This window comes from Paenibacillus nuruki (assembly GCF_001721045.1).
In the GTDB taxonomy this organism is placed as follows: domain Bacteria; phylum Bacillota; class Bacilli; order Paenibacillales; family Paenibacillaceae; genus Saccharibacillus; species Saccharibacillus nuruki.
The window spans coordinates 57,672-115,342 of the sequence record NZ_MDER01000025.1 but is presented as its reverse complement, the minus strand read 5'-3'; the positions used below and the strand labels follow the sequence as shown (position 1 = coordinate 115,342).

General features: G+C 39.1%; 51 protein-coding genes (2 of these 51 cut by a window edge). 43 read left to right on the top strand and 8 right to left on the bottom strand.

Going from position 1 to position 57,671, the window contains the following annotated elements:
• The 9 genes from blsG to PTI45_RS02850 form a co-directional block, all read left to right on the top strand.
• Positions 1-240 carry the 3' end of an arginine 2,3-aminomutase gene (gene blsG, locus PTI45_RS02890; RefSeq protein WP_069326030.1) on the top strand. The gene continues 873 nt to the left of window position 1, outside the view, so the window shows 240 of its 1,113 coding nt (coding positions 874-1,113); its start codon lies beyond the left edge, outside the window; it ends in the stop codon at positions 238-240.
• Positions 241-389: 149 nt separating this feature from the next.
• Positions 390-2,495, top strand: coding sequence for a thioredoxin domain-containing protein (locus tag PTI45_RS02885; RefSeq protein ID WP_069326029.1), 2,106 nt, complete (start codon positions 390-392; stop codon positions 2,493-2,495).
• A 176-nt stretch (positions 2,496-2,671) separates the two neighbouring features.
• Entirely contained in the window at positions 2,672-3,256 is a 585-nt protein-coding gene (locus PTI45_RS02880; protein ID WP_069326028.1) for an RDD family protein, read from the top strand.
• Between the two features lie 31 nt (positions 3,257-3,287).
• Complete coding sequence (locus tag PTI45_RS02875; protein WP_175425108.1) at positions 3,288-3,815, top strand: RDD family protein; 528 nt, start codon at positions 3,288-3,290, stop codon at positions 3,813-3,815.
• A 195-nt stretch (positions 3,816-4,010) separates the two neighbouring features.
• Positions 4,011-5,141, top strand: coding sequence for a PP2C family protein-serine/threonine phosphatase (locus tag PTI45_RS02870; protein WP_069326026.1), 1,131 nt, complete (start codon positions 4,011-4,013; stop codon positions 5,139-5,141).
• 25 nt (positions 5,142-5,166) lie between these two features.
• Positions 5,167-7,221: a FapA family protein gene (locus PTI45_RS02865; RefSeq protein WP_069326025.1), complete on the top strand. Its 2,055-nt coding sequence runs from the start codon at positions 5,167-5,169 to the stop codon at positions 7,219-7,221.
• 14 nt (positions 7,222-7,235) lie between these two features.
• Positions 7,236-7,547, top strand: a complete 312-nt coding sequence (locus tag PTI45_RS02860) for an STAS domain-containing protein (protein ID WP_069326024.1) — start codon at positions 7,236-7,238, stop codon at positions 7,545-7,547.
• On the top strand, positions 7,547-9,604 hold the full coding sequence (locus PTI45_RS02855) for an HD domain-containing phosphohydrolase (RefSeq protein WP_069326023.1): 2,058 nt from the start codon (positions 7,547-7,549) through the stop codon (positions 9,602-9,604). Before PTI45_RS02860 ends, PTI45_RS02855 begins: the two co-directional genes overlap by 1 nt.
• A gap of 132 nt (positions 9,605-9,736) precedes the next feature.
• The gene (locus PTI45_RS02850) at positions 9,737-10,765 is read left to right on the top strand and encodes a dienelactone hydrolase family protein (protein WP_069326022.1); all 1,029 of its coding nucleotides are present in this window, start codon (positions 9,737-9,739) and stop codon (positions 10,763-10,765) included.
• A gap of 60 nt (positions 10,766-10,825) precedes the next feature.
• Here the strand turns inward: PTI45_RS02850 and PTI45_RS02845 are convergent, their stop codons facing one another.
• From PTI45_RS02845 to PTI45_RS02825, 5 genes are all read right to left on the bottom strand, one after another.
• Positions 10,826-11,116, bottom strand: a complete 291-nt coding sequence (locus PTI45_RS02845; protein ID WP_069326047.1) for a YxcD family protein — start codon at positions 11,114-11,116, stop codon at positions 10,826-10,828.
• 5 nt (positions 11,117-11,121) lie between these two features.
• Complete coding sequence (locus PTI45_RS02840; protein WP_069326021.1) at positions 11,122-11,556, bottom strand: hypothetical protein; 435 nt, start codon at positions 11,554-11,556, stop codon at positions 11,122-11,124.
• Positions 11,557-11,687: 131 nt separating this feature from the next.
• Positions 11,688-12,251 carry a PadR family transcriptional regulator gene (locus PTI45_RS02835; RefSeq protein ID WP_069326020.1) on the bottom strand — a complete coding sequence of 188 codons (564 nt, stop codon included), beginning with the start codon at positions 12,249-12,251 and terminating at the stop codon, positions 11,688-11,690.
• A 278-nt stretch (positions 12,252-12,529) separates the two neighbouring features.
• Positions 12,530-13,114: a beta-class carbonic anhydrase gene (locus PTI45_RS02830; RefSeq protein WP_069326019.1), complete on the bottom strand. Its 585-nt coding sequence runs from the start codon at positions 13,112-13,114 to the stop codon at positions 12,530-12,532.
• A 41-nt stretch (positions 13,115-13,155) separates the two neighbouring features.
• Positions 13,156-13,491, bottom strand: coding sequence for an iron-sulfur cluster biosynthesis family protein (locus tag PTI45_RS02825; RefSeq protein WP_069326018.1), 336 nt, complete (start codon positions 13,489-13,491; stop codon positions 13,156-13,158).
• Between the two features lie 246 nt (positions 13,492-13,737).
• On the opposite strand from PTI45_RS02825, the gene PTI45_RS02820 reads away from it, so the two are divergent.
• The 19 genes from PTI45_RS02820 (at position 13,738) to PTI45_RS02730 (ending at position 40,558) form a co-directional block, all read left to right on the top strand.
• The gene (locus PTI45_RS02820; RefSeq protein ID WP_069326017.1) at positions 13,738-15,267 is read left to right on the top strand and encodes a carboxypeptidase M32; all 1,530 of its coding nucleotides are present in this window, start codon (positions 13,738-13,740) and stop codon (positions 15,265-15,267) included.
• A gap of 199 nt (positions 15,268-15,466) precedes the next feature.
• Positions 15,467-16,441: an aromatic acid exporter family protein gene (locus PTI45_RS02815; protein WP_069326016.1), complete on the top strand. Its 975-nt coding sequence runs from the start codon at positions 15,467-15,469 to the stop codon at positions 16,439-16,441.
• A gap of 192 nt (positions 16,442-16,633) precedes the next feature.
• On the top strand, positions 16,634-17,674 hold the full coding sequence (locus tag PTI45_RS02810) for an ABC transporter ATP-binding protein (RefSeq protein ID WP_069326015.1): 1,041 nt from the start codon (positions 16,634-16,636) through the stop codon (positions 17,672-17,674).
• On the top strand, positions 17,652-18,578 hold the full coding sequence (locus PTI45_RS02805) for an ABC transporter ATP-binding protein (protein WP_069326014.1): 927 nt from the start codon (positions 17,652-17,654) through the stop codon (positions 18,576-18,578). The genes PTI45_RS02810 and PTI45_RS02805 overlap by 23 nt, the downstream gene beginning before the upstream one ends.
• A 15-nt stretch (positions 18,579-18,593) precedes the next feature.
• Positions 18,594-19,562, top strand: coding sequence for an oligopeptide ABC transporter permease (gene opp4B, locus PTI45_RS02800; protein WP_069326013.1), 969 nt, complete (start codon positions 18,594-18,596; stop codon positions 19,560-19,562).
• A 61-nt stretch (positions 19,563-19,623) separates the two neighbouring features.
• On the top strand, positions 19,624-20,529 hold the full coding sequence (locus PTI45_RS02795; RefSeq protein ID WP_137221511.1) for an ABC transporter permease: 906 nt from the start codon (positions 19,624-19,626) through the stop codon (positions 20,527-20,529).
• 37 nt (positions 20,530-20,566) lie between these two features.
• Entirely contained in the window at positions 20,567-22,363 is a 1,797-nt protein-coding gene (gene opp4A / locus PTI45_RS02790) for an oligopeptide ABC transporter substrate-binding protein (protein WP_069326012.1), read from the top strand.
• Between the two features lie 239 nt (positions 22,364-22,602).
• Positions 22,603-25,392 (top strand): DNA mismatch repair protein MutS, encoded by a 2,790-nt coding sequence (gene mutS / locus PTI45_RS02785; protein ID WP_069326011.1) that lies wholly within the window; start codon positions 22,603-22,605, stop codon positions 25,390-25,392.
• Positions 25,393-25,447: 55 nt separating this feature from the next.
• Complete coding sequence (gene mutL, locus PTI45_RS02780; protein WP_069326010.1) at positions 25,448-27,601, top strand: DNA mismatch repair endonuclease MutL; 2,154 nt, start codon at positions 25,448-25,450, stop codon at positions 27,599-27,601.
• 167 nt (positions 27,602-27,768) lie between these two features.
• A complete protein-coding gene (locus tag PTI45_RS02775; protein WP_069326009.1) occupies positions 27,769-28,542 on the top strand; it encodes a class I SAM-dependent methyltransferase in 774 nt (257 codons plus the stop codon).
• Entirely contained in the window at positions 28,539-29,516 is a 978-nt protein-coding gene (gene miaA, locus PTI45_RS02770; RefSeq protein ID WP_069326008.1) for a tRNA (adenosine(37)-N6)-dimethylallyltransferase MiaA, read from the top strand. The genes PTI45_RS02775 and miaA overlap by 4 nt, the downstream gene beginning before the upstream one ends.
• Before the next feature lie 85 nt (positions 29,517-29,601).
• Positions 29,602-29,841 (top strand): RNA chaperone Hfq, encoded by a 240-nt coding sequence (hfq, locus tag PTI45_RS02765; protein WP_069326007.1) that lies wholly within the window; start codon positions 29,602-29,604, stop codon positions 29,839-29,841.
• Positions 29,842-30,024: 183 nt separating this feature from the next.
• Positions 30,025-32,652 carry a PBP1A family penicillin-binding protein gene (locus PTI45_RS02760; RefSeq protein WP_069326006.1) on the top strand — a complete coding sequence of 876 codons (2,628 nt, stop codon included), beginning with the start codon at positions 30,025-30,027 and terminating at the stop codon, positions 32,650-32,652.
• Positions 32,653-32,757: 105 nt separating this feature from the next.
• Positions 32,758-33,306: a ribonuclease FAU-1 family protein gene (locus PTI45_RS02755; protein WP_069326045.1), complete on the top strand. Its 549-nt coding sequence runs from the start codon at positions 32,758-32,760 to the stop codon at positions 33,304-33,306.
• A 100-nt stretch (positions 33,307-33,406) separates the two neighbouring features.
• Positions 33,407-34,693 (top strand): GTPase HflX, encoded by a 1,287-nt coding sequence (hflX, locus tag PTI45_RS02750; RefSeq protein WP_069326005.1) that lies wholly within the window; start codon positions 33,407-33,409, stop codon positions 34,691-34,693.
• 208 nt (positions 34,694-34,901) lie between these two features.
• Positions 34,902-36,155 carry a methionine gamma-lyase family protein gene (locus PTI45_RS02745; protein ID WP_069326004.1) on the top strand — a complete coding sequence of 418 codons (1,254 nt, stop codon included), beginning with the start codon at positions 34,902-34,904 and terminating at the stop codon, positions 36,153-36,155.
• Positions 36,156-36,363: 208 nt separating this feature from the next.
• Positions 36,364-36,777, top strand: coding sequence for a MerR family transcriptional regulator (locus tag PTI45_RS02740; protein ID WP_017812459.1), 414 nt, complete (start codon positions 36,364-36,366; stop codon positions 36,775-36,777).
• 24 nt (positions 36,778-36,801) lie between these two features.
• Positions 36,802-38,139, top strand: a complete 1,338-nt coding sequence (glnA, locus tag PTI45_RS02735; protein WP_069326003.1) for a type I glutamate--ammonia ligase — start codon at positions 36,802-36,804, stop codon at positions 38,137-38,139.
• A 307-nt stretch (positions 38,140-38,446) separates the two neighbouring features.
• Entirely contained in the window at positions 38,447-40,558 is a 2,112-nt protein-coding gene (locus PTI45_RS02730) for a CBM35 domain-containing protein (protein WP_083243307.1), read from the top strand.
• A 113-nt stretch (positions 40,559-40,671) separates the two neighbouring features.
• Here the strand turns inward: PTI45_RS02730 and PTI45_RS02725 are convergent, their stop codons facing one another.
• A complete protein-coding gene (locus tag PTI45_RS02725) occupies positions 40,672-41,625 on the bottom strand; it encodes an AraC family transcriptional regulator (protein WP_069326002.1) in 954 nt (317 codons plus the stop codon).
• Between the two features lie 261 nt (positions 41,626-41,886).
• Between PTI45_RS02725 and PTI45_RS02720 the strand changes: the two genes are divergently transcribed.
• The 4 genes from PTI45_RS02720 to PTI45_RS02705 all read left to right on the top strand — a co-directional run bounded on the left by PTI45_RS02720 (position 41,887) and on the right by PTI45_RS02705 (position 46,165).
• Entirely contained in the window at positions 41,887-43,275 is a 1,389-nt protein-coding gene (locus tag PTI45_RS02720) for a glycoside-pentoside-hexuronide (GPH):cation symporter (protein WP_069326001.1), read from the top strand.
• A 61-nt stretch (positions 43,276-43,336) separates the two neighbouring features.
• The gene (locus tag PTI45_RS02715; RefSeq protein ID WP_069326000.1) at positions 43,337-45,313 is read left to right on the top strand and encodes a glycoside hydrolase family 127 protein; all 1,977 of its coding nucleotides are present in this window, start codon (positions 43,337-43,339) and stop codon (positions 45,311-45,313) included.
• Positions 45,314-45,339: 26 nt separating this feature from the next.
• Entirely contained in the window at positions 45,340-45,576 is a 237-nt protein-coding gene (locus PTI45_RS02710) for a hypothetical protein (protein WP_069325999.1), read from the top strand.
• Positions 45,577-45,691: 115 nt separating this feature from the next.
• Complete coding sequence (locus PTI45_RS02705; protein ID WP_069325998.1) at positions 45,692-46,165, top strand: hypothetical protein; 474 nt, start codon at positions 45,692-45,694, stop codon at positions 46,163-46,165.
• A gap of 75 nt (positions 46,166-46,240) precedes the next feature.
• On the opposite strand, the gene lexA is transcribed toward PTI45_RS02705, so the two are convergent.
• A complete protein-coding gene (gene lexA, locus PTI45_RS02700; RefSeq protein ID WP_069325997.1) occupies positions 46,241-46,867 on the bottom strand; it encodes a transcriptional repressor LexA in 627 nt (208 codons plus the stop codon).
• A gap of 266 nt (positions 46,868-47,133) precedes the next feature.
• On the opposite strand from lexA, the gene yneA reads away from it, so the two are divergent.
• From yneA to PTI45_RS02680, 4 genes are all read left to right on the top strand, one after another.
• Positions 47,134-47,694 carry a cell division suppressor protein YneA gene (gene yneA, locus PTI45_RS02695; protein ID WP_069325996.1) on the top strand — a complete coding sequence of 187 codons (561 nt, stop codon included), beginning with the start codon at positions 47,134-47,136 and terminating at the stop codon, positions 47,692-47,694.
• Positions 47,695-47,904: 210 nt separating this feature from the next.
• Entirely contained in the window at positions 47,905-48,114 is a 210-nt protein-coding gene (locus tag PTI45_RS02690; RefSeq protein ID WP_069325995.1) for a DUF896 domain-containing protein, read from the top strand.
• A 183-nt stretch (positions 48,115-48,297) separates the two neighbouring features.
• Complete coding sequence (locus tag PTI45_RS02685) at positions 48,298-48,819, top strand: hypothetical protein (protein ID WP_069325994.1); 522 nt, start codon at positions 48,298-48,300, stop codon at positions 48,817-48,819.
• Between the two features lie 99 nt (positions 48,820-48,918).
• Positions 48,919-49,713, top strand: coding sequence for an HAD family hydrolase (locus PTI45_RS02680; RefSeq protein ID WP_069325993.1), 795 nt, complete (start codon positions 48,919-48,921; stop codon positions 49,711-49,713).
• A 91-nt stretch (positions 49,714-49,804) separates the two neighbouring features.
• Here PTI45_RS02680 and PTI45_RS02675 read toward each other — a convergent pair whose 3' ends face one another.
• Positions 49,805-50,344, bottom strand: coding sequence for a cupin domain-containing protein (locus PTI45_RS02675; protein WP_069325992.1), 540 nt, complete (start codon positions 50,342-50,344; stop codon positions 49,805-49,807).
• Between the two features lie 213 nt (positions 50,345-50,557).
• Between PTI45_RS02675 and metH the strand changes: the two genes are divergently transcribed.
• The 7 genes from metH to PTI45_RS02640 all read left to right on the top strand — a co-directional run.
• Positions 50,558-53,998: a methionine synthase gene (gene metH / locus PTI45_RS02670; RefSeq protein WP_069325991.1), complete on the top strand. Its 3,441-nt coding sequence runs from the start codon at positions 50,558-50,560 to the stop codon at positions 53,996-53,998.
• Positions 53,999-54,101: 103 nt separating this feature from the next.
• Positions 54,102-55,034, top strand: coding sequence for a ribonuclease Z (gene rnz / locus PTI45_RS02665; protein WP_069325990.1), 933 nt, complete (start codon positions 54,102-54,104; stop codon positions 55,032-55,034).
• 93 nt (positions 55,035-55,127) lie between these two features.
• Positions 55,128-55,934, top strand: coding sequence for a TIGR01457 family HAD-type hydrolase (locus tag PTI45_RS02660; RefSeq protein ID WP_069325989.1), 807 nt, complete (start codon positions 55,128-55,130; stop codon positions 55,932-55,934).
• A 26-nt stretch (positions 55,935-55,960) separates the two neighbouring features.
• A complete protein-coding gene (locus tag PTI45_RS02655) occupies positions 55,961-56,785 on the top strand; it encodes an Fpg/Nei family DNA glycosylase (RefSeq protein WP_069325988.1) in 825 nt (274 codons plus the stop codon).
• A 33-nt stretch (positions 56,786-56,818) separates the two neighbouring features.
• Positions 56,819-57,169, top strand: a complete 351-nt coding sequence (locus tag PTI45_RS02650) for a cyclic-phosphate processing receiver domain-containing protein (protein ID WP_069325987.1) — start codon at positions 56,819-56,821, stop codon at positions 57,167-57,169.
• Positions 57,169-57,498 (top strand): thioredoxin family protein, encoded by a 330-nt coding sequence (locus PTI45_RS02645; RefSeq protein ID WP_083243305.1) that lies wholly within the window; start codon positions 57,169-57,171, stop codon positions 57,496-57,498. Before PTI45_RS02650 ends, PTI45_RS02645 begins: the two co-directional genes overlap by 1 nt.
• Positions 57,499-57,523: 25 nt before the next feature.
• Positions 57,524-57,671: the 5' portion of an SAM-dependent methyltransferase gene (locus PTI45_RS02640; protein ID WP_069325986.1), read on the top strand. It continues 923 nt past the right edge of the window; 148 of the gene's 1,071 nt are visible here — the first part of the coding sequence; its start codon is at positions 57,524-57,526; its stop codon lies off the right edge, out of view.

Below are 57,671 nucleotides of genomic sequence, written 5' to 3'. Positions count from 1 at the left end.
GTATCTCACTTTATGACAACACTCGAAAAAGGAATAGAAATTTTACGTGGTCTTGTAGGACATACAACTGGATTTGCAATTCCTACCTATGTTATCACAACAATTAATGGTAAAATTCCAATTTCAATTGACAATATTATCGATTATTCTGAAAAAGGATTAACATTACAAAGTTATCAAGGAAAAAAAACGTATATTCCATACCTCAAACCGGAAGAAGTTCTAGGGTCTCAATTATAAATTATTTTATTATCCGTCCAAATTATATATTTGGACGGATTTATATATATCTGGGTGAAGTTATATAACATAATGACATAAATAATTTCTTTTTCTTTTCTTCCACATTTGGTTATATTATCAATAACAATCTGAAGGAGGAATTATATATGCACGAATCTATCGAAGAAATTCCTAAACACACTAACAATCTAATAAAGGAAAAATCTCCTTACTTGCTTCAACATGCTCATAACCCTGTGAATTGGTTTCCTTGGGGAGAAGAAGCTTTTACCAGAGCTAAATCGGAAAACAAACCCATTTTTCTCAGTGTAGGCTATTCTACCTGCCATTGGTGTCATGTGATGGAAAAAGAATCTTTTGAAAACGAAGTAGTGGCTCAGTTACTTAACGAATCTTATATTTCGATCAAAGTCGATCGTGAAGAACGGCCGGATATTGATAATTTATATATGGCGTATTGCCAAGCATTAACCGGGCAAGGTGGATGGCCTTTAACGGTATTACTAACCCCGGATCAGAAGCCATTTTATGCGGGTACGTATTTTCCGAAAGAGACCAAATATGGTCGAATCGGTATGATGGATATGCTGTCTCAGATTCGTGATAAATGGACAGAAGACCGTGAAAATATTGTTCGATCGGGTGATGATATTGTAGAACGTATGAATCGCCAGCAGACGAAGATTACGAAGTCTGGGCAGTTTGGTGAAGAACTTGTACATCGTGGATACAAAACATTTCAGAGTTCATTTGATGAAGTGTATGGTGGATTTGGAGGAGCGCCTAAGTTCCCGACTCCACATCATTTGATGTTTCTCAGTGCCTATTCTCATGTGTATCAAGAACCAGAAGCGTTACATATGGTGCACAAAACATTAGATCATATGTATAGTGGCGGAATCTATGATCATATCGGATTTGGCTTTTCTCGTTATTCGACCGATGAGAAGTGGTTAGTTCCTCATTTTGAAAAAATGTTGTACGATAATTCATTATTAGCTATTGCTTATCTGGACGGATATCGTCTGACCAGTGAAACCAAATATGCACATATCGCAGAATCTATTTTTACTTATGTATTGCGGGATATGACTTCACCTGAAGGAGCTTTTTATAGTGCTGAAGATGCGGACTCCGAAGGGGTCGAAGGGAAGTTCTATGTATTTACTCGCGATGAGATCGAAGAAGTATTAGGTCTGGAAGAGATGCATAAATATTGTAACGTGTATGATATAACGCCTGAAGGTAATTTTGAAGGTAAAAATATTCCAAACTTGATTCCTTTCTCTACCTCAGAAATTGCAGAGCAACGTGATCTCAATGAACTGGCATTACGCACCGATCTGGAAGAAGCCCGTCAGAAATTATTTGATTATCGTGAGCAACGCGTGCATCCTTCCAAAGATGATAAAGTGTTAACCGCATGGAACGGCATGATGATTGCGGCTCTCGCTAGAGCAAGTCAAACTTTACAAAAACCTGAATATGCACAAGCAGCAGTCAAAGCAGCTGATTTTATTTGGGAACATATGCGTCGTGAAGATGGTCGTCTGCTTGCTCGCTACCGTGATGGGGAAGCCGCTTATAGTGCTTATGTCGATGATTATGCTTATTTGATCTGGGGCTTACAAGAATTGTATGAAGCGACTGGATTAGCAAAGTATCTACAACAAGCGATAACACTCAAAGAACAATTGATTGCTCTATTTTGGGATGAAGAGCAGGGTGGATTTTATTTCACAGGTCAAGATGGAGAAGCATTAATTACTCGTACAAAAGAAATTTATGATGGAGCGATGCCATCGGGCAATTCTGTTGCGGCATGGACATTAGCCAAATTAGCTGCGGTGACGCAAGATATAGAACTGCGTCAATATGCCGAACAAATTGTGACTACATTTACAGGCACGGCTGAGCAATATCCAGCAGGGTATTCGATGTTACTACTTGCGGGATTGCAATTGTTGCAAGGGAATCAAGAAATTGTACTCGCAGGGAAAGTAGAAGATATCCATTTTCAAGAAATGATCGCTGAAGTGCAAAAAGCTTATTTACCATTTGCTTCTCTAATTATTCATGCAGATGGTACATCAGGAGAAGCCATTAGAGAGTTGCTTCCTCATTTACAAGACAAAGGTATGCAACAAAGTCAGGCAACCGCGTATATCTGTGAAGGTTTTGTCTGCCATGAGCCATTAACGACAGTAGAAGCACTGCGTGAGTCTGTTCATCGCCCTGTGCATCTAAAATAGTTAAACAACTTGTAATCTAGCAGATAAGATTTTCAATTATATGAGAGCCTATTCTACATTCACATGTGGAGTAGGTTTTCTTTTGTATAGGTGATTATCTAGTAATTTACAACTATATCGTATAAAATAACAAAGTTGGTAGAAATGTATACATAGCAGAATAGGAGTTAGATGAAATGAATGAAGCAGGAACCAGTTCTCACGGCTACGCAGGATTTTGGAAAAGAACAGCAGCGACGTTGATCGATGGATTTATTGTCGGATTTGTGTTATTGATTTTGCTGGGAATTCCTACGATCATCGGATTTGTGAATGGAACATGGATGAAGAATGAAAATGAATACACCACAGGCGATATTACTTTTTTGATTGTATTTTACATTTTATATGTTATTGCCGAATTAGTCGTACCGTGGTTGTATTTTAGTTTATTTGAAAAATCGAAATACCATGCCACACCAGGTAAAATGGCTCTAGGTATCATAGTAGTAGATCGTTATTTCCAACCGATTCGTTTTGGTCGAGCAACAGGACGCTTTTGGGCTAAAAATTTATCGTATATGATCTTATGCATCGGTTATATGATGGCAGGTTGGACACAATACAAGCAAGCATTACATGATATGGTCGCTAGCACCTACGTTGTAAATAAAAAAGATTGGGAACAATACATGTATATGCAACAACAGCAACAAGCAGCTTCTTGGAACCAACCAGAGATGTCTCCTTATTTGCAAAAAGATCAACCGAATTTTAGATGAAAATTAAAGAGTCAGAGGAGAAACGATTATATTGTATGCAGGATTTTGGAAAAGGTTTGCAGCTATATGTATAGATGCAATTATTCTTAGTATTGTATATTTAATTTCAAGTGTTATTTTGAGTGTAGTTATTGTGGGTATCCTCCATCTTACAGACCATTCACTCAGTAATGAAGTCTTTATAGGAGATCTACTGCCTATTATTTTTCAATTATTATCTGTTTTGTTAACCTGGTTATACTTTGGATTATTTGAGAAGTCGAAGTATCAAGCGACTTTGGGTAAAATGATACTCAGAATCAAAGTAGTAAATCGTTCTATGCAACCGATAGGATTCGGACGTGCAGTAGCACGTTATTTCTTAAGAATATTATGTAATTTCACTTTAGGCATAGGATATATTATCGTTGGATTTACAAAGTATAAGCAAGGTATTCATGATATGATTGCAGATACGTACATTGTGAATAACCGCGCTCTGGATAATTATTTATATGAACAGCAATTTCAATCACCACCACAGAACGAATATCCTTTGAATATGGATAAAAATATGTAGTTGTAAGCCTTATATCATCATTTGTAGGTTTGTTGAAAGTCTATTTTGCTTCAAGCAAAGTAGGCTTTTTTTGTTCAAATCTATTCAAAATTCTTAATTAAATGCTTACTCAATATAATTGTAATCGTTAACTATCACATAAATGGAAGAAACTGACGAAAATAAAGATATAAACTACTCTGAAGGAGAAGTATCATGAGTATATTGATTGTAGATGACTCCAGACTTAATCTTGTCTTTTTGCAAAATGTACTCGATACAGCAGGGTACAAGCATATACAGACGGCTTCTTCGGCTCAAGAAGCATTCGATATTCTTAGTATTCACGACCAAGTATCTCCTCGTAAAGCAGCGGCGATTGATTTAATTTTATTGGATATTGTAATGCCTGGAATCGACGGGATTGAAGCCTGTCGGATTATTAAGAGTTGTATCGTTTATCAGGATTTGCCTATTATTTTCCTCACTGCAGATCGGATTCATTTCAAAGAAGCTTTTAATGCAGGCGGTATGGATTTTATTGAAAAAGGTGGACCTGATTATGAACTACTGGCACGAGTTCAATCCGCTATTCGACTTAAAAAAGAAATGGATTCACGCAAAATTCGAGAAGAAAAAGTGCAAAAAGAACTGCAATTGGCTAAACATTTACAACGTAGCGTCCTCAGTCCACCAATTAATGAACCTACTATTCGAGTGCACAGTAGCTATCTACAATCGACCGAAGTATCCGGTGATATGTTGTACTGGAAAATGTTTGATCCACAGCATTGTGGTGTACTGCTCATTGATGTATCTGGTCACGGAATATCGGCTGCACTGATCAGTATGTCCATTCGTTCCTTGCTTGATGGCATTGTAGGTGTAGTGAAAGAGCCTCAACTGGTCTGTCAGGAATTGAACAAAAAGATGAGAGCACTATTTGGTAAAAATCGCCGTGCTGCTTACTTTACAGCGATTTATCTATTTATCGACTTAGAGTTAAAGCAAATTGAGTATTTTAATGCAGGGCATCCACCAGGTTTATTATTTTTGAAAGATCAATTTCCTACTCAATTAACAGGCACAACCGTCCCAATCGGTATTCAAAATGATATGAAATTAGATACAGCTACAGTGACGTACGAGACACCTGCACGCATTGTCTTATACACCGATGGATTAGTCGAAAAGCCTGGCGTCTCTATCCATGCAGGAATCGAAAAGTTAGAACACTATGCTCAAAGCCTACACTATTTGGAAAATGAAGCGTTCGTAGTGAAATTAGAACGTTTGATTCAGCATCGTAAAGATGATGTCTGCATTATTTCGATTGAATTGACATGAGAAAGGTATGGAGGAGGTACCCACTATGGAGCGTAGTGTGATTGCTAGAGCCAAAACAGTGCAAGATGCCGTGGAGCAAGCTCTAACTTTGCTAGATGCTACCAAGCAACAGGTTCATATTGAAGTGATGGAAAGTGAAGCCAAAGGGATGCTTGGGCTTTATTCCAAGCAAGCTGTAGTCAAAGTAACACTCAAAACAGAAGAAATACTAGATCAATCGCTGGATATGGCAGAGTATTCTCCGCCGATCTCTATAGCTGAAGCCAGTGTGAATATACCACCTTCTAGAATCGAACATCCAGTCACTACCCCCTCTATAGATAATACAGAAGGTAAAGTATGGATTGAATCAGGGCAAGTCTATTTTCATTCCAAAGGAAACCATCAACCTAGTATTCGTGCAACTGAACAGGTATCTCTTTGGATTGACGAAGTACCTATTCTCGCAGGGGAAACCGTAAAATTATCTGCTGGCGATATTGTCCGATATGAAGTAGAAGATAAAGTGGTAGAACCGGTCTGGGACATTCATATTGATGATAAAGCAATGAATGTACAATTAAGAATTGAAGCAGGATATCGCATTATTCGGCAGGTTGTTGATACTCCACCAACATTGCGATTGGTTCTCAAAGCAGAAGAACACAAGCAATATACACCGATTGAACCGATAGCCGTACGCAAAAAATTAATCGAACAAAAAGTAGTCTACGGTCTGTACCATGATGAGATCAAAAAAGCTTGCCTGAGTGAAGTAAATGATACATTTCTGATTGCAGAAGGTGAGCAGGCAATCGCAGGTACGAATGGATACTTTGAGATTAAAGTCGATACCAAGACTCGTAAAGTACAGCCCAAAATGCGTGAAAATGGAACAATCGATTATCGTGAAATTAAAGAATTTCCTTGTGTCGATGATGGGGATTTGATTGGTCTAATCTATCCACCTGCGATCGGTATAAATGGAGTCAATGTATTTGGAGAACCTGTTCTAGCACCACCGGTAACAGGTGTGATTGTCTTAACCGGTCATGGTACACAGCTATCTCAAGATGGATTGGAAATTCTTGCTACACGTACCGGAATGCCTGAAGTGATTATACAGGGAAGACATGTAAAGGTTGCGATTATTCCGAAGCTTGAGCATCGTGGAGATGTTGCTCTTCAGACAGGCAATATTCATTTTCAAGGTGATGTTGAAATTAGTGGCACAGTGCAAGATACGATGAAAGTCGAAGCAGATGGTAATATTCATATTAAAGGCAATGTGAATATGGCAGAAATTATAGCAACCCAGTCATTAATGGTCACTGCTAATGTGATCGGAAGCGAAGTGGCGGTTGGACAATTGTTTCTTTTTTATGGTCAAGCAGAACCTATTTTGCAAGTGATTTTGGAACAAACGGAATTTTTGACGACAGCGATCGAGCAATTGAACCGCGCAGCAGCTTTTAAAATCACAGATATTGATCAGCATGGTCTCGCTCCTTTGCTTGACGTTTTATTTCGTGGACGGTTTAAAGAGTTGCATAAGCAATTACTTTTGTTTATGCGTACTATAGAAGAACACAAAGCATTAATTAATGAAGAATGGCAAAAATATATCAAAGAAATCAAAAATGGTTTTTTAAATCTAACGATGAGTCATTTTAAAACAGCACAGGATTTGGATCGTTTTGTTAAGCGAACAGCCTACTTGTTAGATCGAGTTGTTTTACCTCAATTGGATCATATTTTTGCACAATTTCATTATATTCAGAATAGTCAAATTCTTGTAGGTGGGCCAGTCCAAGTGAAAAAAGGATGTTACAACACACAATTGCGCTGTGCAGGATTACTTGAAGTGACAGGATTTCTACGTGGTGGAGATTATTATGCCGCCAAAGGGATGCATATTCAAGAAGCTGGCACGATAGGCAGTAATTCTACGAAATTAACCGTCAAAGAAGGCGCAGTGATTCATGTGGACAAGTTACTAGGCGGAACGATTTTACAGATCGGCTCCAAAATGCACCATTTTAAAGAAGATACCTTGAATGTCAAAGCACGCTTGAATGAGGATCGCCAATTTGTATGGTAGGAGAGTGAAAAATAATGTTTGCATATCAAATCGTGACCGATGAAGTACAAGCTACAATTTATTTTGAAGGTGATATTGATATTGATGCTGGGGATGTATTAGAGGACGAGATCGAACCGGCTGTAGCACCGTATACGAATATTATATTGAATTTGGAAAAGGTATTCTTTGTAGATTCTTCTGGGATTGGACTGATTATTCGTCTGGTACAAGTGTTGCAAGAATTAGGGCGTAATGTCTATATTGAACAAACTCAACCGGAGGTTATGGAAGTTTTTGAATTGCTTCAACTGGATGAGATTCTGGGCAAGGAAATCTTTAGATAATGAAAGAAAAGAACGGTTATACGATATTGCTAAGCCTTGTAGGGGTAGCAAGTATCGTATATATGATCCGCGAATGGCATTCAATTGCATTGTTTGCAATTGCGCCGATTCTGTTTCTTATCGTTTTGTTGGATCTGTTTCCGGTCAGATTACTAAGCGGTGAGGAGTACAGCGGAAGTCTGGTTGGGTTTCTTATTCTTGCGCTTGCTTTTGGGTATAATCCTGCTATTTTGGGAATAGTCATCAGTACGATTATATCTTACACACGCAAAAAGAATTTTGATATTCGGCAAATGAATCTTTTTCGAATCTGCTCTGCATTAGGCAAAAGTGTAATTAGTATTTATTTATCGTATCAAGTGATGGAAGCCTTGAATCCTTTTTCTACCTATATTCAGGCAGGACTAGGAGCTCTAGTATTTAGTCTAGTCTATATGTTATTACTAGCAGGTGCTTCTACAACAATTATTGGTACACCTTTTCTTAATGATATGGTGCTCAAATTAAAAGAGTTGATCGTACCTGTATTGTTATGTACGATTATCGTTCCTCATTTTCTAAGACATATCTCGTTAGGCAATATCGTATACGAAACAGTGTATGTGTTATTGTTTTTGCTACTGATTATTTTTTTGTCGCATGGATTTATTCGTCAATTACAGATTCGAATGAAATCTTCAGAAGAGTTTATTCGATTAAGCGAATTGAGAATTTCTCAGCGTAATGAAGGGCATGGTAAGAACACAGGGATTCTTTGTCAGTATATGTTGGAACTACTGGCGTATCCCAAAAAAAGAAGAACAGATTTAGTCAATTACACTACACTACATGATATTGGTAAATCATTATTGCCGATGGAGATTCTGACGAAGCGTGGTGCATTATCTTTAACAGAAGAAAAAGAGTATCAGTCTCACGCTACTGAAAGTTCTAATATTATTTATGCGATTAGTGGAGATAAGAAAGCAGCAGCCTGGGTACTTCATCATCATGAACGTTATGATGGCAAAGGATTCCCGTCTGGCTTGAAAGGTCAGGATATTCCTTATGAATCGCGTATTATAGCGCTCTGCAATCATTTGGAACATTTGTTAAGTAGTCATTCCGATAATGTAGACGTCTTACACCAATTACAACGACTTTCAGGCAAAGTATTAGATCCTAAGTTGATACAACGGATCACATTAGAGATTATTATCGCTTTGCGCCAGCTTGTGATCACTAAGCCGTTACTTGAAGGTTCGGATCTGATTGATTCAGAACTTCCATCTGTAGATGAACACAAAGAAATGAGTGGATTCACTGGTGGGACTGTATTGCTTAAATATAAAGACCATCATAGTCTGCAAGAGATGGAAGACATTCATTTGAAAAATCAATTAGGGCCACTGGCTGAACATGCATTACGTGTCTCTGAAAATTTCTATGAAGTGATCCAGAGTAATCAAAAAACATTTGAAGCTCATTTTTATCCAGAAAATAATTGGGTTGCTATTGTATTAACAGATATTACACCGGCGTTAGAATACCGTGAACAATTGCATCAAAGTACGATGCGCTCGTATAAAGATGTGATCGAAACACTTTCCAAAAGCAAAATTGATATCTGTCTAGAACAACAAGAGATTGAAGAACATCTGGGTAGTCCACTAGCTAATATGGATATTATGACTAAAAGCGACGTATCTTCAGGACGCTCATTGGTGATGGAGTATATTCCAGAAGAGCTCAAAATCAATCAACCGAAAAAACTGATGCATATTAAACTCGCTGTATCTGAAGGAGTTACCAATCTGATTAAACATGCTGCACATGGCAAATTGTCTGTGTATAGTAAGCCTAATGTTCTGCAAATTTATATTACAGATCATGGTTCAGGTATTCCTATTCATGAGTTGCCTAAGATGATACTGATCTCAGGATATAGTAGTAAGCGTTCACTAGGTAAAGGTTTTGCATTGATGTACACCTCAGCAGATCGAATTATGGTGCATACCAGTTCAAAGGGAACATCTATTTTGCTAGAGTTTGATGTTTTGTTAGAAGAAGCAGGTTAATGATAGATATATATCGCTATCATTAACTTGTTTTTATATAAACCAGCGATATAATAAAGGCATTATCAGGTCGTTATAGAAAAAGAGAGCATATACAACTCAAAATGATAACGTGTGCATAGGAGGAGAAATATGGGCGACTGGCAGGGAGATACACTGTTAAAGCAGTTATATACAGATACTGCGGCACAACATTCATTATCTTTTGCAGAAGAAGGACAGGATCGATCTCAAGGACGAACATTATTGCAACAGCTTATCGGTATATTTCCATCAAATGATAGTGATGAAGTAAAGCTTTTGGAAACCGTTGATTGTGGTACATATATTCGCAAGCGGATAGAATTGTCCGCTTCTCCTTATAGTTCATTTGCTGCTTATGTCTTAATTCCCAAACATCTAACGACACCTGCACCCGCAGTGATTGCTATTCATGGTCATGGCTACGGTAGCCGTGAGATTGTAGGTCTATTGCCAAATGGAGAAGCTGATCTCAATACACCGGGTATTCATCAACATTATGCTGTACAACTGGTCAACCGAGGGCTAATCACTATAGCTCCTGATGTGATTGGTTTTGGAGAAAGACGATTGGCTGAAGATATGGCTAGAAATGCAGAGGTTGCTAATTCATGTGATTCTTTATCGAGCCGAATGTTATTAATGGGGAAGACGTTGGCTGGATTTAGAGTACATGAAATATTGAAAGTAGTAGATGTTCTAAGTGAAATGCCAGAAGTGGATGCAGAGCGGATTGGGATTATGGGATTTTCAGGAGGAGCATTGATTGCTTATTTGACAGCGGTACTTGATCAACGGATACGTGCTACAGTACTTACAGGATTCACCAATACGTATCAGGACAGTATTCTGCATATTCATCACTGTATCTGTAATTATATTCCCGGTCAGGCGGTGTATGCCGACTTGCCTCAATGGATCGGTCTGATCGCGCCACGACCTTTATTTGTAGAAGGGGGAAAGAGTGACCCGATTTTTCCTTTACAAGGTGTGGAGCAGGCGATAACACAGTTACAACAGATCTATCTACAGCATCATGTAGAAGAACAATTTGCATATGATTTATTTGAAGGTGGGCATGAGATTAGTGGACGATATGCGTATGATTGGATACAAAAAAAGCTTACGATATTCGACTAAATGATAGTCTATATCGCAAGCTTTTGGAAAGTATTCTTCATTAAATGAATAGAGTAGAGATTAGTTATCGCGAATAATCGCTTGAATTTCTTCTTCGTCATCGTTGATAACTAATTCTACCTGTTCTTTAAATACACGTGCATTATACTCACTGAACATATAACGTAAGATCGCTTCGTTCAGATTACTTTCGACTAAATATTGGCTTCGTCCTTCTGTCCACACTTCTGCGGTGTAACCCGTGTCTTCTTCCCAGGAAAGTTGAACCGTTACATCCGTAGGTTTGAGTCCTTTGCGTTCAGCGATATTCAAGCACACTGCGTTAATGATTTCATCCATACTGAGTCGCATAGGCATTAACGTCTGTTGTACGGATCAGCGGATTTTTTACGTTGACGAATCATACGGTAAATACCACGAGCCGCTATAAATAGAATATAAATAGCAAATAAGTTGATAACTAATCCTAACAAGTCTCCGAACATTCCCATATTACCGAACATTCCGCCGAATAACATACCGGCAAGACCACCAATCATTAATCCTTTGAAAAAGCTACCACCGCTGAAAAATCCACGATTAGCTGTTGAACCGGCTGTAGTATTTTTACTACGGTTCGTGCTGTTCATTGTACTGCTATTGCTATCTGTTGATTTTTTAGGTGTTGTTGTGTAAGACTTCGGTGAAGATTTGAATCCACCACCACGTCTTGCATCTGCATCATTAGCAAATCCGCTAAATAAGGTGAAGAATAATGTGAATGCTACAAAAACCATCAGCATTTTTTTCATTGTGTTCATGATCCTCCTAGTAGTTGTCTTCAATGACAGTATAATTATTATACGAAGCACTTATTATTAGGTTTCAAAATGTTTTAATATTGATTCTCTTTATTTTGAACCATTGGCTTCGTATAAACTGTTCATTGGTGTTGAGGTTGTGAGGAACTTTCTGTTGTTGTGGAATTTTTGAGCATGTCGATCACCCATGTTGTCCATTCCAAATTCGCTTTAGCTGTTGCCAATGCTTTTTGACGCAAAATATACAATCCAAAATCGCGTGTACCGAATTGACGTACTTCTTCAGGCATTTTGTGAATCGCTTGCTCAAAGTAATGAATACGTTCTTGGTAATAAATAGATCGTGTACTAAACAAAGAGATAGCGTTTTCGCGATCGGTTGTCCATAAGCAAAATGCTTTGAGAACCAACTCATCACGACTAACAGGTTCACCCGCAGGAAGTTGCATCCACTCTTTGAGACGTTGCTCTCCTAGAGGGGTAATCGCGTAAATCTTTTTGTCTGGCTTGTCTGTTTGTTGAATCCATTCTGCGGATAACAGATGTTGTTCTTCCATGCGTGATAACAATGGATAAATTTGACTATGTTTTGCTTGCCAAAACGGTTGAATCTTGAGCATCAAGTCGTAACCTGACGAATTATTGCGTGCAAGCAAGGCAAGTAAACCATAAGATAGCGTGTTCATAGGGCATTCTCTCCTATCTTTTAAAACAGCCATTTGGCCGATTTAAGATAAAGTGTACACTACAACTGTATGCTTTCGCAAGGAAGCTCATAGCGATTTTATATAAAGTTATTGAAATATAAAAAAGATAGACAAAGAATGTTCAAATTTTGAAATGAAGCGATATTTTGTTCATTTCAATAAAAATAAATAGCAAAAAGACGTGGATCAGTGACCTCCACGTCTGATATATCTACAGCCTTTTATGCTGTATTTTGAAGCGAATAATCGGTTGAAAATTAAGAGTTAGAAGGGACTTCAACCTGATCATAACCATTGACAAGTAGCTCTAATTGTCCTGTTGCTGGATCAATAATCATGCCGTGTACAGGAACGCTAGCAGGAAGTAAAGGATGGTTTTTGATAATGTCTACGCTACGCATAACGCCTTCTTTTTCGTTATCAAAACCTTGCAGCCATCTTTTAAGTTTAATCCCTGAATTTTCGAGTGTAGTCAGTACTTCTGGCGCAATTCCGCGTTCATGGATTTTCTCAATCATATGATCTGAGTTCAGTGAAGCCATACCACATCCATGATGACCAACTACGATCACTTCTTCTGCTTTTAATTCGTAAATAGCCACAAGAATACTACGCATTACACTACCGAATGGTTGTGAAATAATAGCACCTGCGTTTTTTAGAATTTTGGCATCACCGTTACGAATATTCATTGCTTTAGGCAATAATTCAGTCAAACGGGTATCCATGCACGTCAAAATGACCAACTTTTTCTCAGGAAAAGGACTGGAAAGATACGCTTCATACTCTTTACTTGTCACGAACTCCTGATTGTGTTGCATAATAGTTGTAATCGAATTCATTGATTATCCTCCTGCTCATCTTACGGATTCATAATAAAAAATTAGGCTAATGCTTTGCGTCCATCAAGAACGCGAATACTTCTACTATAGTACTGAGAAGCACTGCTGAGTCTGAGTGAAGAACCTGCATCATCGGTTGATAATGTCAATTCATCATCGTAATACGATTCACCACTTTGATGCATGGTGAGTGTTAGTACATTGCTTTCGATAACGGTATCTCGTTTGCCAGGCTCATCAATTAAACGAAGTGCCGGGATACCACCTGTACATCCGCAATCTTCATTATCTACGAAAATTCGAATAACAGCTTTGTTATCTCCTATTTTGCGTGCTAAATACTGTTCTGCTTGAGGGGTTACATTTACTTTTACCATTACGATTCACTCCTTAGAAGTTACAGGTATTATGATATGAGCAAAAATGGTTAAATGTATTCTTATAGACTCATAAATCAAAGTGTATAGCACAATCTGATGAATGATGTCTATAATATTTAATTGTGTACCATTGATTATACGTCTAGAAGAACGTATCATCAAGAGGTGTCTTTTTACAAAAATAACAATATTACATGTCATAGCCCAAGTGTTGTGTATGTAAGCAGAGAGGTGAACCCTATTATGGAACAATATGTACAAGATACGTTGACGCAATTCCGGCAATTGGTTCGCAAAATTAGCAGTTATGGTGAAGCACTCGCATTGATGGGATGGGACTTGCGTACAGGAGCCCCACGTAAAGGTGCAGAGCTACGTGCAGATACGATTGGTGTACTAGCAACAGAACATTTCAAACTGTCTGTATCGAAAGAAATGGGCGGGTATATTGAAATCTTGTCACGTCCAGATGTATTTGAACAATTAGAAGACAATGACAAACGCATTGTACAAGATGTTCGTAAAGAGTATGAACTAAATGAGAAGATTCCACCTGAAAAAATTCAAAAATATTCTAGCTTAACGACTCATGCACAAACGGTATGGGAAGAAGCCAAACATAATGATGATTTTAAAGGCTTTGAGCCATTACTTAGTGAGATTGTAGCAATGAAACGTGATTTTATTGATTACTGGGGTGTGAAAGAAACACGTTATGATACATTGCTCGATATGTATGAGCCTGATTTGACAGTCGCCAAATTAGATGTGGTATTTGATCGATTGAAAGCACGTCTTGTTCCTTTATTGGAAAAAATTAAGCAATCTGCACATCAACCCGACAATGATTTTTTGAAGCAACAGTATGATATCGGTCAACAAGAAAAGATAGGACATTTGTTGCTTAAAGAAATGGGTTTTGATTTTGATGCAGGACGCTTAGACGAAAGTGTGCATCCTTTTGCTACAGGTCTTAATCCAGGAGATGTACGGATTACAACAAATTATATGCCTGAAGATGTGATGAGTGCGATTTTCAGTTCTCTTCATGAAGGCGGACATGCATTGTACGAGCAAAACATTTCACACGATCTAGCAGGCACTCCATTAGCAACAGGAACATCGATGGGGATTCATGAATCTCAATCCCGTTTCTGGGAAAATGTAGTAGGACGTAGTCGTTCATTCTGGGATCGTTATTATAGTGATCTGCAACAGTTGTTCCCTGAACAGCTTAAAGAAGTATCACTTGATACGTTCTATCGTGCAGCAAACCGTGTAGAAAATACATTGATTCGTATCGAAGCTGACGAGTTAACATACAACCTTCATATCATTATTCGTTATGAAATTGAAAAAATGTTATTTAACGAAGGTCTAGATGTGAAAGATTTGCCTAAAGTATGGAACAGTAAATATCAGGAGTATCTAGGTATTACACCACCTAATGATGCACTAGGCGTATTGCAAGATGTACACTGGTCAGGTGGAGACTTTGGATATTTCGCTTCCTATTCTCTCGGTAATATGTATGCAGCGCAAATGACGCATACCATGCGCAAAGAACTGCCTGACTTTGAAAAGTGGATTGCTGAAGGTAATCTATTGCCGATCAAAGAATGGCTAACAGATAAAATTTATAAATATGGTAAAAGCCGTACTCCTTCCGAATTGATTCAGCAGATTACAGGTGAAGATTTGAACCCGGATTATCTTGCAGACTATTTAGAAGAAAAATATAACGAGATTTATCATTTACAAACTTCAAATTAATGTAGCAAGAAGCTTTCATCTGCGAGTAGTCTAAGCCGATGAAAGCTTTTTGTTTTGCTATTCTTTTATCTAATAACAGACGAATATGATATTGTCGAATACCGGTAAATCAAGTAGGATAAAAGCTATACTCAAAAGAGTAAATTAGATTACAAAATACAGATAGAGAAAAAGAAGTGGAGTAGGGAGAGAAAGACGCATGGGTTTTCGCGTGATCAAAACGGCTATTGCGGCATTATTAGCAGTAGTTGCAGCCAGCACTTTAGGAGTTCCAAGTGCAATGTCGGCGGCGTTATTAGCTATACTGGGAGTCGATGTTACACGTAAACGAAGTCTCAAAACGATTTCAGCGCGATTTTTTGCTTCGTTGATCGGAATGATTTGTGCTTTTGTTTTATTTTCATTATTTGGATTTCATCACTGGGTATTTGCCTTATATATTTTAGTGGCGTTTCCTTTGATTACACGGGCTGGGTTTAGTGCAGGTATTGTTACCAGTTCTGTGGTAGTCGTGCATATTTTTAATGGAGCGACTTTAACAGCACATACGATGTTAGTAGAAATTGAACTGTTATTGATCGGTCTAGGATCAGCGGCTATTGTCAATCTGATCTATATGCCTAATCCTCATCAGCGTTTAGATGCAATTCGTAGCGAAGTCAATGAGCTGTTGTCTCAAATGTGTGAGCAGATCGCCAAAACGCTTCGTAGCCCTTCTTTTGCTTGGGACGGAAAAGAAGTGATCGAAGCTTACACCAAAGTAGAGCAAGGACTGACCGAATCGAAGCGTGAATTGGAAAATCAGATGTTGCATACCGATGAGTCATGGACGGTCTATTTTTATATGCGAAAACAGCATTTGGATTCGATTCAGAATATGATGCAATTGGTAGCTCAAGTGTATCGTAAAATGCCTCAAGCCGATGCCGCTGCTGAAATGTTCGAACAATTATCCAGAGATGTCAAAACGCCGTATTATACTGGAAAAACTGAACATTTGCTTTTAGCATTGGAAGAAGAATTTCGAAATATGGATTTACCGACAACACGCGAAGAATTTGAAATGCGTTCCGCTATCTTGCAATTATGCAGAGAATTGGGTCAGTACCTAAAAATATCCAAACGTGATAAATTGCGTAACCCCTTGCTAGGTATGGATAATAAAGTAAAATAGAATATAAGTTTAATCATAGAAGCTATCTATATCGTCACACGTTATGATAGCTTTTATGCTAAATTCTTTTCACCAATTTGGAAAAAAGTTAAATTTTATTGACCTTTGGAAGATTATAAATATAAAATGATAACAATTAATAAGAAATGTTTACATTGCGTTAAAGATTGAAGGCGAGGAGGCAATCCAAATTTGAACACAGAATCGGTATTGGAAATCAGAGACCTGACAGTAGCTTTTCGTATCAAAGACGAGTATTACCCTGCTGTCGATCAACTGAACTTAACGATCAACAAAAACGAAGTTTTGGCTATTGTAGGTGAATCGGGTTGCGGTAAAAGTGCCTTGGCACTTTCTCTGACACGACTTCATGATAGCAAAAACACACGTATTGAAGGTGAACTGCTTTTTAAAGGGCAGGATTTGAACACATTGTCACCTGGACAGATGAACAAAATTCGTGGTTCCGAAATTGGAATGATTTTTCAGGACCCATTAACAGCGTTGAATCCTTTGATGACGATCGGCAAACAAATCGAGGAAAATCTCGATTATCATACGTCGCTATCTCGAAAAGAAAAAACAAAGCGTGTTATCGAATTATTGGAAAATGTAAATATTGTTGATCCAAAAAGGGTGTATGCCCAATATCCACATGAGTTATCTGGTGGGATGAGACAGCGGATTATGATAGCGATTGCCATTGCATGTCGCCCTTCATTAATTATCGCTGATGAACCAACAACAGCTCTAGATGTAACGATTCAATCTCAAATTTTGGACTTACTGAAGCAATTGCAAGCCGAAAATGACGCCGGTATTGTTCTTATCACGCATGATCTTGGTGTTGTGGCTGAAATGGCAGACCGTGTCGTTGTGATGTATGCAGGCGAAATTGTAGAAATTGCTGATGTAAACGAGTTATTCAACAATCCCAAACATCCGTATACCCGCTCACTATTGGCTTCAATGCCAGGAGCAAATGTAGGGCAGGAGAGCTTACATGTGATTGAAGGTCGTGTACCTTCATTACAGAATATCCCTCGCGGTTCCTGTCGCTTCTCAGAACGTATTCCTTGGATTCCACAGACGCATCATGCAGAGCATCCTGAGCTGAATGAAGTGGCTCCGCAACATTGGGTGCGTTGTACATGCTATCAGAATTTTCATTTTGAAGATGAAGTGGGAGATGGAAAGGAGATTGTATTGAATGGCATTGCTGGAACTCAATAACCTAAAAGTACATTATCCGATTCGTGGTGGCTTTTTCCAGCGTGTTGTCAGTCATGTCAAAGCAGTAGATGGCTTATCGATTCAGATCGAAGCAGGTAAAACTTACGGGCTTGTCGGTGAATCCGGATGTGGCAAAACAACAACAGGACGCGCAATTATCGGACTCAATAAAATAACAGAAGGAAATGTAACCTTTGAAGGGCAAGATTTAACCAAAATTGCTCACAAAAATCAGCATTCCTTACGCCGGGATATTCAAATGATTTTTCAAGATCCGTATTCTTCGCTAAATGGTAGAAAGCGTGTACTGGATATTATTGCAGAACCACTACGTAATTTTGAAAATTTAACCAAAGAAGAAGAACGTAGACGTGTGCAAGATTTACTTGAAAAAGTAGGTTTGAATCCAGAAGCAGCTTTTAAGTATCCGCATGAATTTTCAGGTGGACAGCGTCAGCGGATCGGTATCGCCAGAGCATTGACGTTGAATCCGAAGCTGATTATTGCAGATGAACCGGTATCTGCTCTGGATGTATCGGTGCAAGCACAAGTGCTTAACTTTATGAAAGAAATCCAGAAAGAATTTAATCTAACCTACTTATTTATCAGTCATGATCTAGGGATTGTGCGTCATATGTGTGATGAGATCGGGATTATGTATCGTGGTCGTCTGGTAGAACAGGGGAATACAGAAGATATTTATGAGAATCCACAACATGTGTATACCAAGCGATTGATTTCAGCGATTCCGAATATTGATCCAGGTCAGCGCCAAGCGAGTACACAGGCACGTCAACATATTTTATCTTCATATCAACAAGATCTTAATAATCTCTTAGACCCAGAGGGCAAGCCATTGGCATTGAAGTCGATCAGCTCGTCACATCAAGTCGCATTACCATAGGGGGGAAATTAAATTATGTGGAAATTTACGCTTCGCCGCATTCTGATCATGATTCCCCAATTGTTCGTACTGAGCGTGCTGATCTTCCTCTTAGCTAAAGCAATGCCGGGCGATGCGTTAACGGGTGCTATGCAAGCCAATCCGAATGTGAGTCCACAAGTCTTAGCAGAACAACGGGAAAAATTAGGTCTAAATGATCCAGCATGGCAGCAATATGGACGTTGGGTAGGAAATTTAGTACAAGGGGATCTGGGAAAGTCATATGTACATAAAATTGGCGTTGCTGATCTAATCGGCAGTCGTCTGGCGAATACCTTTTACCTTGGTGTTGCAATTCTGGTTTTAACGTATTTGATTTCGATTCCACTGGGGATTTTGAGTGGTCGCTATCAGAATTCATTATTAGACAAAACGATTACAGGTTATACGTATCTCAGTTTTGCTACACCGCTATTTATATTTGCACTATTAATACTATTCGTGTTTGGATTCCAATTAGGATGGTTCCCAACAAGTGGTAGTGTAGATGTAGGGATAGATCCAGGTTCCGGTTCGTACTATGCGAATAAGTTTTATCATTTGATCTTGCCCGCAATAGCAGGGGCATTAGTAAGTACAACAGCAACGATTCAATACCTTCGTAATGAAGTGATTGATACAAGATTGAAAGATTTTGTGAAAACAGCTCGTTCTAAAGGGGTGCCTGAGTCTAAAGTATATTCAAAACACATTTTGCGTAACTCTTTACTTCCTATCGCTGCTTTTCTTGGTTATGACTTAACAGGCGTATTGGCAGGTAATCTGTTTATTGAATCTATTTTTGGATATCCAGGACTAGGACAGTTATTTTTACAATCCATTACACAACGTGATTATTCTGTAGTTACCATACTGGTTATGCTTTCCGGCTTACTTGCTCTTATCGGTACATTATTGTCGGATATCATTTTAAGTTGGGTTGATCCACGTATTCGGATTGGCTAAGCTGAAGCACATTATACAATCTGGCACGTACCATCAGACATAAGAACGGAGGAAGCCTGTAATGGGAATGAGAGCTCAAACATTTGCACCTGAAGAAACGATTCAAAAATCACCTTCAAGTTGGTCGATTTTAGGTAAAGAATTAATCAAAGATAAAATGGCGATGATTTCCTTAGTCTTTTTAGCATTATTTTTGATTGTTATTTATGGGTCTATATTCTTTATTGATCAAGAAGCTGTGACCAAAGTTGATTTGACCTCCATCAAGGCTCCACCTAGTGCAGATCATTGGTTAGGGACAGATCGAGCAGGTAGTGATATTTTTGGTCAAGTGATGATCGGAGCACGTAATTCGATTACGATTGCGTTTGCAATTACCATTTTTGCTGCTGTTATTGGTCTAAGCATAGGATTAATCGCAGGTTTCTTTGGTGGAATCGTAGATAATATTATTATGCGTTTTATCGATTTTATTCTTGTTCTTCCTTTTTTAATGTTAGTTATCGTATTTGTAACTATTGTACCTAAATATAATATATGGTCATTTATTTTCATTATGACTGCCTTTCTCTGGGTAGGTAAAGCTCGTTTGATTCGAGCCAAAGTACTTGCTGAACGAGAATTGGATTATGTACAAGCCTCCAAAACATTAGGTACGCCAAACTGGAAGATTATCGCTTTTGGTATACTTCCTAACCTGAGTTCAATCGTTATCGTAAATATGACATTGAATCTTGCTGGTAATATCGGGATTGAGACAGGGCTATCTTTCCTCGGATTTGGATTACCTCAAAGTACACCAAGTCTAGGGACGATTGTAAGTAATGCAACAGACCCTGATATTTTGCAAAACTATTGGTGGATGTGGTTACCAGCATCGCTGCTGATTTTGGTTCTTATTCTAGCGATTAACTTTGTCGGTCAAGCCCTCAAGCGTGCGACAGATGCTAGACAGCGATTAGGATAATAAATTTACAGTACGATCATCAAAAGGAGGAAAATTTATGTTGGGAAATACAAAGAAAAAAATCGTATCTATTTTGTTCATTGCATTTGTATTGGTGTTATCTGCTTGTACAAGCGGAAAGTCAACACCAACAGCTCAAGATGCACCAGCAACCAATGAAAGTGTTAAAGAGTCTGGTAAGTTTCCAAAAGCAGCAACAAACACAGCTGCTGCAATTGAAGGTGGAACGATGAATTATGGTTTGATTTCCGATACTCCGTTTGAAGGTATTTTGAATCCTATTTTCTACAGTGGTAACCCGGATTTTGAAGTTATTCAATTCTTCTATCCGTCTTTCTTTGCTACTGATGAGAACTTTGATGTAAAAGATGGCGGAGCTGCTAACATTAGCTTCTCTAACGACAACAAAACAGTTAATGTCAAAATTGATGACAAATTAAACTGGTCTGATGGCAATCCTGTAACAGCAGAAGATTATGCTTTTGCTTTTGAAGTGATTGGTAACAAAGACTATGATGGTGTACGTTATGATACTAGCTTTATGAATATTGTTGGTATGGAAGATTACCATGCAGGTAAAGCAAAAACAATCTCAGGTATCAAAATCGTAAATGATAAAGAAGTACAAATTGACTTTAAAGAAGCAGATCCTTCTGTAAAATCAGGTTTATGGTCTTATCCTTTAGAGAAAAAAGTATTTGGAGATATTCCGGTAGCAGATATGTCTTCTTCTGATCCTGTACGTAAAAACCCTATCGGTTATGGCCCGTACAAAATCAAAGCGATGGTTACAGGTGAGTCTGTACAATTTGAAGCAAATAAAGATTACTTCCACGGTGCACCTAAATTAGCCGGTGTTAATCTAAAAGTAGTGAATCCTAATGTAGTAATTGAATCGTTGAAAAAAGGCGATATTGATTTAGCTTCATTCCCAAACAGTTTGTATGATGGTAAAAATGTTCCGACGAATGTTGAATTCTTAGGTAGACAAGAATTGTCTTATGATTATATTGGTTTCAAACTAGGTAAATTTGATAAAGCTAAAGGCGAAAGCATTATGAATCCAGATGCTAAGATGGCGAATAAAGAATTGCGTCAAGCGATGGGTTATGCTTTGAATAACGAACAAGTAGGTACACAGTTGTATCATGGACTTCGTACTCCTGCTACTTCATTGATTATTCCTGCATTTGCGCAATATCATGATGATAGCATCAAAGGATATAACTATGATCCTGAGAAAGCAAAACAATTGCTGGATCAAGCAGGTTATGTAGATAAAGATGGCGACGGATTGCGTGAAGATCCTAAAGGTAACAAATTAACAATTAACTATGCAGCTATGAGTGGAGACACTATCTCAGAAGCTCGTGCTCAGTTCTATTTGCAAAATTGGAAAGATGTAGGTCTGAATGTTCAATTGCTAGATGGTCGTCTACAAGAATTTAACTCTTTCTACGATCGTATTGAAAAAGATGATCCAGACATCGATGTGTATGGCGCAGCATGGGGAACAGGTACAGATATTAACCCTGCTGGATTGTATGGTAGTAAAGCTTCATTTAACTACTCTCGCTTCGTAAGTGCAGAGAATGACAAGTTATTAACAGAAGGTGCATCTGCTAAATCATTTGATATGGCGTATCGTAAAGATATTTACAATCAATGGCAGCAGTTGATGATCGACCAAGCACCTGTCATTCCAAGTCTTTACCGTTATGAAGTTCAAGCTGTAAACAAACGTATCAAAAATTATGATATTTCTTATGGTGGTAGCTATGATTCACTAGCTGAAATTGAATTAACTTCGGATAAACCTGAAGTACAACAATAAGAAATGACTGTAAAGTAGAATAAAAGAAGTGCGAACCGTTAACATGGGGTTCGCACTTCTTTTTTGATCCATAGCACTTTTTAAGCTCTTTCGTTATAATAAAGAGACGAACACGTATTTGCATTTCGAAAAGGGATTGCATATGACAACAAGTATGAGTACGATAATATTTCGATAAAAAACAAGCATGTTACATCTATGCTTAACGATATTCTGGAATGCTTTTTTGGAGGGGAAACATGACTACGTATACACCGATGATGATGCAGTATCTCAAAATAAAAGAACAAGCACAAGATGCTTTTTTATTTTTCCGATTGGGGGATTTTTACGAACTGTTTTTTGATGATGCAATTTTAGCATCTAAAGAATTAGAAATTACACTTACTGGCAAAGCCGCAGGTGCACCTGAACGCATTCCCATGTGCGGTGTTCCTTATCATTCCGCAGAAAATTATATTCATCGCTTAATCGAAAAAGGATACAAAGTCGCGATCTGTGAACAAGTAGAAGAAGCAGGAGCAAGCAAAGGCATTGTGAAACGTGAAATTATTCGTGTCGTGACACCGGGTACGATGATGGAAAGTAAAGGATTAACCGATAAAGCGAACAACTATATGATCTGTCTGACAGAGCGCGAAGGCAAAATGGCGTTAGCGGCTTGCGATTTGTCTACAGGCGAACTGCATGTGACTTCAGCATTGTCCTCGCAGCAATGGCTACGTGATGAATTAGGTCTGTATGAACCATCTGAAATTATTGGACAAATTGATCTTATAGATGAGCCATATCGCCAAGCACTTCAGTTAGGACGTAAAGTACTCTATACGCCTTGGGACAAAGCACGTGAGGAATTAGCACGTCGTCAATTTGGAGAAGCAGCATGGGCAAGGTTGGATGAAGAGCGCCAATTATGTATTTCGATTCTGATTGGGTACTTGAGTGAAACGCAAAAACGTTCATTAGGACAGCTAACACATATCAGTGCCTATGAACCTGAACATTATATGATTCTTGATCCATTTACACGTCGTAATTTAGAGTTGATCGAGACGGTTCGTGAGCGTTCTCGTAAAGGTTCTTTGCTCTGGTTACTTGATCGTACAGAGACACCGATGGGTGGGCGACTGCTTCGTCGTTGGATCGATAAGCCACTGTTATCCCGGAAATTAGTCGAAGAGCGCTTAGAAGCAGTAGAGAAGCTTCATCATGGATTAATTTTGCGTGAAGACTTGCGATCTCAGCTTAAAGGTATTTATGATCTGGAACGGTTAGTAGGACGAATCGCTTTTGGAACAGCCAATGGACGCGATATGTTAGCGTTACGTGATTCACTGGCTCAGATTCCTGAATTGCGTCGTCAATGTACCGATTCTTCTTCATCGACACTTCAACAAATCTCGCAATTGATGGATGAATGTACAGACTTAACGGATGCAATCAGTACAGCGATCGTAGACGATCCTCCTGTATCAGTTAAAGATGGAGGCTTGATTCGAGAAGGGTATCATGCTCATCTGGATGAATTGCGCGAAGCTAGTGTAAATGGCAAGCGTTGGATCGCTGAGCTTGAAGCAGCAGAACGATTAGCAACAGGTATCAAATCGCTCAAAATCGGGTATAACAAAATTTTCGGCTATTATATAGAAGTGACACGCTCTAACTTAAATGCTTTACCAGAAGGCAGATACGAGCGCAAACAGACATTAGCCAATGCAGAACGTTATGTTACCCCTGAATTAAAAGCCAAAGAAGCATTGATTCTGGAAGCTCAAGAAAAAATGGTTGATATTGAATATGAACTATTTGCGGATCTGCGAACTCAAGTAGCTAACGAGATTCCACGGTTAAAACAGTTAGCTGAAAAAGTAGCTGAAATCGACGTTTATCAGTCTTTTGCAGCGATAAGTGCAGAACGTGCTTTTGTCAAACCTGTATTAACAGATCGGTATGATCTGATTGTGAAAGAAGGTCGCCATCCTGTTGTAGAAGCAGTGATGAACAATACTTCTTTTATATCAAATAGCACCGAAATTACAGAAGACAAAGCGAACATTTTACTGATAACAGGTCCTAATATGGCGGGTAAAAGTACGTATATGCGTCAAGTGGCTTTGGTATCAATTATGGCACAAATCGGATGTTTTGTACCGGCGCAACATGCTGAAATTCCGATGATCGATCGTATTTTCACCCGTATTGGAGCCGCAGATGATCTGATCGGTGGACAAAGTACATTTATGGTCGAAATGGCTGATATTCAAGTGATGACAGAACGAGCAACACCACGAAGTCTGATTATTATTGATGAATTAGGTCGAGGAACATCGACCAGTGAAGGCATGTCGATTGCACAAGCGGTGATTGAATATGTACATCATGAGATTGGATGTAAAGCGCTGGTATCTACTCATTTTCATGAATTAGCGCATCTGGAAGAAACGTTAGAACATTTGCAAAACTTCTCGATGGCAGTGAAAGAAAGCGGAGATAAAGTTCATTTTCTACGTAAACTTGTTCCCGGTGCAGCAAGTACCAGTTATGGTATTTATTGTGCGCAATTAGCAGGTTTACCAGAAAGTATTATTGATCGCGCCAATGGCATACTGAGTCGGATGGAACAAGCAAGTAGCACGGTTGTAGCCGATCAATCGACTATATCATCAGCAACTAGACCTGCACATACGGAACAGCATCAGACGACGTCTCATTACTCGTCTAACTATAAAGAGTCATCTTCTCCTATTGCTGAAAAGAGTGCTGCGCTTTCGCCAGATACTTCATTTACTGCAATAGATACGCAACAAATAGAAGATCAATATACTAAGCCTACCTCTAAAAATAAAGCACAAGATGTTGTACAGATGTCTATTTTTGGAGATGAAGAAGAAACTATTCAGACGATAATCAAAGAAGACCCTGTAGCCAAACAAATCGTTGAGTTGATTCAAAATACAGACATTATGAATATGACACCTTTACAAGCGATGCAATTGCTAAATGATCTCAAAGTGAAAGCAACCTATTAATGTAATGGAGTAACGATAATGGATAAGAAATGGAATATGGAAGGAGGAAATAAATATGGGTCAAATACGTGTATTGGATGAACATATCGCTAACCAGATTGCGGCAGGTGAAGTGGTCGAACGTCCAGCTTCAGTGGTTAAAGAGTTGGTTGAAAATGCAATAGATGCTCAGTCTAGTCGGATCGATGTGCATATTGGTGAAGGTGGACTTGAATATATTCGTGTACAAGATAACGGGCAAGGGATCGCCGCAGACGACTGTGAGACTGCTTTTTACCGTCATGCTACAAGTAAACTTGTTGATGATCGTGATCTCTATCAAATCACAAGTCTAGGCTTCCGTGGTGAAGCTTTACCGAGTATTGCTGCTGTATCCAAAGTCGAATTGTTATCAAGCGCTACAGATGATGGTGCAGGCAGACGTCTATTGATTGAAGGTGGGACACTTAAAGTCAACGAAGACGAAGCTGCGCCACGTGGAACTGATTTTCGTGTGAATTCGTTATTTTATAATACGCCAGCACGATTAAAATATATGAAAACTGTTCAGACGGAACTTGGACATATCTCAGATGTAATGTACCGGATGTCTTTAGCTCATCCAGAGATTGCGTTTACGTTTCGGCATAATGGCAATCTGTTGCTTCAGACGCCCGGAACAGGCGATATGCTTCAGGTGATTGCGGCAGTCTATGGGACTTCAGCCGCCAAAATGGTTTTGCCATTAGAAGGTGAAAATCTGGATTATCAGATTGGCGGATATATTGGGCGACCTGAAATTGCTAAATCAAGTCGTAATGCAATGTCGATTGTAGTAAATGGTCGTTATATTCGTAATTATGCCGTCAATCAAGCTATTTTGCGTGCTTATCATACATTGCTACCTATTAATCGTTATCCGTTAGCGGTGCTACAATTGACGATGCATCCTTCATTAGTAGATGTGAATGTGCATCCTTCCAAAATGGAAGTGCGTTTTAGTAAAGAAGCGGAATTAATGTTGTTTGTCGAAGAAGCGATTCGGCAGACGTTGCGTAAAGAAATATTGATTCCACATGCGACCAAGCAGACGATTAAGCGTGGTAATAGTGAATCGATTATTCAAGAACAATTTAATTTCAGCAAAGCACCTGTAGAATACCTTGAACCGGAAAAAACCAATCAACTTTCAACTGAATTAGGCGATCTGGATGCACCGTATATTCCGCCATTTACCGATGCAGATTTGCCACCAGAATCGACAACTCATTTACCTGCTGTTTCAAATGAACAACAGATAACGTATAAGAAAAAGGAACAACCTATCACATCACCTGTAACAGAAGCGCAAAAAGTACCAGCGAGTCCTAATGACTCTACAACGCAGCCTAAAGATGTTCAGTCTAATCCTGTTCAGCCGTCTCTTTCATTACCTGCTTATACAGCTCCGGTACATGCTGAATCGGCTCCACAAATTCAGGAACAAAGTCAGACTGCTCAATATGCTAAAAGTACTGCGGCACCATCTAAAAATACTTCTGGTTCGTCTGCAAGATCGCCACAGCAACGAAGCAACTATAACAATACTAACCAACGTCCATTTAATGCTGAAATGCTGTATGGCACTGCTGAAGAACCAGAGATTCCTCAATTTCCAGATATGAACTTGATTGGTCAGCATCATGGTACTTATCTGGTTGCACAAAATGATGAAGGATTATTTCTAATTGATCAGCATGCGGCACATGAACGGATTAATTATGAATTTTATTATGAGAAATTCGGTCGTCCTGAAGAAGTATCGCAAGAATTACTATTACCGATTACACTTGAATTTACGTTAGCAGAAGCGAACAAGCTTAAAGATCGGTTGCACTGGTTTGAACGGGTAGGTGTCTATTTAGAGCATTTTGGGGGTCAGACTTTTCGTGTAACTGCGTATCCTTATTGGTTACCAAAAGGCGAAGAGCAACAAGTGATTGAAGAAATGGCAGAATGGGTGCTTAGTGAACGAGCGATTGATCTAGCGAAGTTACGAGAGCAAGCTTCTACCCTCTGTTCATGCAAAGCTTCGATCAAAGCCAATCAAAAATTAACGGAAGCAGAAGCACAATCGTTATTGGATCGTCTGGCTACATGTCGTCAGCCGTATACCTGTCCACACGGGCGTCCTATCGTTGTTTCTTTTTCATCGTATGACTTGGAAAAAATGTTCAAACGTGTGATGTAACACAGAGTTATGGTATTATGGCATACAATAACTAGAAATACCTCTATCCCAAATAATAGATAGAGTATGTATGTTAGTGTAAGATATTTTGCTTCGCAAAATCATTCTTCTATTTATCTAGAAGAAGTCGCGCTTTATAGGGAAGCACTAGAATGGAGAATAACCGAATGATGATTACAACTGGCGATGATGCTGCAAACTATACGATCCAGCGTGCCAAACAGCTGGCAGCAGAATTCGCTGTTCCTTATATTGAACGAGCTGGACATTCTATTCCCAAGCTTGCGGCTAAGTACAAGGAGACTGAATTTATTGTACTGGTCGAGCAAGAAGTGAGAATTATGCGTCCAGGGGAACCTATTATGCAGTTTCACCCCAGTATGGCTTATGTCAGAGCCAAACGATTGCTTAAAGGGGAAGCAGATCCTATGATCACTCACTCGCTGATTGAGCCTGGAGATCAGGTGATCGATTGTACGGCTGGATTGGGTTCCGATTCACTTGTCTTTTCCATGTATGCAGGTGAGAAGGGCAAAGTAGTATCATTAGAAAGCTCGTTACCTCTTGCAGCATTGTTAACCGAAGGATTGCGTAGTCATGTCACAGCGTTAGCACCTGTGAATGAAGCTATGCGTAGAATCGAAGTGATTCCGCAAGATCATCTAACGTATCTGAGAGAGCAACCTGACAAAAGTGTAGATGTGATCTATTTTGATCCTATGTTTCGTGAAGCAGTTCAGCAATCAGCTGCGATTGCACCTTTAAGAGGATTTTCCAACAATAATGCGCTGAGTGAAGAAGCCGTTCAACAAGCGATTCGTGTCGCTCGTAAATCGGTTTTGCTTAAAGAAAAATGGGATAGTCCAGAATATGAACGACTTGGATTTAAACGAATACAACGCAAAACATCAAAAATTGAATACGGAGTGATTTATCCATGACCCAAGCGGTTAAAAAGCCAAGGTTACTGGTCCTAATGGGTCCAACAGCTGTTGGCAAAACTGGAATCAGTATAGAAATTGCCAAATTATTTGGCTGTGAAATTATTTCAGGTGATTCCATGCAGGTCTACCGTGGTATGGATATTGGGACAGCCAAAATCAAACCGGAAGAAATGCAAGGTATTCCTCACCATTTAATTAATATTCATGATCCACAAGAATCATTTTCAGTAGCAGAATTTCAGCAACGTTGCCGAAAATTGATTCCAGAAATTACAGCCCGCGGAAATCTTCCTTTTATCGTGGGAGGAACAGGATTGTATATCGAGTCTGTGTGTTTTGAATTTGAATTTAGTGAAAATGGCGCAGATGAAGCATTCCGTCAAGAACAAGCGGCGTATGCTGAAGAACATGGTGCTCAAGCGCTCCATGACCGTCTAGCAGAGATTGATCCTCCTTCTGCCAAACGATTGCATCCCAACGACCAAAGACGTGTTATTCGCGCTCTGGAAGTGTATCATATGACAGGAGTCAAACTTTCCGATCAATTATCCGGACAAAATAAGCAATCTCCTTATGAATTATGCTTTGTAGGTTTGACAATGGATAGGGAAATGCTATATAAACGTATTGAAGCCCGTATAGACCAGATGCTAGAAGAAGGGCTGGTTGAAGAGGTAAGAAACCTTTTGAATCAAGGGTATACCCCCGGAATGGTCGCAATGCAGGGGCTAGGATACAAAGAGATTGCTGCTCATCTTGCAGGTCATGTATCGCTTCAAGAAGCAGTGGTACTGCTCAAACGGGATACACGCCGTTTTGCAAAAAGACAGCTTTCCTGGTTCCGTCATATGAATAATATTCATTGGGTTGATGTTAGCGATGTGGACAGAAGCGACGAACACACCCGTGAAGTTCAGAATATCATAGCAGGAACATTCCCTGCGGATATGGAATATACATCAACAACCTAATATCATTGATTACACTGAGATTACATTCTTACATGAATTGAGCATTTATCAATGCTGAATTAATAATCACTTGGGGGTACGGCTAATGAATAAGTCTATTAATATTCAAGATACGTTTCTAAATCAATTGCGTAAGGAAAATATTCCAGTGACTGTTTATCTGGTCAATGGTTTTCAAATTCGTGGTACGATCAAAGCTTTTGATAACTTTACCATTATGGTGGATAGCGATGGACGTCAGCAAATGATTTACAAACATGCTGTATCTACATTTACACCATCACGTAACGTATCCCTAATGCCGGATAATCAAAGCGATAACTAACATTTAAATGAAACTTTTTATGCTCAAACATCGTCTAACTATAGGACAAAGAATCGGACAACCTGTTCTATAGGTTGTTCTTTTCTTTCTAAGGTTAGACACCACAGCAAGCCATCTATATTTCAAATCATTTGATTGATAAATGATGCAAATTGTTTTACTGAAAGGGAGTCAGAACGAAAAATGCCAAGACAGCAGCTATCCCGCAGTGACAAAAGTAAGCCGGAAACAAGAACAAGACCGGGACAGTCCAAGCCAACACCCAAAAAGAAAAAGAAGAAAATAACAGGTAAACGTGTCTTTTGGACATTGTTTATTGTCGCTGCTTTAGGCGTATTTTGTGCACTAGCCGGTTATATGTTTATTATGGTGAGTGGCGAAAAAATCTATCAACAAAACATCAATAAATTGGCTATAAACGGCCCTACACAAATCTTTGATCGTAACGGCACATTGATTCAAGAACGTTCTGTAAGGACAGGGGACCCTGTAAAATACGATGAAATTCCGAAGTTGCTTGTGGATGCTTTTGTAGCAACAGAAGATCGTCGCTTTTTTGAACATCAGGGTGTAGACATCTGGTCAATTGGTCGTGCAGCTGTGCGCGATATCGTGGCACGCTCTGCTGTAGAAGGCGGAAGTACGATTACACAGCAATTAGCTAAAAACGTATTTTTGAATGATGACAAAACGTTTTTCCGTAAAGCAACTGAATTATCGATTGCTTTAGCGATTGAGCGCAAAATGACTAAAGAAGAAATTATTACAACGTATCTTAATCGTATATTCTTTGGTAAAGGTGCGTATGGGATCAAAGAAGCATCAGAGACTTATTTTGGTGTGACCGATCTGAACAAATTAAAAGTGTGGCAGATTGCTACGCTGGCAGGTTTACCTAAAGCTCCATCACGTTATAACCCACAATCGAATCCTGATCTATCCAAGGAACGTCGTGGAGTGGTACTTCAATTGATGGCAGATCAAGGGTATATTACGCAAGCTGAAGCCAAAGAAGCCGCAGCAGTAGATTATGCGTATAATTCTCAAAACAAAGATAAAGACAAAAACTATGAAGCATTTATTGAATATGCGATGCAAGAAGCAGAAGATGTAACAGGCTTAACATCGGATGATCTGAACCGTGGTGGATATAAAATCTACACAACGATGGATGCTAAAGCTCAACAGAATTTGGAGACCTCTTTCAAAAATAACGAGCTCTTCGAAAAAAGTGCAGATGATGTACCTGTACAAGGATCGATGGTTATCGTCAATAACGATACCGCAGGTATTGTCGCTTTATTAGGTGGACGTAACTACAATACAGGTAACTTCAGTCGTGTTACTAGCCGTAGACAGCCGGGTTCGGCATTCAAACCGATTATTTCGTATGCTCCTGCGCTAGAATCAGGTACATTTACACCGAATTCATTGCTTAGTAATGAAAAGCAGTGTTTTGGCAATTATTGCCCGACCAACTTACATGGATACACATCTACAGTAACGATGGATGAAGCGATTCAAGATTCGATTAATATCCCTGCGGTATGGACACTGAATCAGATCGGTATCGATAAAGGGCTCTCTTTTGCCAAATCGGTTGGATTCTCGTTGACCGATCAAGATCGTAACTTAGCACTGGCATTAGGTGGACTAAGTACAGGAACGAATACGTTAGAAATGGCTCAAGCTTATCGTACATTTGCAGACGGAGGAACATACACTCCTGCGTATGCTGTGAAAAGTATAGTCGATAGTGGCGGCGATGAAATTTATAAAAACAAAGCTGATTCTTCTCAAGTGATGAGCAAGCAGACAGCGAATGAAATGACTCAAATGTTGCAAGATGTTGTTAATGACGGTACAGGTAAACGTGCTCAAATTAACCGTCCTGTAGCAGGTAAAACCGGTACAACTCAGCATGGTATTGATGGGTTCAGAAGCAGTGCGAACCGCGATGCTTGGTTTGTAGGATACACCAAAGAATGGACAGCTGCGGTATGGATGGGTTATGACAAGCCAGACCGTACGCATTTGTTGAATCAAAGTAGTGGTATGGCAGCAGCTATGTTTGCAGCTGTAATGGGACCTTCGCTTGAAGGATATCCTGTACAACAGTTTGAAGCTCCTACACCAAGTGCTCCTGTAGAACAGCCGGTAGAGGAAGAACCGGAACCGGAAGTATCTGCGGTAACAGGCATGTCTGCTTCTTACGATAAAGACAATCAAGTGGTCGCTTTATCTTGGAAAGCTTTAGCAAATGCAAGTTCATATACGGTTTATCGTAAAGGCAGTACAGATGGTCAATTTACTGCGATATCTAGTGGGTTAAGCGACACTTCTGCACAAGATAGCGCAGCAGCACCTGGACAGACTTACGAGTATTATGTAACAGCAACGATGAAAGATGGATCGCAATCTGATGCTTCAGATACGGTTCAGATTACAGTCGATGAAGCTACAGAGACTCCTGTAGAGCCAGAAGAAAATCCTGAGGATGGTGTGGTTCCACCAGAAGGTGAACCGACAACTCCACCAACAGGGGAAGAAGTACCGGGTACCGATACAGGGACAGGAACTGACCAAGGAACAGGAACAACACCTACAGATCCGAATACAGATCAAGGCACTGTTCCACCTGATACGGGGACAACACCACCAGATAGTGGTACAAATAGTGGACAAAATGGAGCAACAACGCCAACCACTCCTGAACCAACAACACCGGGAACAACAACAGATCCAGCAGCAGGAACAACCGAAGGAACAACAACTGCACCACAGACAACAACGCCACCTACTACACCGTAAATAGGCGCTCAAAAAAGCCTCCAGTGATTCATTGGAGGCTTTTTTTTGAGTGCATGGCGCAAATATGCTATTCTGAAGTTACTTTGTTGGGAAAGGGATACTTCCATGAAACGTAAATTTGCGGATCGAGCGAACTGGCGTAGAGTAATTCAACGTAATTATTCAAGACGCTATGTAAACAATAGTTTATTTACAGGGTATGTCACTCTCTACCGTATGAATCGTTTACGTGAACCTTTATATAAAATATATGGAGGACGGCGGTTCTGTATTGCAGCAGCAGGTTATTCGTGGATGCAGTATTATCCAGAACATGCGAACTATGTAGTCACTGCAATGTTTGATGATAAACGTGAAATTATAGAGTGGTATATTGATATTTGTAAAACACAAGGATTAACCGATCAAGGCGTACCATGGTTTGATGATCTTTATCTAGATATCGTCGTTATGAAAGATGGACAAGTCTTTTTGCTCGATGAAGATGAGTTAGATGATGCTCTGCGTAGACAGATCATTACAGACCAAGATTATGAATTAGCACAGCATACCGCGCAAAAGTTACTGGTACAAATTGATGCTCATGCTTTTCCATTATTCACATTATCGATTAAACACCGCCAAAGTTTATTTGGTAAAGATAGTAATTCATGATTCAATATCAAAAAGTGTGAGAAGTATGTTAACATGACAAGTATAAGACTTCACGATACAAGCAAGAAGTAGGTAAGATTACAAGGAGCGGGATATACAAATGAAAAATGAAACCCATGGTGTAGAAATAGAGATTCAACCGAGAGCTGTTCTCGTAAGCTTAGTGACACAGAATGATAAGCGTGCAGGTGTTAATGCAGATGGTTCTATGCAAGAGCTAGTTAGTCTTGCTAAGACAGCAGGAGTCGAAGTGCTAGAACAAGTGATTCAGAATAAAGAGAAACCTGATTTTAGATGGTTTATCGGTAAAGGTAAAGTAGAAGAAATTCGTATTTTGATGGATTCTTTAGGCGGAAATAGTGTTATTTTTGATCAGGAATTATCAGGTGCTCAAGTACGTAATCTAGAAGCTGCTTTAGATGCTAAAATTATTGACCGTACGCAACTGATTTTGGATATTTTTGCGCAACGTGCCAAAACGCGTGAAGGGATTATTCAAGTGGAACTTGCCCAGCATAATTACTTATTACCTCGTTTGTCTGGACAGGGTAGTAACTTATCCCGTCTAGGTGGGGGTATCGGGGCAAGAGGTCCAGGTGAGACCAAACTAGAGACAGATCGGCGTCATATTCGTACACGCATTACCGACTTGAAGCATCAACTTGAAGAAGTAACACGTCATCGTACATTGTATCGTGAACGTCGTAAAAAAGCGGGTGCTGTACAAGTTGCATTAGTAGGTTATACCAATACAGGGAAGTCTACACTACTCAAGCAGTTAACCGGTGCAGATATATATGTTCAAGATCAGTTATTTGCTACACTCGATCCAACATCACGCAATCTAGACCTTCCAGGCGGTAAAACAGTAGTGTTAACAGACACCGTCGGTTTTATTCAAAACTTGCCTCATAATCTTATAGCAGCTTTCCGAGCAACGTTAGAAGAGGTGAATGAAGCAGACCTCATCTTACATGTGGTTGATGCTTCTTCTGATATGCGAGATGAGCAGATGAAAGTAGTCGATGATCTGCTACAAGAATTAGGTTCAAGTGATAAGCAGCAAGTTGTTTTATATAATAAAACGGATCTGTGTACACCGGAACAGTTAGAAATGTTACCAGACGATGAAACTCATATGCGGATTAGTGCTTATAAAGAAAGTGATTTGGAGCGTATTTTGAACATCATCCAAGATCAATTAGCTGGTGGCATCAAAACGTATCGTATTCCGGCAGATCGTGGTGATCTTATTTCACAGCTCTACCAATTCAGTAGTGTATTGGAACAAGAGTATGAAGAAAATGAAGCCATCATCAAAGTAGAAATCAATGCTGCTGATTATGAAAAGTACGGTTATCGCTTACAAGAATATGAAATAAAGTGACAAAATTACGACAATTGTATAATAGACTTCCCTTCATCCTACCGTTACGTGTAAAATATGAAGCGCGAAAGTTTATATTTTAAACACTAATATTGTTGATATTGAATATAAAGTGAGCTTTGATATCATTATGAATAATTAGATATGAATTTGTGGAAGCCCGCCAGCGCTTAATACGGCGGGCTATCACTATGGGGAGAGACAACGTATGGCAGTTTTTGATACACAGATTCAAGCGTGGTCAGAACAAGCACAACAAATGATTGGATCGGCGATCCAAGCGGTAGATCATATCGTAGATGCCAACCAATGGAAAGTTATAGAAGCTTTTCAAAAATATCGGGTAAGTGATTATCACTTTGCAGGTTCGACAGGCTATGCGTACAATGATAGAGGTAGGGAAGTTCTAGAAAGTGTGTATGCTGAAGTATTTGGTAGTGAAGCTGCTTTAGTTAGACCTCATTTTGCTTCTGGAACGCATACGATAGCTACAGCAATGTTCGGTATTTTACGTCCGGGCGATGAACTACTTTACATTACAGGTAGACCTTATGATACGTTACATAAAGTCATTGGCAAGCCGGGAGATGGTACAGGGTCTTTAGCTGATTTTGGAATTACTTATCAAGAAGCAGCATTGGATGAATTAGGACAAGTGGATTGGGACACCGTTCAATCACTGGTGCATAATAAAACCAAAATGATTGGGATTCAGCGCTCACGTGGCTACGATTGGCGTGCTTCTTTTACTATAGAAGAGATTGCAGATATGGTTGTTCAGATTCGTAAGATTTGTCCGCAAGCCGTTATTTTTGTAGATAACTGTTATGGTGAATTTACAGAGACTCGTGAACCGACTGATGTTGGAGTCGATCTCATGGCAGGTTCGTTGATCAAAAATCCAGGTGGTGGCTTAGCTGAAACAGGTGGTTATATCTGTGGCAAGCAAAAGTATGTTGATCTGGCAGCTTATCGTCTGACTGCACCCGGTATTGGCGGTGAAGTAGGCGCAATGCTGGGTACGACTCGCAGTATATATCAGGGATTGTATATGGCGCCTACGATTGTAGGGCAAGCCGTTAAAGGGAGTATCTATGCCGCAGCGATGTTTGAATTGGCTGGCTTTAACAGCAAACCTGCATGGCAAGAGAAACGTACCGATCTTATTCAAGCCGTTTCTTTTAAAGACGAACATCAATTAATCGCTTTTGTACAAGGGATTCAACGTGCAGCAGCTGTAGATAGTCATGTCGTGCCTGAACCGTGGGATATGCCAGGATATGATCATCCCGTTATTATGGCGGCAGGAACCTTTATTCAAGGGGGGAGTCTAGAATTGTCAGCAGATGCTCCAATTCGTGCTCCTTATATCGGATATATGCAAGGTGGACTGACCTTTTCTCATGTGAAGCTAGGGGTACTTATGGCGTTACAGACAATGCATGAGCGTGGATTATTATAAAACAACTTATATTGATACCGTGTAAAAAAGAGACATGTTATTCAAGAAGTTTGTAAAATATAGCGTCTGCAAAGTGCTATTATCATGGAGATGTTAGTGTTTTATAAAATTATTGTAAGTTAAGTTAACATGTTATTGACGCTTTATATCAGGATATGTACAATAGGTAACAGAATAGTGAATAGATTAGTGGAAGGTTGATGAATATATGGGTGATGAAATTCGGAGAAATATGGCGCTGTTCCCTATAGGGATTGTTATGAAATTGACGGATTTGTCGGCAAGACAGATTCGCTATTATGAACAGCATAATTTGATCGTACCTGCACGTACTTCAGGTAATCAGCGTTTATTTTCTTTTAACGATGTAGAACGGTTACTTGAAATTAAAGCTTTAATTGAAAAAGGCGTGAATATCGCTGGGATCAAGCAAGTGATGAATCCGGTATCGAAAGAATCGGAAGAAGCAACTGTGATCACAGCCGATACAGAAGAACGTCGTAGGGAATTGTCAGATTCCCAACTTCATCGTATGCTTAAGCAGCAGCTTGTCACAGGCAAACGCCCGGGACAAGTATCGCTTATCCAAGGGGAATTATCCCGATTCTTTAACAAAAAATAAATAGCGTAAAGAGGAGAGGGTAGCGTGAGTTACAAAAGTTATACAAGAGAAGACATTTCGCGCATAGCGAAAGAGGAAAATGTACGATTTATCCGTCTGCAATTCACCGATTTGATGGGCACAATCAAAAACGTGGAAATTCCAGTGAGTCAATTGGAAAAAGCATTGGATAACAAAATGATGTTTGATGGTTCTTCTATCGAAGGTTATGTACGTATTGAAGAATCAGATATGTATCTGTATCCTGATCTAGACACTTGGGTTATTTTCCCTTGGGTGACTGAAAATCGTGTAGCTCGTCTGATTTGTGATGTATACATGCCAGATGGTACACCATTCGCAGGAGATCCGCGTGGTATTTTGAAACGCAATCTAAAAGAAGCAGATGCACTTGGTTTTACAGCAATGAACGTTGGACCAGAACCTGAATTCTTCTTGTTCCGTACTGATGCGAATGGTAATCCTACAGACGAATTGAATGATCAAGGTGGATATTTTGACTTGGCTCCAATGGATCTAGGAGAAAACTGCCGTCGTGAGATCGTTATTACTCTTGAAGAAATGGGCTTTGAAGTTGAAGCATCTCATCATGAAGTGGCTCCAGGACAGCATGAGATTGATTTCAAATATACCAATGCTCTTCAAGCAGCAGATCAAATTCAAACGTTCAAATTAGTTGTTAAAACGATCGCTCGTCAACATGGACTACATGCTACATTTATGCCTAAGCCTTTGTTTGGTATGAATGGATCAGGTATGCACTGTCACCAATCCTTGTTCCAAGGTGATGTTAATGCCTTTTATGAAGAAAGTGATGAGTTGGGCTTAAGCCAAACTGCACGTTATTACATGGCAGGTATTCTGAAGCATGCTCGTTCTATGGCAGCGATCACGAATCCTACAGTTAACTCTTACAAACGTCTTGTGCCTGGTTATGAAGCACCTTGCTATGTAGCTTGGTCAGCAAGTAACCGTAGCCCGATGATCCGTATCCCGGCTTCACGCGGTCTAAGCACACGTATCGAAGTACGTAATCCAGATCCAACAGCTAACCCTTACCTAGTATTAGCGGTAATGTTGAAAGCAGGTCTTGATGGTATTGAGCGCAAGTTGAACTTGCCGAAGCCAGTAGATCGTAATATCTATGTAATGTCTGAAGACGAGCGTATTGACGAAGGTATTCCTAGTCTTCCAGGCGACTTGAAAGAAGCGTTACACGAATTATTACGTGACGAGATCGTTGTCTCTGCACTAGGCGAACATGCTCTTGCTCATTTCTATGAATTAAAAGAAATTGAATGGGATATGTATCGGACTCAAGTGCACCAATGGGAACGTGACCAGTACTTGACGATGTATTAAGATAAGTAAGCCCTTAGCGCTCTAAGCGTTAAGGGCTTTTTTTATTTTATGTAAGAATAAATTATGTTAACCATTTTCAAGCAATGCCCACAAAACACCCACAAAATGATAGGTCTCACCTCACTCAACAAGTCGGTAATTGACACTCTTCCTACGTTTTTTTGAGTTTACTCATTTGTGGAAAACCAATAACCTTAGAGTATAAGTTATAACTTGTATCAAAAGGATACCACGGTGGCCACCGTATTTTGAAAGCGCTCTATTTGATGATTAGATTTCAAAATACAACTAGAAAAGGTGATGACATTTGAAAAAGTTAGCTGTTTTATTGAGTGGAGCATTATTACTTACTGTTTTTTCTGTTACCCCTGCGCCAGCTACTGCTGCCGTACCTGCATCATTTACTGTAGATTTGGCTAATCAATATAGACCGGTGACCCATGTAGCTTCGGGTTCATTGTATGGATTAGCAGAAGAAGGTAGACCAGCTGATCATCTTATTGCTCCCACAAAGCCTAAAATGTTTACACAAATGGCTCCAAATGGAGGACAATTACCAAATGGAGAAACAACACCTATCGGTGATGCCTTAAAAGTCGCTCCGATCGCTGAACGGAATGGAGCACAAGTGACGATACGAATGCCAGATATTTATCCGAATTTCCCTTATAAATGGGTAGGTTGGGACGATTGGTATAAGAAAGTAGATAGTATCGTAGATGCTAGATTGAAGTCAGGTGCGAAGAACATATACGGCTATGAATTATGGAATGAACCAGATGGAACATGGAATACAGCAGCCGCAGGATCATTTAATGAAGGTTGGAAAAAAACATATCTACGCGTCAAAGCTAAAGACAAAAACACCAAAATTATAGGGCCAAGTATTACTAATTATAACGAAAGTTGGCTGAGAGACTTTTTAACTTATGCACGAGATAACAATGTATTGCCAGATATTATATCCTGGCATGAATTGGGAGCACCTGAAGGAGAATATCTAGATGGACCTGCACCACAGTACATTTCGAATCATATGAAAGCTTATCGTGCTTTGGAAACAGAGCTAGGGATTAAGCATGTGCCTATTAGCATTAATGAATATGGTGTAGTTTCAGAACAAGCAGTTCCAGGCAATATGTTGCGGTATATCGCTGAATTTGAACGTTCTGATGTAGATACAGCTAATATTGCATTTTGGTTCCGTCCAGGTCGTCTCAGTAACCTAATTACAGATACAGGTGCTGCCAATGGAGCATGGTGGATGTATAAATGGTATGGTGATATGTCTGGTCAGATGGCGATGACTACACCTGCTAATCCAACAGCTTTAGATTTGGATGGTATTGCCAGTGTAGATCATACGAAGCAAGAAGCAGATGTAGTATTGGGTGGGGGAAATGGCAATCGTAATGTAGTCGTCAAAGGATTCCAAGCACTCCCTTACTTCTCTGGTACAGCTCATGTCAAAGTAGAAAGTACACCGTGGTATGGAGTAGATACCGCAGTAAGTCAACCAACAAATGAATTTGAAGGTAACTTTACGATCAAAAATGGTCAGATCTCGGTACCCGTAAGCAATTTGAAAGAATCTTCTGCTTATCGATTGGTGATTACTCCAGGAAATCAATCTTCTATTAGCCGTTATGAAGCTGAAAATGCAGATGTTCATGGAGCCAATGTATTTAATAATGTTAATGCTTCAGATAGCAAATATGTAGGTCAGATAGACAACCCGGATAGCTATGTTCAATTTAAAGTAAATGTTCCTACAGCAGGTAATTATCGCCTGAATATTGGGTATGCCAACGGAACTCAAGCTGTATCTACGCAGCAATTAACTGTAAATAATCAAGCGAACACAACTGTTCAATATCCAACAACAGGTGGTTGGTTATCTGAAGGAAATAGTAATACAGCTCAGACTCAAATTTCTTTGCAAGCAGGAAGTAATGTATTGAAACTGAATAAAGGCACAGTAGGTTCTGCAGAGCTAGATTATATTCAATTGCAGCCTGTAGGTGATTTTAAAGTAAGAGTAGAAGCAGAAGATGCCAAAATCAATGATGCTAGAGTGGCAAGAAGTTCCTTTGCTTCTAATCGCCAGTTTGTAGGAAATATAGATAATTCAAATAGTTCGGTGACTTTCTCTGTATATGCTCCAAAAGGTGGAACGTATAAGATGGAAGTAGGTTATGGTAATGGAACAACAGGCGATTCTACGCAAAATATATCTGTTAATAATCAAGCATCCACTACCATTACGTATCCAAAAACAGGAGGATGGATCGCTAATATTCCGAATATAGGAACACGCAAAATTATCACTGTTCCTGTAACATTGAAACAAGGCGAAAATACGATTGCATTCAATAAAGGTACAGGATATGCAGAACTGGATTATATTGAAGTTAAATAGTCCAATAGTCTAATCTTACATTCATAAAAAACGTGCTTCCCATATTCGAATGTAGAATAAGGGTGAGCACGTTTTTGTCTGTAAGTTATATTTATTTTTTCTATAAGTTATATTTATTCTGTTAAAAGATGCTTTGGAATAGGAATATCAGGGTCTACGGTTACAGTATTCATGTAGGTATTAGTATAAGTGTCACGGAATTGAGTAGGCGTCATCCCAACATAATTTTTAAACAACTTCATCAAGTACTTTTCATCCCGAAAATGCAATTGATACGCAATCTCTTTGATCGACGCATTGCTGGTGCATAATAACTCTTTGACCAGACTTAACTTGAGTGTATTAATATAACGGATCGTACTCATTCCTAGATTTTTCTTGAATAAACGAGTCAAATGATCGGCGTTAAAACAAAATGTATCTGCTACTTTCTGTACAGTAAGATCATGATAAATATTGACTCGAATCCATTCTAAAATCTGCATAAATTTCTGATTGTATTCTTTGTGTAGAAGCTCATTATGAATAAGAGGTTGCAAGTACTTGTCAGTCAGCTCAATCATCAGTTCAGTTACTAGATAATCTACTGCGTACGTGCTGTAATAAGAAGTGTTAGACGTATCCAAAATCTGCTTCATCAAGATAATAGGTTTATCGAGATACGGTAGTGAGAAGAAATCAGGTAAGCATACATAATGATTAATCTCATTTTTCTGTTCTGTCAGTAGGGTACTAAATAGATGACTGATAAATTCATCGCCTGATTCTGTTTGAGTTAGATCACGAGGGAAGAAGTGTAGCCAGAAGAAGCTAGCCCCTGCTTTGGAAGCTTTATAACCAAAGTATTCCACGTCAGGCTTAATAAGCAGTACATCGCCGTGCTTGATTTCATACTGTGTGTCTCCTACTTGAAGGTAGATCACTTCTTTTAAGCCAATAATCACTTCATAATCTTTTTCTAGCTTCATTCGTTTGTGTTTCCAACCTTCATCGCTTACAAACTGCCCACATTTAAAATAAGCAAGCGGCCGTTCAATGTTTATTTTGGAGATCGGTTTTACTAACATATGTAAACACTCCTTATTCAAAAGTCAGTTTTGGATATTAAAAGTCGGATTTGTATACCTATCTCATGTATTTGCTAAATAATTTGTACTTTGAGGGTAGTATAGCACAACTATGTATACAAATAACTAATTTTTTAAATATAATATAAAGTCGGAAATAGATACCTTTCCTACGAAATCATAAGTTTATCTTACATACGTAAGCGCTTACTATTAGAGAAGGAAATCGTTGTTATTTGATTTGAATCAGGAGGCTATATTATGGAATCTACTTCCCAATCTTCGCCAGAGCATCAGTCTACTCTTCTAGATGATAAAGTTCCTTTTCATCGTAGAATCAGTTATGCGCTCACAGATACAGGCGGTAATTTGTTGTACAGCATTATAGGTGCCTACTTACTTTATTTCTATACCGATGTGTTTGGTTTATCTGTAGGCATAGCAGGAACATTATTATTAGTTACTCGGCTAGTCGATGCGGTAGATGCTCCGCTTTGGGGCATTATCGTAGACCGAACAAAATCCAAATATGGACAAAGTCGACCTTACTTTTTGTGGTTATGTTTCCCATTTGCTGTGTTTACCATATTGACGTTTACAACGCCCAATTTGGATGGAACATCGAAAGTGATCTATGCGGCAGTCACTTATATTTTAGCAGGAATAGCCTATACCGGAATTTCAACGCCGATCACTTCTATTTTACCTAACTTAAGTAGAAATCCAGATGAACGAGTTGTTTTGAATTCGTTTCGAATGGTGGGCGGAAATGTAGGTAACTTTGCAGCCGTAACATTTACTTTACCGTTAGTGGCTTTTTTCGGAGCAGGTAATGATCAGAAAGGCTTTTTTTGGACGCTGTGTGTATTTGGAATCGTTTCTATTATTATGTTTTTGATCGCTTTTGCGGATCTCAAAGAAATAAATACAGAAAAAATCAAAACGATTCCTTTCAAATCAAGCTTTAAAGCAATGAAAGGCAACTGGCCATGGATTATTTTAGTGATTGCTAATCTATTGTTTTGGATTGCATTAACGATTCGTACATCTACACTGGTTTATTATTTTGAATACAATATTGGTCATAAAGAGTTGGTTCCTTTAATCAACGGAATTTCGATTATTCAAGTGATTGGTATGATTATGATTCCGTTTATTGTAAAGGTTTCGAATAAATATTCAACGATGATTTTTGGATTTATATTAGCAGTCTGTGGACAAGTGGTTCTCTTTTTTGCAGGGGATCATATTAGCATATTGATTGTAGGCTGGATTGTAGCTTGTATAGGTTCAGGAATTGCTTGTTCTATGCCGTTTGCTATGTTGTCAGACACAGTAGATTATGGCGAGTGGAAATCAGGTCTACGTGGAAGTGGCATATTGACAGCGATAGGTAGTGCTTTTTGTATCAAAGCTGGCTCAGGGCTAGGTGGATTTATTCCTACACAATTTATGTCCTCGTTTGGATATGTCCCGAATGTGGCTCAAAGTACACAATCATTATCCGGTATTCAGTTCGTCTTTATCTGGTTACCCGCTATCGTATTTGCTTTAGGTATTATTCCGATGTTATTTTACCGACGCTTTGAAAAAAATGAAGGTTATATCCGCAGACAATTATTAATTAAAGAACATCATACTAATACTTAAATACAAAATGATGGATAGGTCGATCACTATCAATACTGTACAACATGAGAGGAGACATACGATGTCTTTACAATTAAAATCACTTACGATTACTGATCCATTCTGGGCTCATTATCGAGAACTTGTACGTACAGAAATGATTCCTTACCAATGGAATGTATTGAACGATAATGCGAATATTACGATTGAAAAAGAAAGAAACGATAATAGTATTCCTTCTGAAAAAAGTCATGCGATAGAGAATTTCAAAATTGCTGCTGGATTGAAGCAAGGTAATCATTATGGTTGGGTTTTCCAAGATAGTGATGTGTACAAATGGCTTGAAGCGGTTGCTTACTCTTTATCGATTCATGCGGATACAGAGTTACAAGAATTAGCAGATGGCGTGATAGATCTGATTGCTTTAGCACAAGAGGAAGATGGATACCTCAATACGTATTTCTCAATCGAAGAACCAGAGCGTAGATTTAAAAAATTAGCAGAAAGTCATGAATTGTATTGTGCAGGTCATTTTATTGAAGCAGCTGTTGCTTATTATGAATCGACTCACAATGAAAAAGCATTAACGATCGCTTGTCGATTAGCAGACTGTATAGATGTTCATTTTGGCAAAGAAGAACATCAGATTCAAGGCTATGATGGTCATGAAGAAATAGAGCTAGCATTAACCAAATTGTATTCATTAACTGGAGAGCAACGTTATCTGGAGCTTAGCCGCTATTTTCTGTATGAGCGTGGAACAGATACAACATTTTTTGCCAGACAACAAGCAGCAGATAATGGTCACAAAGCTGTAATTGAAGGTATGAATCATCGTCCTCTGGAGTACTATCAAGCACATCAACCGATTTTAGAACAGCAGACCGCAGAAGGTCATGCCGTAAGATTAGTCTATATGTGTACTGCTATGGCAGATGTTGCCTTATTAGCAGGGGATACCGCGATGTTAGAAGGTTGTCGTCGTCTTTGGAAAAATATAATCAACAAGCGCATGTATATTACAGGAGGAATAGGATCAACAGTAGATGGAGAAGCATTTACACTCGATTATGATTTACCTAATGATACGATGTATTGTGAGACTTGTGCTTCGATCGGATTAATCTTTTTTGCCTTTAATATGCTCAAAAATGAAGCGAGATCTGAATATGCAGATGTGCTAGAACGTGCCTTATACAATACTGCTATTGGTGGTATGGCGCTGGATGGTAAGCATTTCTTTTATGTCAATCCGCTAGAAGTGCATCCAGAAAGTAGCCGTCATGATCCGGGGAAAAGTCATGTGAAATTTACAAGACCAGAATGGTTCGGTTGTGCTTGTTGTCCGCCGAATCTAGCTCGCTTATTAACATCACTTCACAAATATATTTATACTATTCAAGCAGACACAAATACGATATACACTCATTTATTTATGACCCATACAACAGAGTTAGAGATCAATGATCATCCTGTGCAATTGGAGCAAATTACTAATTTGCCATGGGAAGGTGATGTTTCTATAGTCACACAGATGAAGCAATCCACTTCGTTTACATTAGCCATTAGATTGCCATACTGGGCTGAACATTATTCTTTATTGTTAAATGGTAATCCTATAGATACAGACCCCATCAACGGATATATACACATTGATCGAATCTGGCGTAGTAATGACAAGCTAGAATTGAAGTTACCGATGGAGATTAAAGAATATACCGCTCATCCATTAGTACGGGCGGATACAGGCAAAGTTGCTATAGGTCGAGGGCCATTTATATATTGTGCAGAAGAGGTTGATAATGGAGAGCATTTGCATTTGGTTCAGTTAACGCAAGATCAGACATATGAGTATGAATTTGATGAACAATTATTAGGTGGAGTAGGCACGATTAAAGTAGAAGCTCGAAAAAGAAATATAGAACCAGAGTGGGAAGATGTATTATATGCTTCTAAAGCTCCTCAAACGTATACGTCTACAGCGTTACGTCTAATTCCTTATTACTGCTGGGCGAACCGACAAATAGGCGAAATGCGTGTATGGCTTAATAAAGCCTAATAAACATTCAGAAAGGAGAATACACAATGAAATCTAAAATGAAAATTGATCCCCAAAAATTTGCATATACTGTGATTTCAAGTTATTCATCAGATAAAGAGAATGCAGAAGCGATTGCCAAAGATCATCTGAGCGTATTTTTGAATGCTTATTTTGTAGCAGAAAAATTCAATATATTAGAATCTCAATTAGCAGAAAAAGCAGAAAGTAAAGATTTCAAAGCATTATTAGCTAAATTAATGGATACTAAGCTTTTTGGATAAGGTAGAACAAGATATTAGTTGAAAAAATATAATAGTAAGAGGAAATAAAAGGTATTCATTCTCTCAGATTAGGTTATGATGAAAGGGTAATTTAACTTATGAGAGAGGTGAGGTTATGGGTTGGATTGAGTCTGCGGCAATACGTGCGCGAGAAGAGAAAGTAGAGAAGGAAAAAGCTCATACCTATTCTTTAGAAATCCACGAACATTTTTTAGAACACTGCGAAGATTTATGGATGAAGTTTTCTATGATTTTAGAAGAGATCCAAGAAAATTTCAAAGAAGATTGTAGTGTTCAAAAAAAAGATGGAACTCAATTAGTCATTACAATCGCTCTCGTTGTTATTACGATCAATGCCGTTAAAAAAAATCTGACTGAGCACTATCATGGAGAAGCTTATATAGAATATAGTTGCTCACACAATCCAGGAAAACCTCAACTTGCTGTAGAATCATTATATTTAAATCCAATCGCTCATCCTGTGTGGATGTATAAAATGGAGCAGAATGGAAAAGAAGTAGATGTTCCTTTTAGTGAGATCGAAGCTGAAGATGTTATTAAAACGGCTCTATGGAAATATATACAATAAATATGTAATAGTAATAAACTACAAAAAAGACCACTATCGATTAAGATAGTGGTCTTTTCTTATGATACATATGATTTAGTGCAGATTACGGAACAAACCTACAACTTTACCCAAAATCGTAACATGCGTCAGACGTAGTGGCTGATACATAGGATTTTCAGGCTGTAAACGAATATGGTCTTTTTCTTTGTAAAAAGTTTTGACCGTTGCTTCATCGTCTTCTGTCATAGCAACAACAATATCGCCATTATCAGCGGTTTGTTGTTGACGTACGATCACGTAATCACCATTATAAATTCCTGCTTCAATCATACTGTCTCCAACTACAGAAAGCATAAATACTTGTCCTTCACCTGTAAAATTCTGTGGTAGAGGGAAGTAATCTTCAATATGTTCTGTAGCTGTAATCGGAACACCGGCGGTTACTTTTCCAATAATAGGAACACGAGATACCGTTTGAGCGAAAAGAATATTACTTTCAGACTCTTCTTGACCCAACAACTCGATGGCACGAGGTTTGGTCGGGTCGCGTCGAATCAGTCCTTTTTTCTCCAAACGATCCAGATGACCATGTACAGTAGAACTAGAAGCAAGACCTACAGCTTCACCAATTTCACGTACAGATGGCGGGTAACCTTTAAGTTTGACTTCATTTCGGATAAATTCCAAAATGGCCTGTTGGCGACTTGAAACTTTTGACATACCTTATCAACCCCAATGCTAGTAACGTTTGGCAAAATTATAACATAGAACTACCGTTCGTACAAACATAAGTTCTAAAATTTGTATATTTATTTGTTATTTGCTTATTTTCGTAGTCTATTCATCATCTAAATAGCATTATCTATAGTCCAAAAGTTGCGATAAAAAACACGAACGAAAGTTCGTAAAAAACTATTGAGTAAAACATATGTTCGTGTTATAGTGAATTTGAGAAAACAAGAACAAATGTTTGGAGCGTGATGACAATGTTAAAATATACTACATATCGTAGCATCCACAATCAGTCTGAAGAGGATGAACAACAGATTGATACATCAGGATCAGATATACATCATACATCAACAGGTTATTCGGAAAAACAAGCACAACAAGAAGCTATTCATGCTACACAAGCGGACAAAGATGTAGTTGTGGATGAGTGGACTTACGTACCTACCGTACAGAAGATCCGCAAGCCAATTCAACCAAAAGGCAAAAAGACGTTACGTCAAAAAACACTTCATCTTATCCAAAGCACAGCGCAAAAAGTAAAATGGAAATCAGGCGGACGTTTGATGGTATGTTTTGTTTTTGCAGGCGTATTGTTATACGGTGGAGTCATTCATAATTTCGTAGTTGCAGACAAAGTAGAAGGCCCTACACAAAAAGTAGTGGTACATGCAGGGGACAGTCTATGGAGTATTGCGAAAGAATACAAATCTGTACAGACAGATACACGAGATTATATTGCTCAGATTCGTAGTGAGAATCAATTGGATTCAAGCGAAATCCAAGCAGGAGATGTGTTGGTTATTCCTTACGATTAATACACTATACTAAACTGATATATATACCTGGCTTATGGATACATGTATCGCAGATAGTTTGTGTATGGGATAACGTCATCGGGTTATGAATATTGTGATCGAACGATCAATATTGTCAAAGTTTGTTGAGATCTATAGATCTTGACAAGCTTTTTTTTACATGTCAAAGTTAGTGGGGCAAAAAGCACACCGATCACATGGAGGTTAATTATGGATATTGATACACTGATTACACGCATCAATGAATTAGCTCGTAAAAAGAAAAGTTCAGGTCTTACAGCAGAAGAAACGATAGAGCGTGATGAATTACGTGCTGTTTATTTGAATAATATTCGCAGTAATTTCCGTCAACAATTAGATACAATTGAATTTGTAGAAGATACTGAACCATCGGATAACACCAAAAATAGTCAGAAATAAGAACATATAATAGCTTCAATCTACAAAAGAAAAATGAACGATATTAAGGGTGCTCTAGCCGATCTAGAACAGAGCATCCTATTTTGCTATAGAAATTTGGGGCTTGTTCTGGCATGATAAGATAGAAGGAAGTCTTCTGCTTTTATTGTAAGGCTCACATTATCTATTAGGGGGAAACAAAGTATGTCCCGTTCCTGGGAAAGGCAAGTTCGACGTAACTCAAAGCAAGTCAATGCTACACGTAGAAAACAAGGTCAGACTTCTATCGGTGGCAAAACCAGTATTTCCGAATATACGGCATATAAAGGAAGAAATATTGTTTTTCCAGCTGCTCTAGTGATATTGGGAATTATTTATGCTGTTATGGGTATTATGTATCCAACAGCTGATGGATTTAGTGCGATCTTTATCATTACTGTCGCATTGTATATCTTACTGGGTGTTATGCTTTATTTCCGCAAACCGTACTTGAAAATTGGTAGAGATTCACTGATTACAACCAAATTTAATCGTGATCGCCTGATTTCTTCATCTCAAGTGAAAAGTATCCGTCTTCAAAAAGGATATGTTGTTATTGAACATAGCTCCAAAGGTGGAAGCTGGGTATTCTCTCGTACTCTAAACCGTTATGATACAGATGCAATGAGCGAGCATTTGCGTACATTTGCAGCACAACACAAAATTACGATTCAAGAAAAAGCATAAGCTTTTTGGAGAATGATTGGCATATAGCATCTATATCTGAGCAAGCATTCTAGTTCTAGTATAGTCAAAGTAATCATTATCGTTGAGGAGGTACAGGCAGTGAGTATTGAAGCCGTGTTGTTTGATCTAGATGATACGTTATTATGGGATGAACGCAGTATAGAAGAAGCTTTTGCAGAGACTTGTCGTGTGGCTCAGGAAGCGACAGGGGTAGATCCTATCGCTTTGGAAGAAGCTGTACGTAGAGAAGCAAGAGCACTTTATGAATCCTATGAGACTTTTCCATTTACACAATGGATAGGAATTAATCCGTTTGAAGGCTTGTGGGCTCAATTTTCCGCAGGTGAACAACCAGAATTCCGTCAATTGCAAGCAATTGCACCGACTTATCGCAAAGAATCATGGCGTAACGGTCTAAGTGCAATGGGGATCGAAGATGAAGCTTTGGCACTACAACTGTCTGATCGATTCGTTCAAGAACGACGTAACCGTCCTCATATCTATGAAGAAACATTTCAGATTTTGGATGAATTACAAGGTAAAGTGAAGCTATTGTTACTGACCAACGGTTGCCCTGCTTTGCAACAAGAAAAGTTAGATGGTGTGCCCAAATTAGCTCCTTATTTTGATCAGGTGGTTGTATCGGGTGCATTTGGCAAAGGGAAACCGAATGCTGAGATCTTTGAGCATGCGCTTGGTTTGTTGGAAGTACAACCTGAGCATGCACTGATGATCGGGGATAAGCTTACTACAGATATCAAAGGCGCACTTGCAGCAGGTATTAAGTCTGTCTGGGTGAATCGTAATGGTAAAGTTAATGATAGTGAGATCAAGCCTGATTATGAAATTAAAAGCTTAACTGAGATCCATCAGATTACAGCTCAGTTGGTGTAATAGACTGATCGGTTACGTACTAATAGTATCAAACACATCACAAAAAATCCCTTACCCGATAAAAGCGGTAAGGGATTTTGTATGTGTATACTTATGCTTTTTGGAAAGAGCTATCTTCAAACGGAACAGCAATCCAACCGTCTGTTTCGACAAACAAACGAACAGCTACAATTTTACGATTGTCAACAAGTGTAAAGAAGTGAGGTGTATTCTCAGGTACAGAAATAACATCGCCTGGTTCTAACTCAACATCGAAATATCCATGCTCAGGGCTTTTGATAATAAAAATACCGTTCCCCGATACTATCGCACGAATTTCATCTTCTGTATGTGTATGAATCTCTTCGAATTTAGCTAACTTCGCTTCAAGATCAGGTGTAGACTCAGATAATGTAATCACGTCCCAAGTACGGTAACCACGACGTGCTGAAAGGTCTTTGATTTCTTCAGCATACGTATCCAAAACCGCTTGTTTTTGCTCATCGGTTAAAGTGAAGTTATCTTGCAATTCAGGAGCTAATTTGGAAGCATCCCATTTTTCATATACCACTTCATGTTTGTTCAAAAACTCCAGAACCTTGTCATCTCCAGCAATTCGTTCGTTGGTATTTCTAATTCTGATTTCAGCCATCGGATTACCCTTCTTTCAATGTTTTTATGTTGTATTATAAAAGAAAAAGCATTTTTTGTCGATACTTTCATAGAAACTTCATCCTGTGTGTAGATAAAGTTGTTCCCTCTCATTATAAGCATAATATATCGATACATGACAAATAAGATTCTTTTCTAGTTAAAAGGTTTCTGTTAAACTAAAGCCTAACGTTTTGCGGGGAGGATCGAATAGATGAAGAAGCCTGACCTACAAGAAAGACTTGAACAGCGTATTCTGATTTTGGATGGCGCTATGGGTACTATGATTCAACAAAGAGATTTAACAGCTGATGATTTTGGGAGCGATGATCTGGACGGTTGTAATGAAATATTGGTTTTAACACGTCCCGATGTTATTCAAGAAATCCATGAACAATATTTAGCTGCAGGTGCAGATTTGATCGAAACGAATACATTTGGTGCAACATCAGTCGTTTTAGCTGAATATGATATTCAGGATCAAGCACGAGAATTGAATCTAGCAGCAGTAAAGCTTGCCAAAGCTGCTGTTGATAAATACAGCACTGCTGAACGCCCACGCTATGTTGTAGGCGCTATGGGGCCCACTACCAAAACATTATCGGTTACTGGCGGAGTGACTTTTGATGAGCTGGTGGATAGTTATCAGGAACAGGCTGTTGCTTTGATAGAAGGCGGTTCAGATGTACTTCTATTAGAAACCTCGCAAGATACATTGAACGTGAAAGCAGGGAGTATCGGTATCCGTAATGCGTTTGAACAGACCGGTATTCATCTCCCTCTAATGATATCCGGTACAATTGAACCCATGGGTACGACACTTGCCGGACAGAATATAGAATCTTTTTATATTTCTTTAGAACATTTGAATCCGATTTCAGTAGGGCTAAATTGTGCGACAGGGCCTGAATTTATGCGTGATCATATTCGTTCTTTATCTGAAATGGCAGGAGCCGCAGTAAGTTGTTATCCTAATGCGGGTTTGCCGGATGAAAATGGGAATTATCATGAATCTCCAGAATCACTAGGACGCAAAATGGCAGCTTTTGCTGAACAAGGTTGGCTCAATATCGCAGGTGGCTGTTGCGGAACAACACCAGAACATATTCGAGTAATGGATGAATTGTTATCTCAGTATCCACCTCGTCCTATGATCGGCACACATCCGCCTGCTTTATCTGGAATCGAACCTGTCTATATTGAACAAGATAATCGTCCTTATATGGTTGGTGAGCGTACCAATGTGCTGGGGTCACGTAAGTTCAAACGACTGATTGTAGAAGGCAAATACGAAGAAGCTTCTGAGATTGCTCGTGCTCAAGTTAAAAATGGTGCACAAGTGATAGATATTTGCGTACAGGATCCCGATCGAGATGAAACCTATGATATGGAGAAATTTTTAGATTTGGTTGTCAAAAAAGTAAAAGCTCCATTAATGATCGATACAACCGATGTTGCGGTGATTGATATTGCTCTTCGTTATTCGCAAGGTAAAGCGATTATCAATTCGATCAATTTAGAAGATGGTGAAGAAAAGTTCGAAGATGTCACACCACTGATTCATAAATACGGTGCTGCTGTAGTGGTAGGTACAATTGACGAACGAGGACAGGCAATAACCGCGCAAGATAAATTAGAAGTGGCTAAGCGTTCACAACAATTGCTTGTTGATAAATATGGGCTCAAAACAGAAGATTTGATTTTTGATCCGCTTGTTTTTCCAGTGGGTACAGGAGACGAACAATATATCGGCTCTGCTAAAGAAACGATTGATGGGATTCGCTTAATTAAGCAACAGGTTCCAGGCTGTCATACGATTCTAGGTATCAGCAATATCTCGTTCGGATTACCTGAAGCAGGACGGGAAGTATTGAACTCTGTATTTTTATATGAATGTACCAAAGCAGGATTAGACTATGCGATTGTGAATACGGAGAAATTAGAGCGGTATGCTTCTATTCCTGATCATGAGCGTCATCTTGCAGAAGAATTACTTTACAATACCAATGATGCAACACTGGCTGAATTTGTTGCTGCTTTTCGGAATAAGAAGGTAGAAAAGAAAGTTCTCGATTCTAATCTTACTGTTGAAGAACGATTAGCTTCTTATGTAGTTGAAGGAACCAAAGAAGGCTTACTTCCAGATTTGGAAAAGGCACTTCAAAAGTATTCCTCGCTAGAAGTTATTAATGGTCCGCTTATGGCTGGTATGGAAGAAGTCGGACGATTGTTTAATAACAATGAACTGATTGTAGCTGAAGTGTTGCAAAGTGCTGAAGTGATGAAAGCATCTGTTGCTTATCTGGAACAATTTATGGAGAAAAATGAATCGTCTGTAAAAGGTAAGATTTTGCTGGCAACTGTTAAAGGCGATGTACATGATATCGGTAAAAATTTAGTAGAGATCATTTTATCCAATAATGGTTATAAAATTATTAATCTAGGCATTAAAGTACCACCTGAACGTATTATCGAAGCATACCGTAATGAAAAAGCAGATGCTATCGGGCTATCAGGGCTATTGGTCAAATCAGCTCAACAAATGATCACTACAGCTCAAGATCTGCGTAGTGCAGGTATTGCGATTCCGATTCTAGTCGGTGGAGCTGCTTTAACTCGTAAATTTACCAAAAACCGTATACGACCTGAATATGATGGATTGGTGTTATACGCCAAAGATGCAATGGATGGTCTTGATATAGCCAACCGTCTGATGAATCCTGAAAAACGGGCAGTGATCGAAGCTGAAGTTGCCGCTGAAAATGAGATTGATACAGCAGTAGCGGTAGAAGTCGCGCCATTACCTGTACTGACTCGTGCGGTAAAATCAGATATTGATCCTAATGTACAGATCTATATTCCGCCTGATCTAGATCGTCATGTATTGCGTAATTATCCGCTTGGTCATATTTTGCCGTATGTAAATATGCAGATGCTTCTAGGACATCATTTAGGGCTTAAAGGTTCTGTAGAGCAATTGTTAGCGAAGGAAGATCCGAAAGCAGTACAGCTCAAATCGGTAGTAGACGAAATATTGCAAAAAGCATTGACCGAGCATATTATTCAGGCTCACGGTATGTATCGCTTTTTTCCTGCTCAATCCAGTGGAAATGATGTCATCGTCTATGATCCAGAAGATCACAGCCGAATCTTGCATACATTTACTTTCCCTCGCCAACAAGTCGAGCCTTATCTCTGTCTCGCTGACTTTTTGAAGTCTGTAGAAAGTGGTATGATGGATTATGTAGGATTTATGGTAGTCACTGCCGGTCAGGGGATTAGTGCACTTGCTTCAGAGTGGAAAGACAAAGGCGATTATCTACGTTCCCATGTTCTTCAGGCTGTAGCTCTAGAGACCGCAGAAGGACTTGCAGAACGCGTTCATCATATGATGCGTGATAGTTGGGGATTCTCTGATCCAGCTACCATGACGATGAAGCAACGCTTAGGCGCACGTTATCAAGGGATTCGGGTATCGTTTGGTTATCCGGCTTGCCCTGATTTGGAAGATCAAGGTCCTTTATTTGCTCTATTAAAACCTGAAGATATCGGTGTTGAATTAACCGAAGGATTTATGATGGAGCCAGAAGCTTCAGTATCAGCGATGGTATTCAGCCATCCACAAGCTCGTTATTTTAATGTCGATAAGGCGTAACTATAGATTGAGTTGTATCATCTGTTATTATTGCAGAATCCTCCGACCCATCGGGGGATTTTTGTTACGGAACTTGGCGAACACAGAAGGAAGGTAGAGAGAGATGGAATTGTATTTTTTGGGAACCAATGCAGGGGTCCCTACACTTCAACGTAATGTGACCTCTATTGGATTGCGAATGTATGAAGAACGCCGTGCCTTATGGTTATTTGATTGTGGAGAAGGTACTCAGCATCAAGTATTACGTTCTTTACTCAAATTAAGTAAATTAGAAAAGATTTTTATTACTCATTTACATGGGGATCATTTATTCGGTCTTCCAGGATTATTATCCAGTCGTGCTTATCAAGGAGGAGTGACTCCGCTGACCGTGTATGGTCCTGTAGGATTAGAGCGATATATTCGCACTACACTCGAACTCAGTCAATCACGTATTGAATATGAGTTGAATATTGTGGAACACGAAGGCGGCGTAGTATTTGAAGACGAAATGTTTCGCGTAGAGTCTGCATTATTAGAGCATCGTATTGATAGTTACGGGTATCGTATTATTGAAAAAGATCGCCCGGGACAATTGAATTTTGAAATATTAAAACATCATGGGATTAAGCCAGGACCTCTCTACGGGCAGTTGAAAAACGGAGGAAGCATCCAGTTAGCAGATGGACAAACATTACACTCTCATCAAGTCGTAGGTAAACCGAAAAAAGGAAAAATAATTACGATTCTAGGAGATACAAGACCTTGTCCTAATGTAAGTCTGCTAGCGCAAGATGCAGATGTATTGGTGCATGAAGCTACTTTCTTGCAAGATATGGAAGAAACTGCTCATAATTATTATCACAGCACTACATTACAAGCAGCACATGCAGCTAAAGAAGCGAATGCACACGAATTGATTTTGACTCATTTCAGCTCCCGTTATAAAGATCGTGAGCAGCTTGAGCCTTTGCTTCAAGAAGCCAAAAGTGTGTTTGAAAATACTTTGTTAGCAGAAGAACATGTACTATTTCCGATCACTTCTAAGTCGGTTTGAAGTATTTTTGTTGCGGCCATATAAGGATACCGTTTGCCTTATGCCGCAACTTTTTTTACAATGAAGATTGTGAGTGATAGAAAGGGTGTCTATATGACAACAAATCGTAAAGGATTGCTAATTGATCTGGATGGTACATTGTATCATGGTGATACTGTGATCGAAGGAGCAAGTGCTTGGATAGAAGATTTACAGTCGAAGCAGATTCCTTATTTATTTGTTACCAATAACTCTTCACGTACGCCGCAAGGAGTCGCAGATCATCTGACTCATCTAGGCATACCTGCTAGTGCTGAACAAGTATGTACTTCGGCTATGGCAGCGGCTCATTATATTGCAGAGCAGTCACCTACTTCCAGTGTATATGTCATTGGAGAAGATGGATTGAAGCAAGCCGTAACAGCACACGGATTACAATTAACAGAGGAACAACCGGATTATGTCCTTCAAGGGATCGATCGTCAATTTACATATGAAAAGCTGACCAAGGCATTACGCCTGATCGCAAGTGGAGCTCAGTTTATTCTGACGAACCCCGATCTTCAGCTTCCTTCACATGATGGTTTGTTGCCAGGAGCAGGTACGATTGGCGCATCCATTGCTGCCGCTACAGGTGTAGAACCTGTTGTGATAGGTAAACCATCAGCTATCTTGATGGAATATGCATTAGAACGCTTAGGACTATCTGCAAGCGATGCGATTGTAGTAGGTGATAATCTATTAACAGATATTGCTGCTGGTGCGGCAGCCGGTTGTGTAACAGTACTGGTCTTAAGCGGTATTACAACAACAGCGAATATGTCTATACATGAAGCCAAAGCAGGGGTCAAAGCAGATATCATATGTCAGAATCTTGCCGAAGTCAGTTCGGCACTTGGATTCCAGTCATTATCCCATTAATTGATATAGAGAGAGGAAGAATTCTTATGCCAGAATTGCCAGAATTAGAAAACTATAAAGTGCAATTAAGCAATTACATTTTAAATGTACCGATTACTCAAATTGAGGTTAAGCGTGCCAAAGCTGTTAATCTCGAATCCGAACAAGTAAATCGTCAAATTGTAGGCGAACGAATTGCTTTTATCGAACGTCGCGGCAAATATTTAAATTTGCATACCAACAATGGACAACGTCTGCTTTTAAGTATTGCAGCAGGTGGTTCTTTATTTTATGGCAAAACAAAAGACAATGCAGATCGTGTATCTGATGTTGAAATTCAATTCGAAGATCACAATTCTCTTTACTTTACCGGTGCACGTCAAGGGATGTTCTATGTGTATACTGCCAAAGAAGCAGGCGCTAAATTAAAAGATTTAGGTCCTGAAGCAACGGATCGCAAATTAACGGAAGAACAGTTCATCAAATTATATAAAGGTCGTCGCAGTTCTCTTAAAACGGCATTGACCAATCAAAATCTAGTAGCAGGTATTGGAAGCTACTACGCGGATGAGATCGCCTTTACAGCTGGATTATTACCTTCTGCCAAAGTACAAGAACTAGAAGATGAAGCATTATCTCGTCTTTATGTCGCTATGCAGACTGTACTAGAAGAAGCGATTCAAACAGGTGGACATCTTGCAGGTCAACCGTTAACAGTAACGGATTCGTTAACAGGTGGATTCCATGAACTTCGTCGTGTATATGAGCGTGAAGGTGAACCTTCTGTACGTTCTGCCAAAGACTTAATTGTCAAAACCGAAGTCTCAGGTAAAAAAGCATATTATTGTCCAGCTACACAATTTGAAAAATAAAATCAAGCCATAGGAACCGAGGAGGCAGTATTTATGATCAATCTTTATTTGGATGATTATCGTCCTTGCCCCAAAGGTTTTGCTCTAGCGAGAGACGGAGAAGAATGTCTGATGATGCTCAGAGAGAGTGAAGTCCATATTCTTTCGCTAGATCATGAGCTTGGTTTTGGGCAAATGGATGGAACAGATGTAGTCAAAGCGATGGTGCATGAAGGTCTATTTGCTAATGAAATTTATTTGCATACTTCAAGTATGTCAGGTCGTAAGCGAATGTATGAACTCTTATATCAAGCAAAGCCTGAACATGTGATTTTGCATGATGGTGCTATGCCTGCGGAACTTCTGAGTGATATCGCTAACCAAGCTTCACAAGGGCAAGGGTGATGGCTATGATCGAAGAACTGACAGAACAACAAGCGCTAGCTATGGCGACCACATCAGGACAAGCAGTAGCTATATATGCGTATACACCGCTTTGTGGTACTTGTAAAATGGGGCGACGGATGTTGGAAATTACGTTACCTCTTTTACCAGAACAAACGGTATATGCTTTAAATGTTAACTTTGCACCTACATTTGTACAAGCTTACGAAATTAGCAGTATACCGTGTCTGATTGTATTTGAAGCGTGGAGAGAAAAAACTCCACGTTTTTTATACCGTATGGAATCTGTTCCACGTATACTTGAACATATCCGTAGTGCAATCGCATAAATTATTGGAGGCTGAACATTAACTCATGAATGACCAAGAAAACAATACGCAAGAACAAGAGCAACAAAGCGATTCTCGCTGGATCGGAACAGCTAATCACGGTTTTGCTCCTTATGCACAAGAAGAATTAAAAAGAGCTTTCGGAGCTGTAAAAAGTTCTGTTTTAGTTGCTT

Coding starts and splice junctions, on each gene's coding strand:
- PTI45_RS02885 (WP_069326029.1), top strand. CDS start 390: ATGCACGAATCTATCGAAGAAATTCCTAAACACACTAACAATCTAATA.
- PTI45_RS02880 (WP_069326028.1), top strand. CDS start 2,672: ATGAATGAAGCAGGAACCAGTTCTCACGGCTACGCAGGATTTTGGAAA.
- PTI45_RS02870 (WP_069326026.1), top strand. CDS start 4,011: ATGAGTATATTGATTGTAGATGACTCCAGACTTAATCTTGTCTTTTTG.
- PTI45_RS02865 (WP_069326025.1), top strand. CDS start 5,167: ATGGAGCGTAGTGTGATTGCTAGAGCCAAAACAGTGCAAGATGCCGTG.
- PTI45_RS02860 (WP_069326024.1), top strand. CDS start 7,236: ATGTTTGCATATCAAATCGTGACCGATGAAGTACAAGCTACAATTTAT.
- PTI45_RS02855 (WP_069326023.1), top strand. CDS start 7,547: ATGAAAGAAAAGAACGGTTATACGATATTGCTAAGCCTTGTAGGGGTA.
- PTI45_RS02850 (WP_069326022.1), top strand. CDS start 9,737: ATGGGCGACTGGCAGGGAGATACACTGTTAAAGCAGTTATATACAGAT.
- PTI45_RS02845 (WP_069326047.1), bottom strand. CDS start 11,116: ATGCGACTCAGTATGGATGAAATCATTAACGCAGTGTGCTTGAATATC.
- PTI45_RS02840 (WP_069326021.1), bottom strand. CDS start 11,556: ATGAAAAAAATGCTGATGGTTTTTGTAGCATTCACATTATTCTTCACC.
- PTI45_RS02835 (WP_069326020.1), bottom strand. CDS start 12,251: ATGAACACGCTATCTTATGGTTTACTTGCCTTGCTTGCACGCAATAAT.
- PTI45_RS02830 (WP_069326019.1), bottom strand. CDS start 13,114: ATGAATTCGATTACAACTATTATGCAACACAATCAGGAGTTCGTGACA.
- PTI45_RS02825 (WP_069326018.1), bottom strand. CDS start 13,491: ATGGTAAAAGTAAATGTAACCCCTCAAGCAGAACAGTATTTAGCACGC.
- PTI45_RS02820 (WP_069326017.1), top strand. CDS start 13,738: ATGGAACAATATGTACAAGATACGTTGACGCAATTCCGGCAATTGGTT.
- PTI45_RS02815 (WP_069326016.1), top strand. CDS start 15,467: ATGGGTTTTCGCGTGATCAAAACGGCTATTGCGGCATTATTAGCAGTA.
- PTI45_RS02805 (WP_069326014.1), top strand. CDS start 17,652: ATGGCATTGCTGGAACTCAATAACCTAAAAGTACATTATCCGATTCGT.
- opp4B (WP_069326013.1), top strand. CDS start 18,594: ATGTGGAAATTTACGCTTCGCCGCATTCTGATCATGATTCCCCAATTG.
- PTI45_RS02795 (WP_137221511.1), top strand. CDS start 19,624: ATGGGAATGAGAGCTCAAACATTTGCACCTGAAGAAACGATTCAAAAA.
- opp4A (WP_069326012.1), top strand. CDS start 20,567: ATGTTGGGAAATACAAAGAAAAAAATCGTATCTATTTTGTTCATTGCA.
- mutS (WP_069326011.1), top strand. CDS start 22,603: ATGACTACGTATACACCGATGATGATGCAGTATCTCAAAATAAAAGAA.
- mutL (WP_069326010.1), top strand. CDS start 25,448: ATGGGTCAAATACGTGTATTGGATGAACATATCGCTAACCAGATTGCG.
- PTI45_RS02775 (WP_069326009.1), top strand. CDS start 27,769: ATGATGATTACAACTGGCGATGATGCTGCAAACTATACGATCCAGCGT.
- miaA (WP_069326008.1), top strand. CDS start 28,539: ATGACCCAAGCGGTTAAAAAGCCAAGGTTACTGGTCCTAATGGGTCCA.
- hfq (WP_069326007.1), top strand. CDS start 29,602: ATGAATAAGTCTATTAATATTCAAGATACGTTTCTAAATCAATTGCGT.
- PTI45_RS02760 (WP_069326006.1), top strand. CDS start 30,025: ATGCCAAGACAGCAGCTATCCCGCAGTGACAAAAGTAAGCCGGAAACA.
- PTI45_RS02755 (WP_069326045.1), top strand. CDS start 32,758: ATGAAACGTAAATTTGCGGATCGAGCGAACTGGCGTAGAGTAATTCAA.
- hflX (WP_069326005.1), top strand. CDS start 33,407: ATGAAAAATGAAACCCATGGTGTAGAAATAGAGATTCAACCGAGAGCT.
- PTI45_RS02745 (WP_069326004.1), top strand. CDS start 34,902: ATGGCAGTTTTTGATACACAGATTCAAGCGTGGTCAGAACAAGCACAA.
- PTI45_RS02740 (WP_017812459.1), top strand. CDS start 36,364: ATGGGTGATGAAATTCGGAGAAATATGGCGCTGTTCCCTATAGGGATT.
- PTI45_RS02725 (WP_069326002.1), bottom strand. CDS start 41,625: ATGTTAGTAAAACCGATCTCCAAAATAAACATTGAACGGCCGCTTGCT.
- PTI45_RS02720 (WP_069326001.1), top strand. CDS start 41,887: ATGGAATCTACTTCCCAATCTTCGCCAGAGCATCAGTCTACTCTTCTA.
- PTI45_RS02715 (WP_069326000.1), top strand. CDS start 43,337: ATGTCTTTACAATTAAAATCACTTACGATTACTGATCCATTCTGGGCT.
- PTI45_RS02710 (WP_069325999.1), top strand. CDS start 45,340: ATGAAATCTAAAATGAAAATTGATCCCCAAAAATTTGCATATACTGTG.
- PTI45_RS02705 (WP_069325998.1), top strand. CDS start 45,692: ATGGGTTGGATTGAGTCTGCGGCAATACGTGCGCGAGAAGAGAAAGTA.
- lexA (WP_069325997.1), bottom strand. CDS start 46,867: ATGTCAAAAGTTTCAAGTCGCCAACAGGCCATTTTGGAATTTATCCGA.
- yneA (WP_069325996.1), top strand. CDS start 47,134: ATGTTAAAATATACTACATATCGTAGCATCCACAATCAGTCTGAAGAG.
- PTI45_RS02690 (WP_069325995.1), top strand. CDS start 47,905: ATGGATATTGATACACTGATTACACGCATCAATGAATTAGCTCGTAAA.
- PTI45_RS02685 (WP_069325994.1), top strand. CDS start 48,298: ATGTCCCGTTCCTGGGAAAGGCAAGTTCGACGTAACTCAAAGCAAGTC.
- PTI45_RS02675 (WP_069325992.1), bottom strand. CDS start 50,344: ATGGCTGAAATCAGAATTAGAAATACCAACGAACGAATTGCTGGAGAT.
- metH (WP_069325991.1), top strand. CDS start 50,558: ATGAAGAAGCCTGACCTACAAGAAAGACTTGAACAGCGTATTCTGATT.
- rnz (WP_069325990.1), top strand. CDS start 54,102: ATGGAATTGTATTTTTTGGGAACCAATGCAGGGGTCCCTACACTTCAA.
- PTI45_RS02660 (WP_069325989.1), top strand. CDS start 55,128: ATGACAACAAATCGTAAAGGATTGCTAATTGATCTGGATGGTACATTG.
- PTI45_RS02655 (WP_069325988.1), top strand. CDS start 55,961: ATGCCAGAATTGCCAGAATTAGAAAACTATAAAGTGCAATTAAGCAAT.
- PTI45_RS02650 (WP_069325987.1), top strand. CDS start 56,819: ATGATCAATCTTTATTTGGATGATTATCGTCCTTGCCCCAAAGGTTTT.
- PTI45_RS02645 (WP_083243305.1), top strand. CDS start 57,169: ATGGCTATGATCGAAGAACTGACAGAACAACAAGCGCTAGCTATGGCG.